This window comes from Methylobacterium nonmethylotrophicum (assembly GCF_004745635.1).
Classification (GTDB): domain Bacteria; phylum Pseudomonadota; class Alphaproteobacteria; order Rhizobiales; family Beijerinckiaceae; genus Methylobacterium; species Methylobacterium nonmethylotrophicum.
Window position 1 is genome coordinate 1 of record NZ_SRLB01000036.1, and the last position, 54,686, is coordinate 54,686.

Below are 54,686 nucleotides of genomic sequence, written 5' to 3' on the forward strand. Positions count from 1 at the left end.
CTTGCCGCCCGGATCCTCGCGGTCCGGGCGGCGCAGGACCGGCGACCGAGACACCGGACGTGAGGCAGATCCCATGAAGACCGTCTCCATGCTGCTTGCCGCGGCTGGTGCCGCGCTCGTCGGCACCGTCGCCATCGCCGGCACCGTCGCCGGCCCCTGGTCCGCGGGGGAACTCTCCGGCCCCACGGTGACGCCGGCAGGATCCGGCGACGGCGCCGGCCTCCCGGGCGCGCCCGGCGGCCGGGCCGGTGCGCCCGGCCGGATCGGCGGCTGGGGCGGCAGCCGCGGCGCCCCGGCGGAGCCCGAAGGGCTGCGCGGCTACTGTATCGCGCTGCTCGATGGGGGACGCCCCGACGCGGACTTCCGTCCAGCCCAATGCGTCGACCTGTTCGCGGCCTCGATCCGGCCGAACCCGTCCAGTGACGATGACGAGGAGGAGGAGGCGGCGCCGACCCGCGCGATCGCCCGCGCCTGCGCGAGGCTGCTGCGAAGCCCGGCCGTGATGCCTCGGCCGGCCGATCCGGAGGCGTGCATGTCCTACGTCGCGACCCTCGACTCGGGCAGCACGCGCCGCGAATCGGCAGGGCCGGCCGGACCGGGCGGTCGGGCGCCCGACGGGCCGAGCATCGCCGGCGGCGTCGGCGGCAAGGGCGGCCGCGCCGGGACCGGCGGGCCGGGGGCCGGCGCCGGGGGCGCGGGCGGGGCCGGGGTGGGCGGCGTCGGCGGGGCCGGCGGCCCCGGCGGCTCGGTGCGCTGAGCCCCCACCCCTCTCGCGATCAGGCGGGCGCCCGGACCGAACGGCCGGGCGCCCGCCATCGCGTCAGAACAGGCCCTCGATCCGTCCCTCGGCGTCGAGGTGGATGCCTTCCGCCGCCGGCACCTTCGGCAGGCCCGGCATGGTCATGATCTCCCCGCAGATCGCCACCACGAAGCCGGCCCCGGCCGAGAGGCGCACGTCGCGCACCGCCACCACGTGGCCGCTCGGCGCGCCCATCAGGGTCGGGTCCGTGGAGAACGAATATTGGGTCTTGGCCATGCAGACCGGCAGGCTCCCGTGGCCGGCCTGCTCGAACGCCGCGAGCTTGGCCGCCGCCTTCGATTCGACCTGGATGCCGGCCGCGCCGTAGAGCGTCTGCGCGATGGTGCGGATCTTGTCCGCGAGCGGCATCGCGTCCGGGTAGGCGAAGCGCGGCGGGCCGGGCGGGCCGGCCTCGGCCAGGGACACGACGGCGCGGGCGAGGGCCTCGGCCCCGGCGCCGCCCTCGGCCCAGTGCCGGCAGGTGATCGCCTCGACGTCGAGGCGGTCGCGGCACAGCGCCTTGAGCGCCGCGTGCTCGGCCTCCGTATCGGCGTGGAAGTGGTTGACCGCGACGACGACCGGGGCGCCGAAGCGGCGCACGTTCTCGACGTGGCGGGCGAGGTTGGAGAATCCCCGCTCGAGCGCCGCGACGTCCTCGCGGCCGAGATCCGCCTTGGCGACGCCGCCATGCATCTTGAGGGCGCGCACCGTCGCGACGATCACCACGGCGGAGGGGCTCAAGCCCGCCTGCCGGCACTTGATGTCGAAGAATTTCTCCGCCCCGAGATCGGCCCCGAACCCGGCCTCCGTCACCGCGTAGTCGCCGAGCCGGAGGCCCGCCCGGGTGGCGATCACCGAGTTGCAGCCATGCGCGATGTTGGCGAAGGGCCCGCCATGGATCAGCGCCGGGCTGCCCTCGAGGGTCTGGACGAGGTTGGGCTGCAGCGCGTCCTTGAGCAGCACCGTCATGGCGCCGGTGGCCTTGAGGTCGGCGAGCGTCACCGGCTTGCGGTCGCGATTCTCGGCCACCACGATCCGCCCGAGGCGCGCCTCGAGGTCGGCCAGGTCGCGGGCGAGGCAGAACACCGCCATCACCTCGGAGGCGACCGTGATGTCGAAGCCGTCCTCCCGCGGATAGCCGTTGGCGACGCCGCCGAGGCTCTGGGTGATGCTGCGCAGGGCCCGGTCGTTCATGTCGAGGACGCGCCGGAACGCCACCCGCCGCAGGTCGATGCCGAGCGGGTTGCCCCAGTAGACGTGGTTGTCGATCAGCGCCGCGGCGAGGCTGTGGGCCGAGGTGATGGCGTGGAAATCGCCGGTGAAGTGGAGGTTGATCGCCTCCATCGGCACCACCTGCGATCGGCCGCCGCCCGCCGCGCCGCCCTTCATGCCGAAGCACGGGCCGAGCGAGGGCTCGCGCAGGCAGATCACCGTCTTGCGGCCGATGCGGTTGAGGGCGTCGCCGAGGCCCACCGTGGTGGTGGTCTTCCCCTCCCCCGCCGGGGTCGGGCTGATCGCCGTCACCAGGATCAGCTTGCCCTCGGCCTGCGCCTCGAGGCCGCGGATATGGGCATGGTCGATCTTGGCGATGTGGCGGCCGTAGGGGTGCAGGGCCTCGTCGGGGATGCCGATCCGCTCCGCAATCGCGGTGATCGGCTGCAGGGTGGCCGCGCGGGCGATCTCGATGTCGGTCGGCATGGGTCCCGATCGTTGTTCTGGAGCCGGAGGGGATGCCCTGGAAGGGTGGCTTGGCGTCGGCGGAAGTGTGGCCGAGGCCGCCATTGTCGAACAGATCAAATCGCTTGAGCCGGATGCTCAGAAAAATTGAAAGCCCCTTGCGCGCGTTGCGAACAGGGATCGGCCGCGGCGGCGAGCGCGGAATCCGGCCGTTAGGCATGTCGGCAGATCGACGCCGCCCGGACGGGATCGCTTCACGATTGCAGCCCCAGAGTGCCGCCGCAACGGGCATGGCAGGGATCGGGAGAACGGGATGGCCTTCTGGCTGCGGGCCGGGCTGGTGATCGGCGCGATCTACTATCTGTCGCCGCTGCGGCTCGGCGATGCCCCGGGCCCTGACCCGGCCCTGACGGCACCGGTGCCGATGGCGGCGGACCGGTCGGTGGGGCAGGCCCTCGACGCCCGGGCCGACGACCTGCGCGCCCGGGTGATCGAAGCGGGCGCCGCCGAGGCCGGGCGCGCCGTCAGTGCGGGGTGGCGCGCGGCCATGGCCGAGGCGGGCCGTCCGCCCTCCCGCGACACCCTGACGGCGCATGACCGGCAGCCAGCCTGGCGCGGCGCACCGGAGCGGGAGAGCCGCTGACACGTGGATGACCGAGCGGCATGACGAGCCAAGGATAACGCGATCCGCCGAGGATCCTAGATCGCACGGCCTATGCCCGATCCGGGAATACGAAACGGAACCTTGGCGTTCCCACTCCATTTCCAGATCGTGAACCAGACGGGCGATCACCGGAATTGCTGCGCGGCCTCGGATCGGTGACGGGCGAGACGGTGGCGCTCCTTTTTCCCCCTCCTCCGAGAACTTCGAGTCCGATCCGCAGTGCCGCGCTACTTCTTCGACATCATGGGCTCGACCCAGAGCGTGCCGGACGAGGCCGGACTCGATTGCCGCGACCTCGGCGAGGCGCATCGCCAGGCCCGGACCCTGATCGCGGATGCGATGAGCGGACCGGAAGCGACCCGGATCGACTGGCACGCCTGGCGCGTGGAGGTGCGCGACGAGCACCGCACCCTGCTCTTCACCGTGCCGTTCCCGCCCCGGCTCGGGTGACGGCGAGCCATTCGGACCAGCACCGGAGCGCGAGGGGACGGAGTCTATCCCCAGACCGGTTCGCTCCCGTCGCGAAAAGGGCTAACATCCTGCGATTCCACTCCTATACTCACCGGGAGTTCCACCGGGTCCGGTTCGGTCCGCGGCGGGGATCTGGCGACGGACCGGGACGTTGCTCCGGCCGCGCGGGGAAGGCAGGTTGATGTCCGTGACCGAGGAGGAGGTTCCGGCCGACCGCGTGGTCGAGACCTTGGAGAGCCTGCTGCGCGCGCCGCCCTTCGTACGCTCGCCCAAGCTGACGCGCTTCCTCCGCTTCGTGGTGGAGGAGGAACTGGCCGGCCGCGGCGCGACGATCAAGGCCTACACCATCGCCACCCAGGCCCTCGGCCGGGGCCCCGATTTCGACCCGAGCCTCGACCCGAGCGTGCGCGTCGAGGCCGGGCGCCTGCGGCGCGCCCTCGACGAGGTCTACGCGCAGCATGCCGACGGTCTGGATATCCGCGTGAGCGTGCCGGTCGGGGGTTACCGGCCGCGCTTCATCGCCACCGAGGCGGCACCGGCCGTCGCGGACGACGCGCCGCTGCCGGATCCCGCGGAGGTGCCGCCTCCCGCGCCGGACCGTCCATCGCCGACGGTCATCGGACTCACCCCCCGCGGTCAGGCCGCCATCATCGCGCTGCTCGCCGGCATCCTGCTGGTCCTGTGCATCGACCTCGGACTGACCGTGAGCGCCCGGATGGCCCCCGGCCCCGCCGGTCCCCCGCGCGACATGGCCGTGCGGGGGCAGTGACCTCCGGCCGGCTCAGGTCCAGCGGGTGGCGAAGCGGGCGAGGTCCTGGGCGCTGGCGAAGGTCACGACGCCGAGGGTGCGGGTCTCCTCCGGCCAGCCCGGGAACGGCGCGTAGGTCACCGCGCGCCGGCTGAAGGCGGCGCTCGGCGCTTCCGCCGCGGCCCAGTCCCGCACCTCCGCAGCGAGGACGTCCGGATCCTCCGGCGCCACGAGGCCGGAGCGCTCGCGGAGCGCCAGCACGTAGGGCCCGAGCGCCGGATGCTGCTCGCGCAGGATCTTGACGATGTCGATCATCGCGCCGGGAACCGTGTCGGCGTCAGAAGCTCTGCGGCGCGTTGATCTGCACCACCGGCTGCCCGCTGAAGAAGTTCGGGATGTCCCCGAAGATCTCCTGGCCGTGCGCCGCCCCCGCCTTCTTGAAGTCGTCGAGGGAGCGGAAGGTCAGGAGGGCGATGACCTGGAACGGGGCCGGGCTGCCGTCGGGCGTGCCGCTCGCCGTGACCACCTCGGCCTTCTCCAGGCCCATCGAGGACCAGCGCTCGCGGACCAGCGGCATGTGGTGCTTGAGGTAGTAGTCGAGGTTGAAGGCTTGCGCATCGGCGCCGCCCGGATACATCACGCTGATCAGGATCATGGCGTCTGGTGTCTCCCGGATGCGGGACCCGTCGCCGGTCCCTTGCGCGTCAGTGAGCCCCGTTTCGGCCCGCGGCGCAAGCGCGCCGGACCTGCCCAAAGGTCGTCACCCCCCAGGATCTCAAACCAAGGTCTCACCCCCACAGGGCCGGCTGCGGCGGGTGCACGAGGCTTCCCTCGAACGCCAAGCCCGGCGCGCGGTCGCGGGCGAGCAGCAGCGGCCCGTCGAGGTCGACGAAGTCGGCGAAGCCCGACAGGAGCATCGCCGGCGCCATGGCGAGCGAGGTGCCGAGCATGCAGCCGACCATGATCGACAATCCCCGCGCCTTGGCGGCCTGGGCGAGAAGCAGCGCCTCGGTCAGCCCCCCGGCCTTGTCGAGCTTGATGTTGATCGCGTCGTAGCGGTCCTTGAGCGCGTCGAGCCCGGCGCGGTCGTGCAGGCTCTCGTCGGCGCAGATCGGGATCGGGCGCCGGATCCCGGCGAGGGCCGCGTCGTCGCCGGCCGGCAGCGGCTGCTCGATCAGCCGCACCCCGGCCTCGACGCAGGCGGCGAGATTGGCAGCGATCGTCTCGGGCGACCACGCCTCGTTGGCGTCGACCACGAGCGCCGAAGCCGGGGCGCCCCGGCGCACCGCCGCGATCCGCTCCGGGTCGCCGGCGCCGCCGAGCTTCACCTTCAGGAGCGGGCGCGAAGCCGCCGCGCGGGCCGCCGCCTCCATCGCCTCCGGGCTGCCGAGGCTCAGCGTGTAGCAGGTCGTCACCGGGGCCGGCGCCGGGATCCCGGCGAGGACGTGGGCCGGCGTGCCGGCGCGCTTGGCCTCGAGATCCCACAGGGCGCAGTCGAGGGCGTTGCGGGCCGCACCCGCCGGCAGGCGCGCGGCGAGGTCCTGGCGGGTGAGGCCGGATGCGAGCGCGTCGCCTTGCGCGGCGATCAGGTCGCGCACGCCCTCCACGGTCTCGCCGTAGCGGGCATACGGCACGCACTCGCCCCGGCCCGTGACGGTGCCGTCGCTGACCTCGGCCGTCACCACCACAGCCTCGGTGCGGCTGCCGCGCGAGATGGTGAAGGTGCCGGCGATCGGCCAGCGCTCGACGGCGGTCGCGAGCCGGATCACGCTGGGAACTCCGCCACGAGGCGGTCGACGAGCCCGTCGACCCCGAACCGCACCGGATCGGTCGCCGGCAGGCCGTGCTCGTCGGCGAGGCGCGCGAGCAGCGCCCGCGCCTCCGCCTCCGCGAGCGCCTGGGTGTTGACCGCGATGCCGGTCGGGCGGATGTCCGGATTGGTCAGGCGGCCGAGCTGCACCGTCAGGTCGATCACCTCCCGGATGCTCGGCAGCGGGTGCTTGACCCCGCGCATCGTCGTGCGGGTCGGCTCGTGGCAGACCACGAAGGCGTCGGGTTGCGCCCCGTGCAGCAGGCCGAGGCTGACGCCGGCGAAGCTCGGATGGAACAGCGAGCCCTGGCCCTCGATCAGGTCCCAGTGCCGCGGGTCGGCGGCCGGGGCGATCCACTCGACGGCGCCGGAGATGAAGTCTGCCACCACCGCGTCGATGGCGACGCCGCGGCCGGAGATGAACACCCCGGTCTGGCCGGTGGCGCGGAAATCGGCGTCGAGGCCGCGATCCCGCATGCCCTTCTCGAGGGCCAGCACCGTGTACTTCTTGCCCACCGAGCAGTCGGTGCCGACGGTCAGCAGCCGCCTGCCCGGCCGCCGCGTGCCCTTGCCGGTGTCGAAAAGCTGGTCGGAATGGCGCACGTCATGGAGCTGCCGCCCGTGGCGCGAGGCGGCCTCGGCGATCTCCGGCACCGAGCCGAGGCGGGTGTGGAGGCCGCTCGCCACGTCGAGCCCGGCCTCGATCGCCTCGACGATGGTGGCGATCCAGTGCGGCGGCAGCACGCCGCCGGCGTTGACCACGCCGACGATCAGCGTCCGCGCGCCCTTGGCGACGCCCTCCTGGATCGTGAGGTCCGGGATGCCGAGATCGGCCGCGCAGGCAGGCAGGCGCAGCTGGCCGACGCACCATTCGGGCCGCCAGTCGACGATGCCGTAGGCGGTCTTGGCGGCGAGCCGGTCCGGCACGTCGCCGAGGAACATCAGGTAGGGCGTGGCGATCTGCATCGGTCTCGTCGGTCCGTCGTCGCGGGGTCGTCACGGGCGCCGGGCAAGAGTCGAGCCGCGGAGGGCCGGCCGGCGCGGCACCTTCGCGCGGGCGGGTCCGGTGCGCAACTGGCCGGCCGCGGGGGCACCCCGGCCGCGGCGCGGGCCCGGCTGGCCCGCGCCTTGCTCGTCCGCGCCGTCCTCAAATTGGCCCGCGCCTTGCTCTCAAATTGGCCCGCGCCTTGCTGAAGACTCCCCGAGGCACGACCGTCGGTCCCGCGCCGCCGCCCTCGGCACAACGGCCCGCCCGGCCGCTGCCGCGATCCCCAGCCCGACCCTTGACGTGATGATCGCGGTGGCGGACACGGTCTTGCCCAAAAGGAGAGCACGAATGCGTTTGAGAAGCCTGCTTCCCGTCCTGCTCGCCGGCCTGGCGGCCTCCGCCGGCGCTGCCTCGGCTCAGGACCTGACCGGGACGCTGAAGAAGATCAAGGAGACCGGGCAGATCACGCTGGGCACCCGCGACGCGTCGGTGCCGTTCTCCTACCTCGACAACAACCAGAAGCCGGTCGGCTTCGCCATGGACATCTGCTACAAGATCGTCGATGCGGTGAAGACCGAGCTGAAGCTCGACAAGCTCGAGGTGAAGCTGAATCCGGTGACCTCGGCGACGCGCATCCCGCTGATCGCCAACGGCACCGTCGACCTCGAATGCGGCTCGACCACCAACAACGTCGAGCGCCAGAAGCAGGTCGCCTTCACCAACACCCACTTCCTCACCGCCAACCGCTTCGTCGCCAAGAAGTCGAGCGGCCTGACCAAGTTCGAGGACCTGAAGGGCAAGACCGTGGTGTCGACCTCCGGCACCACCAACATCAAGCAGATCAACGAGTACAACACCGAGAAGAAGCTCGGCATCACGATCCTGCCGGCCAAGGACCACGCCGAGGCGTTCCTGATGGTCGAGACCGGCCGGGCCGCCGCCTTCGTGATGGACGACGTGCTGCTGGCCTCGCTCGCCGCCGGTTCCAAGGAGCCGACCGCCTACGCGATCTCGACCGACGCCCTGTCGAAGCCCGAGCCCTACGGCATCATGCTGCGCAAGGACGATGCCCCGTTCAAGAAGGTCGTCGATGCCGCCACCGCCGCCTTCTACAAGAGCCCGGAGGCCAAGACGGCCTACGACAAGTGGTTCATGAAGGCGATCCCGCCGCGGGACATCAACCTGAACCTGCCGATGAGCGAGGCGCTGCAGCAGGCCTTCGCCAAGCCGAGCGACAGCCCGGATCCGGCCGCCTACTGAGCTGACACCCGGCGCCGCCCTCCCGCAGGGCGGCGCCGCCTTCTCGGCACTTTCCCTTCGGCACTTTTCCCTGTGCCTCGGCCGCGCCCCACCTCGCCCGGGCCGGAAAACCGTATACCATCGCGGCAGGGCGGACCCGGAAGTCAGGGCATGAACTACAACTGGAACTGGGGCATCTTCTTCGACGCCTCGCCCGAGGGGACCGGCACCTACGCCGACATGCTGCTGTCGGGCCTGATCTGGACCATCGTCACGGCGCTCTGCGCCTGGGTCATCGCCTTCGCGGTCGGCTCGGTCATCGGCGTGCTGCGCACCCTGCCGAGCCGGCCGGCGCAGGCGGTCGGCAACGCCTATGTCGAGCTCTTCCGCAACATCCCGCTCCTCGTGCAGATGTTCCTGTGGTTCTTCGTGCTGCCCGAGCTGCTGCCGGAATCCTGGGGCACCTGGCTGAAGCAGCTGCCGAACGCGCCGTTCTACACCGCCGTGGTGTGCCTGGGCTTCTTCACCGCCTCGCGCGTCGCCGAGCAGGTGCGGGCCGGCATCCAGGCCCTGCCGCGGGGCCAGCGCATGGCCGGCACGGCGCTCGGGCTCACCACCGCGCAGACCTACCGCTACGTGCTCCTGCCCAACGCCTACCGCATCATCCTGCCGCCGCTGACCTCCGAGTTCCTCAACAACCTGAAGAACACGTCGGTGGCGCTGACCATCGGGCTCCTCGAGCTGACCGCCCGGGCCCGCGCGATGCAGGAATTCTCGTTCCAGGTCTTCGAGGCCTTCACCGCGGCGACGATCATCTACATCATCATCAACCTGCTCGTGGTGACCGCCGCCGGGCTGATCGAGCGCCGCGTCGCGGTGCCGGGCCGCTGATCCTCTGATTTCTCGGGCAAGGTCCCTGCGATGTTCTCGAACTTCGACTTCAGCGTCATCCTGAACTCCTGGCGCTACCTGTTCTTCGACGGGATGACCTTCACGCTGACGCTGACCGCGCTGGCGGCCCTCGGCGGCGTGGTGCTCGGCACGCTGATCGCCATGATGCGGCTCTCAGGGCTCCCGGTGCTGCCGCAGGTCGCCAAGGCCTACGTCAACTTCATGCGCTCGCTGCCGCTGGTGCTGGTGATCTTCTGGTTCTACTTCCTGGTGCCGTATATCGGGCAGTGGCTCATCGGGTCCGAGCGGCCGATCCAGGTCGGCGCCTTCTCGTCCTCGCTCATCACCTTCACGCTGTTCGAGGCGGCCTACTTCTCCGAGATCATGCGGGCCGGCATCCAGTCGATCCCGAAGGGGCAGGCGGCGGCCGCCTCGGCGCTCGGCCTCACCTACTGGCAGGCGATGGGCAACGTCATCCTGCCCCAGGCCTTCCGCAACATGCTGCCGGTGCTGCTGACCCAGACCATCGTGCTGTTCCAGGACACCTCGCTCGTCTACGTGCTGTCGATCACCGACTTCCTCGGCGCCGCCTCGAAGGTGGCGCAGCGCGACGGCCGCCTCGTCGAGATGTACCTGTTCGCGGCGGTCGTCTACTTCGCCGTCTGCTTCATCGCCTCGCTCCTGGTGCGCCGCCTGCAGCGCCGGGTCGCGATCATCCGATAGGACCGAACGCCATGACCTCCTCCGCGATGCCGCCCGTCAGCCCCGCGCCGGAGCCGCAGGCCGCGGCTGCGGCGGCCCCGGCCTCCGGGCCCGTCGGCACCCTGCTCTCCGAGCCGCCGCCCGCGGCGGCGACCGGCGGGCCGATGATCACCATCGACGGCGTCTCGAAGTGGTACGGCGACTTCCAGGTGCTGACGAACTGCACCACCGCCATCCGCAAGGGCGAGGTGGTGGTGGTCTGCGGTCCCTCGGGCTCCGGCAAGTCGACGCTCATCAAGTGCGTCAACGCCCTCGAGCCGTTCCAGAAGGGCCAGATCACCGTCGACGGGACGCAGATCGCCAACAAGAAAACCAACCTGCCGAAGCTCCGCTCGCGGGTCGGCATGGTGTTCCAGCACTTCGAGCTGTTCCCGCACCTGTCGATCACCGACAACCTGAGCCTCGCCCAGCGCAAGGTGCTGGGCCGGGGTAGGGACGAGGCGGAGGCCAAGGGCCTGGCGCTGCTCGAGCGGGTCGGCCTCAAGGCCCACGCCCACAAGTATCCGGGCCAGCTCTCGGGCGGCCAGCAGCAGCGCGTCGCCATCGCCCGGGCGCTCGCCATGAACCCGATCGTGATGCTGTTCGACGAGCCGACCTCGGCCCTCGACCCCGAGATGGTCGGCGAGGTGCTCGACGTCATGGTCGAGCTCGCCCGCGAGGGCATGACCATGATGGTGGTGACCCACGAGATGGGCTTCGCCCGCAAGGTCGCCCACCGGGTCATCTTCATGGACAAGGGCGAGATCGTCGAGGACGCGCAGAAGGAGGACTTCTTCGGCTCGCCCCGCAGCGAGCGCGCCCAGACCTTCCTGTCGCGGATCCTGTCGCACTGATCCGTCGAGGGGCCCGACCGGGCCCCCCGCCGTTCGCGCCCCCGCCATCGTCCCCGGCGGGACCGGGAGGAGAGACGTCATGCGGATGATCGGCAACTGGCGCTCGGCCGCGGCCTTCCGGGTGCGGATCGCCCTCAACCTGAAGGGACTTCCCTACGAGGAGACCTTCATCGACCTCGACGCGGGCGACCAGCACAGGCCGGAGTTCCGCGCCATCAACCCGCAGGGCGCGGTCCCGGCCTTCTTCGACGGCGACGGCCCGCCCCTGACGCAGTCTCTGGCGATCCTCGACTATCTCGAGGAGACCCATCCCGAGCCGGCGCTGCTGCCGCGCGACCCCAAGGCCCGTGCCCGGGCCCGCTCCCTCGCCCAAGTCGTGGCCAGCGATTCCCACCCGCTCTACGTGCCGCGGGTGCGCCGCTACCTCACCGACGATCTCGGATTGCCCCAGGAGGCGATGCTCGGCTGGCTGCGGCACTGGTTCGCGGTCGGGGTGACCACCCTCGAGACCCGGCTGACGCAGGAGCCCGGCACCGGCCGCTACTGCCAGGGCGACGCGATCAGCCACGCCGACCTCTGCCTCGTCAGCCTCTGGGTCGGCACCGCGATCTTCGGGGTCGACACGGCCCCCTACCCGACCGTGCGGCGCATCGCCGAGGATTGCCTGGCCCAGGAGGCCTTCGCGAAGGCGCATCCGAAGCGGCAGCCGGGGGCGCCGGCGTGAGCGCGCCTCCGGCCCGGCGGGCTACCGGTTCGGAAAGCCCGGCGCCGCTCACGCGGATGTGACCTCTCCCTGCGTGAGCGCGGGCCGGCGCGGGATTAGACCGAGGGCGCCGGACGTTCACCCATCATGATGCTTCGCAAGCGCCCCGACGTCCTCGACCTCCTGGTGCCGCTCCGGCGCTACGCCCGGTCCCTGACGCGCGACACCGCGCAGGCCGACGACCTCGTGCACGACACCCTCGTGCGCGCCCTCGAGCGCCAGGGCACCCTGCGGCCCGGCACCAACCTGCGCACCTGGCTGATGACGGTGCTGCACAACGCCTTCATCGACGACCAGCGCCGCCGCAAGGTCGAGGCGCGCTATGCCGACGCCCTCGGGCAGCTCGCCGACGAGGCGACGCCGCCGGCCCAGGAGGGGCATGTACGCCTGGCCCAGGTGCGCGAGGCCTTCCAGCGCCTGCCGGCGGAGCAGCGCGAGGCCCTGCACCTCGTGACCATCGAGGGGCTGGCCTACCAGGAGGCCGCCGACGTGCTCGGCATCCCGATCGGCACGCTGATGTCGCGCCTCGGGCGCGCCCGGGCGGCGCTCCGCACCATCGAGAGCGGCGGCGCCCCGCGCCTCCCCGCCCCCGACGAGCCGCCGGCCCGGCCAGGGCCGCGCCTGCGGGTCGTCGAGGGCGGAACCGGGGAGCGCGGGACCAAGCCCGCGAGGGCGTCGTGATGCGCGGCGAGACTTTTGCGGAGGCGGCGATGGACCCGATCACCGAGGCGGACCTGAACGCCTATATCGACGGCCAGCTCGACCTCGGCCGGCGGATCGAGGTGGAGGAGCACCTGGCGGCGCGCCCGGAGGTGGCGGCCCGGGTGATGGCCGACCTGCGCACCCGCGACGCCCTCAGCGCCGCCTTCGGGCCGGTGCCGGGCACGCGGCCCGGCCCCGCGCCCGAGCGCCTCGCCGCGGCGGCCCGCCGGCTCGACCGGGCCCTGACCTGGCGCAGGATCGGGGCGCGCCTGCAGCGCGCCGCCGTGATCGCGATGCTGGTCGGGACCGGCTGGCTCCTGCACAACGAGACCGGGGATTTCGGGGTGCAGAACACGATCGCCTCGACGCATTCGCCCGCTTTCGTCGAGGACGCGCTCCAGGCCCGCCAGGCCGCCCTGATGCGGGCCCGGGTCGCCTCGCAGCGCCCGAGCCCGGCCTATGACCGCCGCGAGGTCGAGGCCGCGACCGGCATCGCCCTGCCCGACCTGCCGGCCGACTGGCGCGTCGACGACATGCAGATCTTCCCCTCGCGCAGCGGCGCGGGCGTCGAGGTCGCGATCGATGCCGGCAGCCTCGGCAAGGTGGCGCTCTTCGCCACCCGCACCCAGGATGCGGAGGCGCACGCCCCCGCCATCGTCCGCTCGCCGGAGGCCGTGACGGTCTACTGGACGGCCGGACGCGGCGCCTACGCGCTCAGCGGCTCAGGGAATGAGCCCGACCTCGGCCGCGCCGCCGCCACCCTGGCGGCGCTGCAGCACTGACCCTCCCCACCGCCATCCCGGAGCGATCTCCCCGATGAACACTCCCTTCGCCTGGCAGACCCACGCGGCGCCCGCCGGTGCGGTCTTCGACGAGGGCCTGCGGCGGCACATGCTGCGGGTCTACAACACGATGGGCCTCGGCCTGGCGCTGACCGGCCTCGTGGCGCTCGGCGTCGCCTCGACCCCGGCCCTCTACAAGCCGCTCTTCGGCACGCCGCTCAAATACGTCGTGATGCTGGCCCCCCTCGCCTTCATCCTGGTGCTGTCGTTCCGCGCCGACCGGATCTCGGCCGCCACAGCCCACACCCTGTTCTGGACCTTCTGCGGGGTGATGGGCCTGTCCCTGGCCTCGATCTTCCTGGTCTTCACCGGCACCAGCATCGCCCGCACTTTCTTCATCACCGCGGCGATGTTCGGGGCGACGAGCCTCTACGGCTACACCACCAAGCGCGACCTCTCGCGCATGGGCTCGTTCCTGGTGATGGGCCTGATCGGCCTCGTCATCGCCAGCCTTGTCAACATCTTCCTCGCCTCGAGCGCGCTGCAATTCGCGATCTCGCTCATCGGCGTGGTAATCTTCACCGGGCTCACCGCCTACGATACCCAGTCGATCAAGGAGCAATACGCCGACAACTGGGGCGAGGAAGCCAATTCCAAGCTCGCGGTGTTCGGGGCCCTGTCGCTCTACCTGAACTTCATCAACCTGTTCCAGCTGCTGCTGAACCTCACCGGCGAGCGGGAATAGCCGACACCCTCCAACCAAGGACGGACCCTTGACCTCCGCCCGCCGGTCCCGCGAGGGACCAGCGGGTCTTTTGTTCGGACTGGATCGGGACGACGTGCCTTGTATCCTCTCGCAAGCGAGGATCATGACCTTGCGGGTTACGGCGTGCCTCCGGGCTTCGTATCGTTCTGCTGATCTTTCCGGGCACCGTCCGCGGCGTCGGCACGATTCTCGGTTTCGGGGGCCGCGTCCTGCGTGCCCGCACCAGAGCTGGGGTTCGGTGCATCTGCCGTTCTCGCGCCTGGTGACGGCCTCGCTGCGTCGTCGCTGCCCGCCGCCACGGCGGCACCCGCAACGGTGGCGCGTGTTCCGAAGTAAAAGCTGACCGCCGATGTCATGAGCGTCCCGATCAGGACGATCAGCTGCTTTCCGACATCGTCCCTTCCGGCGGAGGCGGGATCTTGCACAAAGATGGTGTAAGTTCCGTTCGCATCCGCCTGCCACCCGGCAAAATTTGCACCGAGGCGCGCGATCTGACTATCCCTGTCTGGTACGCTCAATCCCGACAAGCTTCGCGTCTTCGTCTCTCCCATCGCCGTGAGTACGAAAACGGAAAGTATCGCAAAAAGCACGACGAGCGACAATGCGATAACTGACTGTATTGACCCGGGCGGCAAGCCAAGCGCTTGGTCCTTGTTGTCGAGTTTGACTTTCACGAAAACGTAAGATATTCCTGATAGACACAAAAGAAGCGATACAATTCCAAGAATCGAAATCATCGGCAGCAGGACGGAATGCGGCGCGTCTTTGAGCGCGAGAATGAGTCCACCGAATATGACGGTGACGATCATCACGCCGCATATCAGTATAATGATGTCCTTATGTTCGATAAGAATCCCTTTGGATCGAGGATCGGGCACGGACTCATCTGCCATCTTTCCCTCCCAATTTTTTGAATACATGGCCTCGAACGCGAAGTCATGAACCTTGCGTCCAGACAATCGCCGTCGACGATGATGCAGGTATCACTTCTCAAAAGCAAGGTGTGTGCAAGCTCTGGTCTTGGATTACATTTTTGCACCCGTGACCAAAGATATGATTGCGTCGGATTTGCAGAGGGGAAGTGTCTATTTGTATCTGAATTTTTAAATCCCTGAATTTAAAAAAATTACTTCCGAACTGAAAATTTTTAAATCTATCTCAAGTAGATAATCTTGGTGCATTGAATTGATCGGATACGCTTTCGATCCAGGGAATAGCTGCACTCACTTGCAACCATACGCTTACTTCAGCACAATATTTGCTGAAATGCTGGCAGCCTCGATTGCCAGGACACTCTGCCCCGGCAATCGAGGTGTCCTGCTACTCCGCCGCCACCGGCCGCTGTGCCCCCTCATGCCCCGGCGGCTCGTCCACCGCCCCGACGAAGCGGCCGAACAGCCGGCCCGTCAGGCGCGAGAGATCGTCCATCAGGATGAAGATCGCGGGCACGAACAGGAGCGAGAGCAGGGTCGAGACGATCAGGCCGGAGATCACCGCGATCGCCATCGGGGCGCGGAACTCGCCGCCGATGCCGAAGGCCATGGCGCTCGGCACCATGCCGGCCGCCATGGCGATCGTCGTCATCACGATCGGCCGGGCGCGCTTGGCGCCGGCCTGGGTGATGGCGGTGACACGGTCGACGCCGCGGCCCATCTCCTCGACGGCGAAATCGACCAGCATGATGGCGTTCTTGGTCACGACGCCCATCAGCATCAGGATGCCGATCACCACCGGCATCGAGATCGGCCGGTTGCAGATCAGGAGGCCGAGGATCGCGCCGCCGATCGACAAGGGGAGCGAGAACAGGATGGTGAGGGGCTGGAAGAACGAGGCGAAGAGCAGGATCAGGACGCCCAGCACCATCATCAGGCCGGCGCCCATCGCCATCGCGAAGCCCTCGAACACCTCGCCCATCACCTCGGCGTCGCCGGTCTGGCGCAAGCTGACCCCGGGCGGCAGGGTCTTCGCCGACGGCACCTCCATGGCGAGCTTGATCTGCTCGGCCAGGGCGTCCGAGCCCTGCATGTTGGCTTCCAGCGCCACGCGCACGGCGCGGTCGTAGCGGTCGATCGCGGTCGGCCCGCGTCCGAGGCTGATGTCGGCCACCGCCGAGAGCGGCACCGAGGCGCCGTTCTTGGCCGGCACCTTCAGGCTCTCCAGCGCCGAGAGGTCGCCGCGCAAGGCCATCGGCAACTGCACCCGGATCGGGATCTGCCGGTCGGTGGCGTTGAACTTGGCGAGGTTCTGGCCGATGTCGCCGATCGTGCCGACCCGCACCGTCTCGGCGATGGTGTCGGTCGAGACGCCGAGATCGGCGGCGACGCCGGGTTTGGGGCGGATGCGCACCTCGGTCCGGTCGAGGGGCGCGGTCGACATCACGTTGACGAGGTGCGGCAGGGTCGCGACCTCGCGCTGCATCCGCTCGGCCACCTCGGTGACGACCGTGGTGTCGCCTCCGGCGACGATCAGCGTGAAGTCGCGCTGGCCGCCTTCGCGCAGGGACCAGTAGCGCACGTCGGCCTCGTCGCGCATCAGGTCCATGATCGCCGCTTCCACGTCGGCCTGCTTGCGCACCCGGGCGTTCTTCGGCGTCAGGTTGATGGTGAGGGTGGCGAGCCGCACCTCCTTCTTGCCCGGCAGCTGGCGGCCGCCATCGACGAAGACCGACCGGACCTCCGGCAGCGAGCGGATGCGCTGCGTGATCCGGTCGGTGACCGCGATCGTGTCGTCAAGGCGGGCGCCGGGGGGCAGCTCGACCACCATCAGGGTGCGGGCGGCGTCCTCCTTGGGCAGGAAGCCGGCCGGCAGCAGGCTTGTGGAGAGGATCGAGGCGGCGAACAGCACGAGCCCGACCACCAGGGTCACGAACTTGTGCCGCACCGACCACAGCACGACCCGGTTGTAGGTCCGCATCACCGGACCCTCGCGCTCCTCGTGGTGGCCGTGGTCGCGCAGGAAGTAGGCCGCCATCATCGGGGTGATGAGGCGGGCCACCAGCAGCGACATGAACACCGCGGCCGCGATGGTGAGGCCGAACTGCTTGAAGTACTGCCCGGCGATGCCGCCCATGAACGAGACGGGGGCGAAGATCGCCACGAGGGTCGCGGTGATCGCGATGACGGCGAGCCCGATCTCGTCGGCGCCCTCGATCGCGGCGCGGTAGGGCGACTTGCCGAGCCGCATGTGGCGGACGATGTTCTCGATCTCGACGATCGCGTCGTCGACCAGGATGCCGGTGACGAGGGTGATGGCGAGCAGGCTCACCGCGTTGAGCGAGAAGCCCATCGCGCTCATCGCCCAGAAGGTCGGGAAGACCGAGAGCGGCAGCGCCACCGCGGCGATCAGCGTCGCGCGCCAGTCGCGCAGGAACAGGAACACCACCAGCACCGCGAGCCCTGCGCCCTCCATCAGGCTGTGCATGGCGGATTCGTAGTTGCCGATGGTGTTGGTGACCGAACTGTCGATCCGGTCGAAGCGAACGCCCGGATAGGCCTTGGAGAACTCCTCGATCTTCCTGGCCACCACCTCGCCGACCGAGGCGTCGCTGGCGCCGCTCGCCCGCGAGATCGCGAAGGCGACGACCGGCTCGCCGTTGAGGCGCGCGAAGGTGCGCGGCTCCTCGGCCCCGTCGCTCAAGGTGGCGAGGTCGTCGAGGCGCACCTTGCGCCCGCCCGGCAGCACGATCGAGGTGGCGGCGAGCGTCTCGAGGGTCGAGGAGGCGGCAAGCGTCCGGATCGACTGCTCCTGGCCGCCGACCTCGGCCCGCCCGCCCGCCATGTCGGCGGAGGTCAGCCGCAGCTGCCGGTTCACGTCCGCGGCCGTGATGCCGAGCGCGAGCAGGCGGTCGGGCTTGAGGGTCACCCGCACCTCGCGGGCGACGCCGCCGAGGCGCTCGACGCCGCCGACGCCGCGCAGGCCCTGGATCTGGCGCGCCACCACGTCGTCGACGAACCAGGACAGGTCCTCGGGCGTCATGGCGGGCGCCGAGGCGCCGTAGACCATGATCGGCAGGCCGGCGATCTCGACCCGGGTGATGATCGGCTCGTCGATCGTCCGGGGCAGGTTCATCCGGATCTTGGCGATCGCGTCCTTGACGTCGTTGACGGCGCGATCGGTGTTGACCTCAAGGCGGAACTCGATCGTCGTGGCCGAGGTGCCCTCGGTGATCGCCGAGGTGATGTGCTTGACGCCCTTCACCCCCGCCACCGCGTCCTCGACCCACTTGGTGACCTGGGTCTGCAGCTCGCTCGGCGCGGCGCCGGCCTGCGTCACCGTCACCGAGACGATCGGCACGTCGATGTTGGGGAAGCGGGTGATCGGCAGGCTGCGGAAGCTCACGAGGCCGAGCAGCCCGAGCACCAGGAAGAGCACGATCGAGGGGATCGGCTTGCGGATCGCCCAGGCGGAGACGTTCAGGCGCATCGAGCGTACCCGGTCAGGAGACGGTCAGGGGAGCCGGGCGTCGGGGACGCCGGGCCTCGGAATCAAAGAGCCGGGCGTCAGGGACGTCCGGCCTCGGCAGTGGCGGGCAGGGCGGGGTAGATCGGGCGCACCCGGTCGCCGTCGCGCAGGAAGCTGCCGGCCCGGGCCACCACGGCGTCCCCGGCCTTGACCCCGTCGCGCGCCTCGATGAAGCCGCCGGCCGAGAGGCCGGTGCGGATGGTGCGGGCCTCGACCCGGTCGCCCGCCACCACCAGGACGGTCGGGCCGGACGGCCCGTAGACCACCGAGGCGAGCGGCACCGCGACGCCGGTGCGCCGCGCCGCCTCGACGGCGCCGCGGGCGAAGGCGCCGATGCGCAGGCGCGGATCGGCCTCGAGGGCGATCCGGACCCTGCCGAGGCGCGTCGCCCGGTCGATCTCCGGATAGACGACCCGGACCTTCCCCGACACCGCGACCGGCCCGTCCGGCGTGTCGAGGTCGAGGCTCGCGGGAGCGCCGGCGCGCAGCCGGGCGAGACCGGTCTCCGGCACCTCGCCCTCGAGCTCGATCTCGCCGCGGGCGATCAGGCGGAAGAGCGGCTCGGCGGAGGCGCTCGCCGTGGCGCCGACCCGGGCGGTGCGGCGGCTGACGATGCCGCCCTCCGGCGCGCGGATCTCGGTGCGGGCGAGCTTGAGGTCGAGCTCAGCGCGCTGGGCGCGGGCCTGGGCGAGGTCGGCCTGCGCGATGGCGAGCCCGTTGCGGGCGGCCGAGAGCTTGCCCTCGGCCCCCTTCGCCGCCGATTCGCGCTGCTCCAGCACCGCCGCCGTGGCGTTGCCGGTCTTCATCAGCGACTGGGCGCGCTCGAGCGAGAGCGCCGCCTCGACCTGCGCGGCCTCGGCCTGCACGATGGTGCTGCGCGCCTGCGCCACCGCGCCGTCCGCCCGGGCGATGGCGGCGGCGTTCTGGGCGAGCTGGGTGTCGATCATCTCGCGCGAGAGCCGCGCCAGCACCGCCCCCTTGGCGACCCGGTCGCCCTCCTCGACCAGGAGTTCGGTGATGCGGCAGCCCTCGATCTCCGGCGAGACCAGGATCTCGTCCCGCGGCACCAGGGTGCCGGTGACGACCGCCCGCTCGACGATCTCGCGCTCGGCCGCCACCACGACGGTGACGGCGGGCGCGGGTGCCGCCGCGACGACGGGTCCGGCTGAGGGCAGGGACTCGGCGGCATCGACGGGGATGGCCGGGAGGGCGACCGCGAGGGTGGTGGCGAGCGCGGCCGGAACGCCGGCGAGGCGACGGAGGCGGGTCATCGGGCGGGTTCCGGGTTGGACGGTGCGGTACCGGTCGGATCGAAGCGGCCTTCGAGTGCCGCGCCGATCAGGGCCAGCATGGCGTCGACGACGGGGCCGGGGGCGAAATCGGGCGAGAGGGCGCGACGGACCATGATGCCGTCGGCCATCACCATGACGAGGCGGGCCAGCGCCGCGGGGTCGGCGCCGGGCGTCGGCGCGTCGCGGCGCGCCTGCGCCTGCGCCTGCGCCTGCGCCTGCGCCTGGCGGTAGATGCCGGTGAGCCGCCCTGCGATCTCGTGCTCGAAGTCCCGGCAGATCGCCGCCATGGCGGGGTTGCGGGTCGCCTCGGCCCACATCTCGAGGCAGAGCACCGCCTTCTTGACCGGCGTCTCGGCGAGGTGGCGCCGGGCGAGGCCCGCGAAGGCCTCCATCAGGGCGGGGGCGGCCTCGATGCCGGAAAACCCCTGCGCCACGTCGGCCCGGTCGCGCTCGGCGAGGCCCGCCACGATCGCGTCCTTCGACGGGAAGTAGCGGTATAGGTTGCCCGGGCTCATGCCGGCCTCGGCCGCCACGTCGTGCATCGTGGCGCGGTGGAAGCCGTGGCGGACGAAGCAGCTCTCCGCCGCATCGAGGATGCGGGTGCGGCGCTCCTCGGTCGAATCGAGGCGGGCAGGGCTGCGAGCGGTCGGCAAGCGAGGGCACCTTGAGAATGAACGTTCATTCTCTACACCGAAGTGGGGACTTCCCGCAACGTTCGTTTCGGTGCAACCTCCGTCGACCGGCGAGCGTTATAAGTCCGGATATCAGTGTTCGAGCGGGAGGATACGTTTAATGGCCATCTTCCAAATCCGGCAGGCCGCGACCGGCGCGATCCTCTGGACCGGCGGCGCCGAGAACGAGCAGCAGGCCCTCGACGCCATGGCGCGCGAGGCGGGCTATTCCGACTTCTCGGCGATCCCCGAATCGCTGCGCGGGTCCGGCACCAAGGTCGACCGTCTCAACCTCGGCTGAGTCGATCGGCCGCACGATCGGCTGCCGCCTTGCAGGCCGATGACGTGGAAGCCGGGGATCGCCCCGGCTTTTTCATGCGCGGAGCATGGTCGCGCAAGATGGTTAAAAAATGGTGTCCGGGCGCGCCGCCGGCGATCTGATCCGCCTCGGGCGCCGACGCGCAGAGCCTGGCCCAGGGACCCGCCCGGCTCCGGCACGCCCCGATAGGGCGTCGCCGTTACCACCGCCGGGCTCGATGTGGTCCTCGAGCGGGGCTCGCTGACGGGAGCCGCCCGCAGCCCGCGACCGGGCTCGCCGGTGCCCCGCCGCCCCATCGCCCGGCCGCACCCAGACCTGACGATGCGTCAGGGCCTCATTGCGGGGACCGGGAGCGGTGGTGGTCCTCGAAGCCGAGGTCGACGCCGAGAACGTTGCGCACCCGGTCCGCCCCTGCCGCGTGACGACGCAGCGCGTCGGCAGCCCTCCCTCACGCCGTGGCCGGCGGGATGATGCGGTCGGCGATGCGCCGCCTTGCTGCGGTGGCGCCGGCGACGGGCCTGTCGTCGTGCGGCGCAAGGCCCCGTGCGGCGCAAGGCCCTCCGCGCTGTTGTCGACCCGGAGCGCCTTCGGCCAGGAGCGATCACGCCCTCGGCCCAGTTCCTGCTCCGTCTGCGGGAACCCGGCTCCGACCGCCGCAGCCCCAGGGCGAGGCAGCCGGCGATGGTGCCGACGACCAGGACCGCCGCGATCCCCTCGCGCGGCCTGATCAGGACCGCGGTCGCACGGGCGTCGTTCCGGAAACGAGGCGGGAGTGGCCGGTCTTCACCGGAAGGCCGCCGGATTCAGGACGACCTTGCGCCGCGTTCCCCGCTTGTGATCACGTGACACCGCTGCCCGACCGTGGCGCAGGCCGGGATGGGCCCGCGCCGGCAGGCTTCTCAGATTCGCCGCTTTTTCCGCCTATCGCCGAGCCTGTCGGCCCGGTGCGGCCGGCCTCGTTAACCGTGCGGATGTCGGCTCGGCGCATGATCGGACAGGCCTCCCGCCCGCCCGGTGCGCGCCCCGGGCCGCCGCCGCCCTTTCGAGCGCGCCTCACCGCCGATGATCCGCTTCGACAACGTCACCAAGATCTACAAGACGGACGGGTACCGCCGCACGATCCTCGACCGGTCGTCCCTGACCCTGAAGCCCGGGGTGAGCTACGGCATCCTCGGCATCAACGGCGCCGGCAAGTCGACCACGCTGCGGCTGATGGCCGGCTGCGAGGTGCCGACCCGGGGCCGCGTGATCCGCACCACCCGGATCTCCTGGCCGCTCGGCTTCAGCGGCGGCTTCCACCCGATGATGACCGGGCGCGAGAACGTGATCTTCGTCGCCCGCATCCACGGCGAGGACCCGCGCCGGGTGCTGGCCTTCGTCGAGGATTTCGCCGAACTCGGCGACTACATGAACGTGCCGATCCGCAACTACTCCTCGGGCATGGGCGCGCGGCTCGCCTTCGGCATGAGCATGGCGATCCCGTTCGACTGCTACATCGTCGACGAGATCACCGGCGTCGGCGACGCGCGCTTCGCCAAGCGCTGCGAGGAGGTGTGGAGCAAGCGGCGGCAGAATGCCGACATCATCATGTGCTCGCACTCGATGGACACGATCCGGGATTACGCCCAGCAGGGGATCGTGCTGGCGAATGGCCGCGCGGTGATCTATCCCGACGTCAACGACGCGATCGAGGTCTATCAGCGGCTCAACCAGTGAGCGCCGCGCTTCTCTCCCTTTCCGCCTCGCCTGCCCCCTCCCCTGCCGTCCGGCGCGCCCCGCGCCCCGGCCCCGTCCGCAGCCGGAATCCCCTGTCATGACCATCGACGCCCGCAACCCGGAAGGCCAGGCGCTCAGCCCCGCCGACCGCTCCCGGATGATCGGCGAGGCCCTGCGGCAGGCGGCCCGGGTGTCGCGCTTCTCGAACCCGAACAAGTCGGGCATCCGGACGATCCGGGCGCAGAAGCGCCGGGACATCGTCACACCCCTGCTGTTCCTGTTCCTGTTCGCGATTCCGTCGGTGGCGAGTGCCGTGTTCTTCGGCCTTTACCTCTCCGACCGCTACGTGACCGAAGCGAAGTTCGCCCTGCGGCCGGCGATCGGCGGCGCCGAGAAGGCGGCCCCGGACCAGATCGGCACCTCGTCGAGCGTCCCGGCACAGATGATCGCCCAGGATTCGATGATCATCGGTGAGTACATCAAGAGCCGGCCGATGATCGAAACCCTCGAGCGCACGCTGCCGCTGCGGCAGATGTTCTCCCGGGACACCATCGACCGCTATTCCCGCTTCGACCCCGAGAAGCCGATCGAGAAGCTGGTCCGCTACTGGGGCGACCGGGTCCATGTCTCGGTCGAGAGCTCCGGCCTGATCCAGGTCGCGGTCAACGCCTTCGATCCGGACGAGGCGCTGGCGCTGAACCGGGCCGTGCTGGCCGAGAGCGAGCGCCTGGTGAACCAGCTCACGGCCAAGGCTCGCAACGACGCCCTGGCGGAGAGCGAGCGCGAGATGAAGCGCGCCGAGGAGCGCCTGACGAAGCTGCACCTCGCGGTGCGCGACCTGCGCAACCGGGACGGCGTCCTCGATGCCCAGAAGGCCAACGACACCAACCTGAAGATGATCGCCGAGATCCGCTCCCAGCGGATCGGCCTGGCGGTCAAGCTCAGCCTGCTCCAGCGCGACCTGCGGGACGACAGCCGCAGCATCCAGGATCTCAAGGCGCAGATCGCCCAGCTCGACGAGACCATCGCCCGCATCGAGCGCGAGGCTGCCAACCAGGACCCGGACCAGCGCCGGGTGCTCTCGGCCACGCTCACCAGGTTCGAGGAGCTCGACGCCGAGCGCAAGACCGCCGAGAAGTACTATGCGGCGACGATCGCGGCGCGGGAGCGCTCCCGGATGATCGCCGACCGGCAGATCGAGTTCTTCAGCATGATCGTCGAGCCGGTGCGGGCGGAATCGGCCCAGCAGCCACGGCGCACCCTCTTCATCGCCATCTCGGTCGCCCTCTCGGCCCTGGCCTTCGGCGGCGCCGTCGTGGCCCGCAAGCTCCTCGCCTGACGTCCCGCGCCCGCCCTGCGGCGGGTGCGCACCGATCTCGAGCGCCCCGTGGCGACCGCGGGGCACGGAACCGCCATGCTCTCCCCCGCCCCGTCCGGCTGGACGCTCTTTCGCAACCGCGACTTCCGGCTCTTCGGCGGCGCCCGCTTCCTCACCGGCCTCGCCTACCAGATGCAGGCGGTGGCGGTGGGGTGGTTCGTCTACGACCTCACCCGCAGCGCGCTGGCGCTGGGCTTGGTCGGCCTCGCGAGCTTCGCGCCGGCGATGCTCGGTGCCCTCGTGACCGGCCACGTCGCCGACGCTTACGACCGGCGCCGGGTCGCGGCCCTCTCCTACGGGCTCCTGGCGCTGGCCGGGCTCGGCCTGATGGCGCTCGCCGCGCACGGAACCGCGCCGGTCTGGCCGGTCTACGCCCTGATGGTGCTGGTCGGCACCGCCCGCGCCTTCGCCAACCCGGCGAGCCAGGCGCTCCTGCCGACGCTGGTGCCGCGCGAGTTGTTCGGCAGTGCCATCGCGCTCAACTCCTCGCTCTGGCAGAGTGCGTCGGTCACCGGCCCGGCGCTGGGCGGCCTGCTCTATGCGCTCGGGCCCGCGGTGGTGTTCGGCCTCGCCGCCGCCTGCTTCGCGCTGGCCGCGGTGAGCGTCATCGGCATCCGGCCGCGGCCCGCCGCCGCCGACGCCCGGCCGGCCCTGACCTGGGGCACGCTGCTCGCCGGCCTCACCTACATCCGCTCGCAGCCGGTGGTGCTCGGGGCCATCACCCTCGACCTCGTGGCGGTGCTCCTCGGCGGCGCCACCGCGCTCCTGCCGATCTTCGCCCAGGAGGTGCTCCTCGTCGGCCCCCTCGGCCTCGGCCTCCTGCGCAGCATGCCGGCTTTGGGTTCGGTCGCGACCGCGATCCTGCTCGCCCACCGCCCTCTCACCCGTCGGGTCGGGCCGCGGCTGCTGACGGCGGTCGGGGTGTTCGGCCTCGCCACGGTGGGCTTCGGGCTCTCGACCTCGCTGCCGCTGTCGATGGCCTGCCTGTTCGTCACGGGGGCCGCCGACATGGTGAGCGTCTACGTGCGCCAGAGCCTGGTCCAGGGCGAGACGCCGGACGCGATGCGCGGGCGGGTCGCGGCGGTCAACACAGTGTTCATCGGCGCGTCGAACGAACTCGGCGAGTTCGAATCCGGTACGCTGGCGGCCTTCATCGGCGCGGTCCCGGCGGTGATCGTGGGCGGCGTCGCGACGTTGGCGGTGGCGGGCCTGTGGGGAAGGCTGTTTCCGGCCCTGCGGCGGCGGGACCACCTCATCACCTGAGGGTCGCTGGCCGGACGAGATCGGGCGGAGGTTGGGGCCCGCGCGATCGTGACCCGCTCGCGCTGATCTGAGCCGCTTGTGTGACCTGCATCACAGAAGAACGATGAGAGGGGAGCGAGAGTCACGCCTACGCTGGCCAGGCCGGCCAGGCGCTCAGGAGGACATCATGGCTATCCTCGTTCAACCCCAGCAGAAGCCGATCCCGAACCTGAAACCGAATCTCTCGGCCGACATGCTCCAGCTCGAGGACGGCGCGCGCGATGGATTCAACAATCTGGGTGATTATTCCAATACATATATAAACACATGGACGAACACTGCCCGCCTGATCAACGGGCAGGGAGGCGACGACAGCATTACTACAGGTGGTGGTAATGACGAAATCTATGGTGGGTCAGGCAATGACACAATCAAGTCAGGCTCCGGTTGGGATGAGCTCTATGGCGGATCCGGAAACGATGTCCTCCTCGGTGAGGACGGAAACGACACGCTCTATGGTGGATCCGGAAACGATGTGCTTAACGGCGGCCTGGGAAACGACACGATGACGGGCGGCACCGGAGAGGACACCTTCTCGATCAGCCCCTCGACCGGGATCGATACGATCACCGATTTCGTGCGCGGACAGGATCATTTGCGTCTCGGGTTCGACATGGCCATGGATCTGGAACTGCCCGGCAACCAGGGCTCTGGGAACACGCGATTGATCGAAGGCCAGAACCTGTTTATCGGCGACGACCCGGCGGCATTGATGAACCAGTCCGGCATGTACAATTCGTATGGGATCATACGGAACGTGGGGCAAGCGGCACTTCTGTTCAACACGGGAACAGGCCTGCTCTCCTACGACCCTGACGGACGAGGTGCGGAAGCTGCAATCGACCTTGTTCGCCTCGACGGCGTGACCACACTTTCAGGAGCTGATTTCTACGCCTCATACCCCGTCTGAGAGCCTGTTTGATTCAAGAGAGCAGCGTCTCGTGGGGCTAATCCACCCCCATCCACTGCCTCATCCCAAGGTGCGACTGAAAGGAGTCTCGAAGAAGGCCTCCAGGGACCGCGGAGACTTCTGGAGCGCTCCTTCGAGGCCCAGCGATCTTCGATCGCGTGCGATCTCTGATCGCCATCACCTCAGGATGAGGTTGAGGGTGGGATAAATTTGCCGTGTACGTCAAACAGGCTCTCAGCCGCCCGGCGTCCAATCGATCTTCGGCTTCTGCGACAGGATGCGCTCGAAATACTCGGCCACCGCCTGCGCGCCGCTGGCATGCATCATCGCCACCGGATGGGCGAGGTAGGCCCGGGCCAGGTCGAGCGGGATCTCGCCGGCCTGGAATGCGCCCAGCACCGCGTCGATGAAGGCGTCGTTGGCCTCGTTGAAGTCCGACGAGAGCTTCTTGCGGTCGTTGAGCGCCTTGATGGGCATGGCTGGGAAGATCCGTGCTTCGTGAGGGGAGTGGCCCGTAGCGGAACGCCGTCGCCCTGTCACGCCGGTGCCCGAGGCTGAAAGATGCTCGACGATGGATGCCTGCCCAACCAAGCAGGCGGCACCGTCTCGGAGCGTGTTCCGGTTCGCTTCTGGTGACACCGTCGTGACACCGGCTCGCCCCAAGGGGCGCCACTGAACCAGCTAAGTCATTGAGAAGAATGGCGCACCCGACACGATTCGAACGTGTGACCTTTGCCTTCGGAGGGCTTTACTTGGGTCCACCCGTGTCCACTGGCGTCTTTTAACATCAATAACTTAGTTTGCTCTCGTCCTCCTATGTCCACGTGGTTATGATCCGGCATATTGGACAACCATTGGACAGGAGAAATCCTATGGCGAAGCGTGTGCGGGACGCCGTCCTCGACTCACCGACGGCGCGCGCGAAGCTGAAGCCGCGACCCAAGCCCTACTTCCGGGCCATCGATCGCGGGCTGCACCTCGGTTATCGGAAAGGCAAGACGGGCGGCACGTGGATCGCGCGTCGCTACCTCGGCGAGGAGAAGTACGCCGTCGAGGCGCTAGGCAGCGCTGACGATCGGCAAGCCGCCGACGGGACTGTGATCCTGACCTTTTACCAGGCGCAGGATCGCGCGCGGCTGCGGGTGAAGGAGGTCGAGGAACAGCGGCGTGTCGCGTCGTTCGGTCCGACCGTCACCGTCCGGGATGCTGTCACCGCCTACATCGAGGTCCGAGAGGCGAGCGAGACGAAGCTGAAGGGAGGCGTCGGGCTGATCCGTGACAGCCGCTCACGCCTGACCAAGCACGTCCTGTCCAACGCCGACCTGGCGAACAAGCCTCTGCCTGCGCTCACCGCCCGCCATCTGCAGGACTGGCGCGCCGGCTTGAGCCGCAAGCTCGCCGAGGGAACCGTCCGGCGCGCCGTGAACGACTTCAAGGCAGCGCTGAACGCGGCGACTCGCAGCCATGCAGCGCAGCTGCCCGCCACCATCGCGGAGACGATCCGGAACGGCCTCGCCGCCTCGACGCGTCTGGCCCCAGTCGCGCGGGAGGCTCAGATCCTGAGTGACGCCGACATCAGGCGGATCGTTGCGGCTGCTCGCGAGGTGGATGCGGCTGGGGAGTGGGATGGCGACCTCGAGCGCCTGGTCCTGGTCTTGGCTGCCACCGGCGCCCGGTTCTCCCAAGTGCAGCGCATGAACGTCGCCGACGTCCAGGTGGAGCAGCAGCGCCTGATGGTGCCGGTCAGCCGGAAAGGGAGGGGGCAGAAGCAGACCTCCCACGTCGCCGTGCGCGTCGCCCCCGATGTCATCGCAGCCTTGCGGCCTATTATTGTTGGACGTCGCGGCACTGACCGCCTCTTGCTTCGTCCACGGTGGCAGATGGTCCGGATCGGAGAGTGGCGGAAGACTGAGCGGGTGACCTGGCATTCGGCGTCTGAGATGACCCAACCGTGGTCTGCCATCCTCGAGAAGGCCGAGCTTCCGGCCGACCTCGTCCCCTACGCTCTCCGCCACAGCTCGATCGTCCGCGGGCTCCGCGCGAACCTGCCGGTCCGGCTTGTGGCCGCTCTGCACGACACTTCGTCGGCGATGATCGAGGCGCACTACTCTGCCTTCATCATCGACGCGCTCGACGCCCTGGCCGCTCTCGCTGCGGTGTCCCTGACCACCCCAGCGCCTACACAGCTTCGGAGCGTCGGATGAGTCAGCCGCTCATTGCAGAAAGGAAAAGCGGACAGGATTGGGGGCTTCTTTATTTGGAGATACAGCGCTGGTTCCAGGAGTCGTTATGTCAAAAATCTGGATCAGAAAAAATATCGGAGCAGAATTGCATTTTTTTATCTGATAAATTGAGAGTTACTTTCAATCGAGCGGATAATGAGGAGCGAATCCGCCGATTTCGTATCGAGCAGTTTGAGCGAGATCGTGCCGCGGCGAGCGATGACGAGATGATTTTCCGCCAGCGGAACAATCCAGAGCGTGGTTTAATTGAGAGCTTGCGCGATATAGACGTCGAGAAATACAACAATGATAAGATCGACGCATTTCTTAATGCGGCGAGAAATTTGCTATACGAAGCTGAGAATATTAGGGATTATTTCGGGAATTACATGTTCACTGATAAAATAGACTTGGATGAAATTTGTGCACCTCTGGAGGAAATGGGTCTTGTAGCAAAAAAAACGCTACCACTTGGCAAAACTGCGCAAGGAAGACCTGAATCATTTTGGCGCGAGGTAGGAAAAACAATTGCGAATGATATCAGAGCGGTTGCAAAACAGGAAGGTTATGGTCGCACCGGCTTGACTGATGGATTAAGTGTGACTGCTTATGTCGGGGCACAAGCAGTCAACTGGGCGTTTGGTACGTTTATCACTCCTGTCGGATTTGCTGACGCTATGAAGCGCAAGCGTCGTATCCACAAGCGTCACGATCGAAAGGTGGCTCCTTGTTAGGGTGAAAACCTCACGGTTTTTGGCCCCGTCCCAGACCGAACCGCATGGGCTCTAATCACTCCACCACGGTCCCCGTGGAGATACGGAGTTGATCCAGTGCCCCGCAAAAACGTCCGACAGCAGCTCGATGTTGTTGTAGCGGCAGCAGTCGATCAGTCTTTGACGTCGCGGTCCGTCGACACCGAAATGCGAACTATTCCCGAGTTCTGCTCGCGCAATCGCATCGGCAAGAGCACGTTCTACTATCTCGTTGCGCTCGGCCGCGCGCCGGAGATCACCACTATTGGCGGGAGAAAGCTTATCTCGCCCGAGGATGAGGCGGCTTGGCGCCGCAGCATCAAGGAAAATCCGCTCCCGAGCGCTCTACGACCGGCCGCACAGGCGGCGTTGGCTGAGGAGGCCGCGTAACGAACATGGCCCACATAGTCAGAACCCCCGCCGCGGGCACGGCGAGGGTCCTGGGGAATGTCTGCTCGGCAGCTGACACCCCAGAGATACCGCAAGCCCCGATAGATTTCCAGATGCGGCGCCTGCTCCGCCGCTTCGATTTCTCGCCCGAGCGCGCCCGCGCCACGGCCGAACTGGCCTACGCCAGCATGGGGAGGCGCGCGTGAGCGCGCTCCCTTCGTCCGACCGCTTCGGCCCGTGGGCCGATGGCCTGAGCACCGCCGAGCGCCAGGCGAGGCTCAGGTGCATGCGGGGCCTGGTGCACCTCATCGCCGGCCCGCGCGGCCAGCGACTCGCCGACACGCTCGCGAGGGCGGAGGTCGACGAGGACGCCTTGCGGCAGTCGGTCGACGAGCTCGGCCGCCTGACGCCGGTCGATCGCCGGAGAGTGCTCGCGAGCTTCGCGGCGCTCCACCGGCCCCGGATTGCGGGAGGCGCCGATGTCTGACCTCTCCGCCCGCATTGGCAAGATGCTGTTCGAAGGCGAGGGCATCGCCGGCACCGCCGCCGAGCGCGACTTCCCGCGGATGGTCGAACTCGTCCTGGATCGCTGGCCCGAGGCCAGCGCCGAGGAGATCCACCGCGGGTTCTTGATCGCGATCGAGATTGCGGAGCTGCGCGACGCCGAGGAAGCGGCGGGAGCAGCGCCATGACTGACCTCCCCCCTCTCCCGGCACCGGGTACCCGATTCCGACCTCTCCCGCCCGCCCTGGCGCCCCTGCAGGCCGAGGTGCGGTGGGTGATGTGGCGGTGGGAGCCGCACTGGAAATCGGGCAAGCTGACCAAGGTCCCCTACGTGGCTGACGGCTCTGGCCACATGGCCCGCAGCAACGCCCCGAAGACGTGGCGCTCGTTCGAGGCAGCGCTCGCGGCTTACGAGACCGGCCGCTTTCACGGCCTCGGCTTCATGCTCGCCGGCTCGCTGTATGGGGCGTTCGACCTCGACGACTGCCGCAACCCGGCTACCGGCGAGGTGGCGGAATGGGCGCTCGCCAAGGTGCAGGACGCCGCGTCCTACGCCGAGGTGACGACATCCGGCACTGGCCTGCGCGTCCTCGGCTTGGCCAGCGGACCGAAGGTGCACCGGAATCAGGTGGTGCCAGGCACCGGCGGCCGTCTTGAGACCTATCGCGGGTGCGAGCGGTACATCGTGGTAACCGGAGAACACCTGCCGGGCTCGCCGGAGGTGCTGGCAGAGATCGATGCCGAGATCGACGCCACCGTCGCGTGGCTCGACGAGGCGAAGCAAGCGGCCAAGACCGCGAAGGCGGCTGCGGGGCGCGGACAGGACCGCGAGCAGCGGCGCACCGACTTGCCGCCCGACCTCGACAGGCTCATCCGGTCGGGCGCGCCGGAGGGGCAGCGGTCGGAGGCGTTCTTCCATGCCGTCGGCTGGCTGAAGGACCTCGGCTGGACCGTCACCGCGATCGTGGCGCTGCTCGAGCGGCATCCGGGTGGCATCGCCGAGAAGTACGCCGGCCGGCTCGAGCCGGAGGTGGCTCGCGCCTTCGATCGCGCCGCCGATCGACTGCAGGCGCCGCGATCCGGCGGATCGCAGCATTCCGGTGTCCCGTCGAGGAAACGCACAGTCCCGGCCGGGCCGGTGGTGACCGAGGATTCGGCTGCAGTGCACTTCGCCGCGCTGCATGCCGGGCGGCTGCGCTACTGCCACGACACCGGCGCGTGGTTCGAGTGGGACGGCGCAGCGTGGCGGCAGGCCCGCGTGCCGATCGCCTTCCAGTGGGCGCGGGAGCTCGCCCGGGACTTGGCCAAGCCGTACCTCGACGAGCCGAAGATCATGGCGACCCTCGGCCGGACCACCTTCGCGGGCGGCGTCGAACGGTTCGCCCGCGCGGATCCGGCCTTCGCGGTCACCCATGACACGTGGGACCGCGACCTGTTCCTGCTCGGCACGCCCGGCGGAACCGTGGACCTGCGCACCGGCGAACTGCGCGAGCCCGACCCGGCCGACGGCATCACCAAGCTCACCGCCGTCGCACCGGCCGAGACACCCGATTGCCCGCTGTGGCTCGCCTTCCTCGATCAGGCGACCAAGAGCGACCACCAGTTGATGCGGCTGATCCGGCAACTCGCCGGCTACGCGCTCACCGGCGACACCCGCGAGCACGTATTGCCCTTCGCCTGGGGCGGGGGCGGCAACGGCAAGGGCGTCCTGATCAACACGCTCGGCGGCATCCTCGGCAACTATGCCGTGGTGGCTTCGATGGAGACCTTCGTCGCCACAACCGGCGAGCGGCACCCGACCGACCTCGCCATGCTACGCGGCGCCCGCCTGGTGACGGCGTCGGAGACGGAGGAGGACCGGGCCTGGGCCGAGGCACGGATCAAGCAGATGACAGGCGGCGACCCGATCACTGCCCGGTTCATGCGTCGAGACTTCTTCACCTACCAGCCGCAGTTCAAGCTGCTGATCATGGGCAACAACCGGCCCAACCTGCGCAACGTCGACGACGCGATGCGCCGCCGGTTCATCATGCTGCCCTTCGAACACAAGCCGGCCCGACCCGACCCGCTGCTGCCTGAGAAGCTGAAGGCGGAGTGGCCGGCGATCCTGCGGTGGGCGGTCGAAGGCTGTCTCGACTGGCAGCAGAACGGGTTGATCCGCTCGACCCGCGACCGGGACGCCACGGAGGAGTACTTCGCGAGTCAGGATGCGTTTGGGCAGTGGCTCGCTGAGGCCTGCGATGTGGAGCCGGGCAACGAGTACAAGACGGCGACCAGCACCGAGCTGTTCACCTCGTGGCGCGCCTTCGCGCAGCGGATCGGTGATGATCCCGGGTCGCAGCGGGCGTTCGCCGGGCGGATGGAGAAGCGGGGAATCGGCAAGCGAAAGAGCCACGGCCAGATGGTCTATGAGGGCATTCGCCTGCTTGTGCGACGCCCGTTTCACGAGGCGGCTGAGTGATCGGGGGAGGATCGGGGAGGGTCTCCGGTATTGCGCGACGCACGCGCACGCGCGCACGCCCGTACCGAGATACCTGGGAAGCTCCCCAATCCTCCCCGCGATCGACAGAGCCTGCTGCTCCACGTTGCTCCGCTCCACTTCTGGAGGTGGAGCAGGACGGGATCGGCGGGTTGAGCGCCCCACCGCAACACTAGGCAACGCCTCACTCCCGAGAGGTGGGGCAGACAGTCAGGTTTTGTGGGGTTGAGATCTGCTCAACGCCGACCCGCACCCACCCCGGAAATTCCCAAAGCCGAACGCCGCGCGGTGTTTCTGCCCCCTCAGGGCAAAAATAAAACAGCAGTGGATTTAGGTGAACCGTTTCACATCAATGACTTAGCACTGCTACGGCGCTATATTGACCAACGCCTGTCCCATAAGCCCGGCGGAACGACGTTGGATAGCCCCTCTCTTGGCCTTCGGAAGCGCCCGCATAGATCCCGCGTGACCAACGGCACGTCCCTGCTCCCGGACGTGGATGGCCGCTCGCTCTGGGCACGTCGGATGCGGGACCTGATCGCCCTGCACCTGGCCGACCTCGGCGGCGAGGGCGCGGTCTCCGAGGCAGAGCGCTCGATCGTCCGCCGCGTCGCCACCCTGACCGTCGAACTCGAGCGGATGGAGGTAGCCTTCGCCACCGCGGGCGAGGCGAGCGCGGACGCCCTCGACCTCTACCAGCGCACCGCCGGCAACCTGCGCCGCCTCCTCGAGGCGGTCGGCCTGAAGCGCCGGCCCCGCAATGTCACCCCCGACCTGCGCGACTACATCGAGGGCACGGCGGCATGAACCTGCTCCAGGCCATGCGCGACCCCAACCTGTTCGCCCCCTGGTTCCGGGACGAAGGCACCTGGGCCGCGTGGAGGGCGTTCCTGGGCGCCCTGTTCGGCCTACCGCTGTCCGACACCGAGGCGGAGGTCTTCCGGGCCTGTACGGACCGCCAGACGGCTCCTGAGGCGCCCTACAGCGAGGCTTGGCTGATCTGCGGCCGCCGCGCCGGCAAGAGCTTCGTGCTCGCCCTGATCGCGGTGTTCCTGGCCTGCTTCCGCGACTACCGCCAGCACCTCGCCCCGGGCGAGCGCGCGACCATTCTGGTGATCGCCACCGACCGCAAGCAGGCCCGCACGATCTTCCGCTACATCCGCGCCCTGCTGCTCGACGTGCCAATGCTGGCTCGCATGGTGGAGCGTGAGGCGGCGGAGGAGTTCGACCTCAACAACCGCGTCACCATCGAGGTCGGGACCTCGTCCTATCGCTCGGTGCGCGGCCGGACCCTCGCCGCGGCCCTGTGCGACGAGCTTGCCTTCTGGCCGACCGACGACGCGGCCGAGCCGGACTACGCCATTCTGGACGCGCTGCGACCGGCGATGGCCACGGTGCCGGGCGCGATGCTGCTGTGCGCCTCGAGCCCCTACGCCCGCAAGGGTGCGCTCTACGAGGCCCACCGCCGGCACTACGGGCGCGACACCGCCCCTGCGCTGGTCTGGCAGGCCGCGACGCGGGTGATGAACCCCAGCGTCCGCCAGTCGGTCATCGACGAGGCGATGGAGCGCGATCCGGCCTGGGCCTCGGCCGAGTACTTGGCGCAGTTCCGGCGCGACGTGGAGGCCTTCATCACCCGCGAGGCGGTGCAGGCCTGCATGGATCTGGACATCCGCGAGCGGCCGGCCTCGACGGGCATCCGGTACTTCGCCTTCGTCGACCTGGGCGGCGGCGGGGCGGACTCCTCGGTGCTCGGCATCGCGCACCAAGAAGACACCGTGGCGGTGCTCGACGTGCTGCGCGAGGAGCTGGCCGGGGTCTCGCCCTCCCTCGTGGTCGAGCGCTTCTGCGAGACGCTGAAGGCCTACGGCGTTCATCAGGTCACCGGCGACAAGTATGCGGGAGAATGGCCGCGCGAACGTTTCCGTGAGAAGGGCGTAGAATACTACATCTCAGAGAAGTCGAAAACCGAGATCTATGCTGCATTCCTGCCTATACTGAACACGCAGACCTGCCGGCTGATCAACCTGCCGAAGCTCGAGGCGCAGCTGATCGCGCTGGAGCGCCGCACGACGCGCGGCACTGGCCGAGACATCATCGATCATCCGCAGATCAAGGGCGCGCACGACGACGTCGCCAACGCCGCGGCCGGCGCGATCGTGCTGATAAGCACGGCCCAGCGCCCGCTGATCATCACGCCCGAAGCTCTCGCGGCCGCCCGCGCCAGGCCCCAACGGTCACGCTCGATGCCGACCTTCGGCGTGCCGTGGAGGTTCTGACGTGCTGCGCGACGCCTTGATCCCTCCCACCAACCTTACCTCAGAGGTCACACCGTCATGCCTGACAAACCCATGAAGTTCTGCGCCCGTCTGACCGGGTGCAAGGATGCCTACACGGTCGGCGCGCCCGGCACGGTGAAGATCGCGAAGGATCGCGCCCCGATCGACGACGCGAAGGTGAACGACATCCTCGGCTTCCTGCGGGAGCGCCTGTCGCCGGACGACTTTGCCACCTTGCAGGACCTGGTTGACGATCTGGTCGACGAGGTCGAGGAGGCCAACCCGAGCGCGCAGATGGCGACGGACGGGCTGCCGCAGTCGAGTCGCCGCAGCATCCGGCGGGCGGTGCGCGAGGCCGTCGCCGAGCACCGGCGGCCCGCCCACCTTGCGCAGGATCGGGCGCTGCCGCGCCGTGCGGGTTCGGTGCAGGACTTCAACGACCGCTTCGGCACTGCCCGCATCCGCTCCGGCGACAACGGGCGCCAGCTGCCGAAGCCGAAGCCGGCAATGGACTCGGCGGCCAACGCCGCTTTCGACGAGCGCTACGGCACTGCCCGCATCCGCAGTGGCGACGGGTACTGAGCACCATGGCAGCGCCCCATTCCCCTCGCCGCGCCGACATGACCTCCCGCTCACCCGAGCGGGAGCACTTGGCGCAGATGATCGCCCACGCCGCTGACGTGCGGCGCAAGGCCGAGAAGACCCGCAAGGCGATCGACGCCGCCGCCGACATCGTCGCCGAAGCGGAAGACGCGCTTGAGGCGGCCAAGGCCGAGGTGGCGGAGGCACAGACCGCGCGCACCGCCGCCATCACCAAGGCCGCCACCGCCGGCCGGCGCTCGCCGGAGGACGGCCGGATCCGGCAGGCCCGGACGAAGGAGGCGGAGGCGGCCGACGAGCTCGCAGCCGCCGAAGCCGCCCTCGCGGCTCTGCGCGCCTCCTTGCCGGACATCGAGCAGGACGAGGCGTGGGCGCGGGACGAGCTTGTGCCGAAGGCCATATGCGAGGTCGCGCTTGCCGAGCTTCCGCGCGTCCTCGCGGCAATCATTCCCGCGCTCGACCACGCCGCGGCGCTCTTGCGCCTTGCACAGGTTCTCAACGACAGCGCGGTGCGGGAGAACCGCACCTTGTTCAGCTTGCTGTCGCCGGCCGCCGCTGCGGCCCGGAAGCAGCTGAACGACGTGCGTGGTCGCTATATCCCCCAGGCATGGGGGGTCGACGTTCACACGAGCGGCGACGGCCCGGCCTGGAAGGCGGTGCTGCAGCGCCTGTCCACCGATCCGGACGCCGCGTTCCCGGCGCTCCCCTCGCCCCCCTCAGTTACCGCGGGTCGGCAGCACACGGGCTAGTCCCGGTCGGCCTTGCGGAAGTGCGGGTGCGCTTCCCGCACGGCGCCAAGTCCAACAGTGGCGTTCAAAGTAACGGGGACAGAGGTGGGGCCAACAGTCGGGCCCGCGACCTCGCCGTCTTCCCTCCGGTGCTCTCCGCCGCCGGAGGGAAGACACAGCTCATTGGGACCCTATGGCCATGACACAGCTCAATCAGCTCGACCTATCGCTAGCACTCAAGGATTCGGCTTTCGCGCTCGCGGTCGACTTCGCGCGCGAGGGCAAGCGTTACCTTGAGATGGATCCGAGCATAGCAGCTGGCGACCCGGACACGTTCATGGCTCTGCTGACGATCTACGCCTTCGGAAGCGCCAACGGGAACGCTCAGGCATTCGTCAAGCGGGTGAAGAAACGGACGGCTCAATCTTACAATTCTGACAAGCAAATTTAGCAAAGAACTGAATAGATATGGATGCATCAAGATGGCACTTTTTCTCGACCGCTTCGTAATGGAAATTGGACTCGACGCGTCCAAATTCGCCAAGGGTCAGCGCGAGGCAACCGACTCGTTCCGCAAGACCCGAGAAGCCGCGGTCAAGGATGGCCAGAGCATCGAGAAGGCGGTCGACAAGGCGGCTGACAGCGTCATTCGGCTGGCCAGGGGGTTCGCTGCGCTGTTCGCCATCTTCACGGGCGGCAGGGCGTTCAAAGATTTCACGAGCGACATCAGCCAGGCCGACGCCGCGATGGGCCGGCTCGCCACGCGGATCGGGACCACACCCGGGGCCATCGCCGCGCTGGACAACGCGGTGCGCCGGGCCGGCGGCGCGGCCGGGGCCGGGGCCGGGTCGTTCGATCGGCTGGCGCAGTCCATCAACGAAATCCGCCTGACGGGCAACTCGTCAATCCTGCCGTGGCTCGCGCGCCTGCAGGCGGCAGGCGGGAAACAGATCAACCTCAACAAGGAGCTATCGGAAACCTTCGCCGACATGGCGGAGAACGCCAAGGCTCTCGCTGATAAAAACGGCGTATCTCAAGCAACGTACGTTCTCGAACAGGCTGGCGTCGACAAGGATACGGCGGCTCTACTGGTCAAGGGACGAGAAGCCTACAATCGGGCCCTCGCGCGCTCGCGGGAGCTTGGCGTCGTGAACAAGGCGGACGCCGACGCAGCGCAGCGGCTGTGGCAGACCTACGAGGAAGTCTCGGATCGGGTCACCCAGGTCGGCCGGTCGATCGCGACCGCTCTGACGCCGACGATCGTGGATCTTCTGCGCCGCATGGAAGAATGGATCGCCCGCAACAAGGAGTGGATCCAGACCAACATCGTCGAGACGATCAAGCAGTTCGCCGAGTTGCTGAAGTCGATCCCGTGGGGCGAGATCGCCGACGGTATCAAGACATTCGTGACATATGCCAATGCCGCGGCGCAGGCGGTCGGCGGTTGGGCGAACGCGGTGAAGATCCTGTTCGCGCTGTGGCTCGGGGACAAGTTCCTGAAGGTGCTGGCGAACATCGGGCTGCTGCGCGTAGCGCTCCTTGGCGGCGGCGGATTCGGTGGCGGCCTCTTGGGCGGCATCCTCGGCCTCGGCGCCGGCGTCGCGGCGGGCAGCACCATTGCGCAGCTGCCCGGCCAAGTCGCGAAAGGCAATGTCGACCCGGCGACCGGCGGGGCGCTCGACACGAACCCGATGGGGGACATCGCCAAGGGGAATTCCGGTGCGATCGGACGGTGGTGGCGCCGGACGATGCCCAGATGGCTCGGCGGCGGCTCGGAAGCGGGCGCGGGCGGCGGGGGCGAGCCCGGCGTGCGCGGTCGGCCGAGTCTGCTCAACTCCGGTGGCGCCTCGCCGGAGGTGGTCTCCTACATTCGCGAGCGCGCCGCGGCGCTCGGGATCGATCCGGACACCGCGGTTGCCGTGGCGAACACGGAAGGCCTGCGCGGCTATCGCCTTGATGGGCTGCGCGATCGCGGTGGGGATCAGGGCACGAGCTTCGGCCCCTACCAGCTGCACTACCGCTCGAACATCCCCGGCCTGACCAACGCGGGCATGGGCGACGACTTCACCGCAGCGACCGGCAAGCACGCCAGCGACAAGAGCACGTGGAAGGAGCAGGTCGATTTCGCGCTGAGGCATGCCGCCAAGCACGGCTGGGGCAACTGGCACGGGGCTCGCAACAATGGCATCTCGAACTGGGCTGGGATTGGCGGGCGGGCGGGCGTTGGCGCTGCCGCGCCGGCTGGCACCCTCGCGGGATCAAAGGAAGTCACAGGCGGCATCCACCCCCTCGGCGGCGGCGGGCGCTTCACGTCGGACTTCGGATTCAGGACGCACCCGATCCATGGCGACGTGCGGATGCACAAGGGCATCGACCTCGCGGCACCAGGCGGCACGAACGTGCAGGCCATGGCACCAGGCACTATCAGCCTCGAGCGCAGCGGCGACATAACCGTGAGGCACGCGGACGGCTCCTCGACCACGTACCGGCACGTCGTGCCGAGCGTGAAGGAGGGCGACCAGGTCGCGGCCGGGCAGATCATCGCGCAGATCCGGGCGCGCGATCCCCGCGCAACCGGGCCGCACCTGCATTTTGAGGCCCGCAACGCCAAGGGCGGGCTCATCGACCCGAAAACCCTACTGGCGCCGCGGTCGCCGATCGCACCGAGGCCGATCCCGGAGGCGGGCGCAATCCCAGGGCGCTCGGCGCAGTGGTGGCGCGGCTCGCCGAACGCCATGGCCTATGCGAGCCAAGCCCGGGATGCCCAGGCGGCGCAGATGGCCCGGATCTCGAACGACAACCGGTCGAGCAGGAGCACCACGAACACCACCCACGTCGGCAGTGTCACGGTGCAGACCGCTGCCACCGACGCGAACGGCATCACTCGGGACATGGAAGATGCGCTGAAGAGGCGCTCGCTTGCGGCAGCGGCGAACTACGGACAGGCATGACGGGCGGGCTGCGGCGGACGGTTGAGATCGGACAGAGGCTAGACCGCAACTGAAGGCCACTTCGGCGCTCGCATGCGGGCGGCCGCATGCTCGGCAGCCACACAGCTCTGCGACAGAAAAATGGCTGACATTCGCGCCGTACAAACCGTATCATCCATGCCAAAATCTGAGCTAAAATGTCATGTTCTGATCTCGACAGTTGCTGCTATTTGTGGAGGTAGAATTGTCGGGAGGAAAAATGAAACGCTCCGATATTACGAGTTTCGCGTCGCTGCTCGGGGATGGCTTCGCCACAAAAATCGATCTTTTAACCAAATTGATTCAAGATAGACACTATCCCAGTGTGGGTGCATATAAGGAAAGGCTGCTTTCCCAGATAATAAAGGAATATGTTCCTCAGAAATATTCAATCGGTACTGGATTTGTATTGTTTGCGCACAAAGAGGACGGCGCGCGAGCACATATGGATGAATTCGATTCCATGAATATGGGGGCTCACTCCCTCTCTAGACAATGCGATATCCTGATATATGACGCACACTCGTACCCTGTAATATTTAGGGATGGGGATTTTGTGATTGTTAGACCCGAAAGTGTGTGCGCAGTCATTGAAGTAAAAGGTACCGCAAACCCAAGGGAAATTCTTCACACATTACAGTCGTTTTTGGAATTTGGGCGCAGATGGCGAGAAACACAATTATTCTACATGGAGCATCATCAAACCTTATCTAGAAATCCCTCATTGCAATTACTATGTTGGAATGTAGGCGTGACTAGAAAAGGCAAAGCGCAAACCAATGGAACGAAAGTACGTACACAGCTTGCAGATTTTTATGCTCGTGAACTTTCTGTGGATGAATTGGTAGCTACGCCGCGTCTATCGAAGTTATACATGTACAATGAATGCACAATCACTGAGGCGATCAGTCTCGACGAACACGGACACGCGCCATCACTTGGCTACGTCTGTGAAAGCGGGAAATTCTCCAGAATTAAAGAAGATGGTTCAACATACATAGGCGGAGATAAAACCATAGCTGATCTTCTTGCCAGCTTGCATTATCTAACATCGGATAATTTTAATCGGTTTTATTCTTATGCGGAAGAAATCATTGGAGTTAAAAACACTTATTCCCATAAAGGCTACACGCAATGGTTAAATGGAAGTGAGTTTGTGAAGGCGGCAAATGCCGATTATGTCGACGGAACATTTCACCATTTGAGAGGCAAAGGCCAACAGTAATACCGCTTTCTATTCTCTGAGCAGCGCTATCTACTAGCCGCCGAATGGCGTCCGGGCACGCCACATACCGCCCGGCGACGAAGCCCAATGGATCGCGAATCAGTTGTTCAACCGCCCGGCGTCCAATCGATCTTGGGCTTCTGCGACAGGATCCGCTCGAAATAGTCGGCCACGGCCTGCGCGCCGCTGGCATGCATCATCGCCACCGGATGGGCGAGATAGGCCCGGGCCAGGTCGAGCGGGATCTCGCCGGCCTGGAGCGCGCTGAGCACCGCGTCGATGAAGGCATCGTTGGCCTCGTTGAAGTCCGACGAGAGCTTCTTGCGGTCGTTGAGCGCCTTGATCGGCATTGTGCGGAGCGTCCTCTTGAGAGCAGGCATCTCAGCTGGGGTGCCCGTCAGCCCTCAGAGGTAGGCGACATGCGCGATGAGACCACACCAAGGCTGGCTGTGGCGCACACCCTCCGGCCTTCGTTCGCCTCAACGGCCTGGGATCTCGGCTACAGCGACAACACCATCGGGGCGATGCTCGGACACGCCGGCGGCACGAACACCAGCCGGTACGTGCATCACCTCGATGCGGTGTTGATCGGGGCCGCGGATCTGGTGGCGGAGCAGATTGCCGAGATGACGGCGAGCGAATCACCGGCCACCGGCACCCCGGAGGGTGAAGGGCTCAAGGTATTCGCCTACTTGGTCAGGGCGATGGCGAACCTTCCATTCGGCGTCGGGCATGCCTAATGCCCTCGCGTGCCACTATCCACGAGGCCGGGCCCTCAGTCGCGGGGGTGCAGACCAGGTCGCAATTTCGGTCGCGACCTGTTTCGATACAATCAGCTTGTTAGGCCTGCTATGAACCCATCAACTTTTGACAGGCGCCCGCGCCAGAATATACCTTTCTGAGTAGTAAAACTTCCGTTTACACTAAATTTAGCGTTCTGCAGGAAGATGTACGACGGCTCTGGCATTATCCAACCTTCGGGAGGATTGGCTGGAACGTCGTAATCCTTAGCAGCATCCATATATCGATCAATGACCTCATCTAAATAAGCAGGTCTACCAGATCCGCCGATTGTGGCGTTGCTCAGTTTATTTGCTAAATCCTCATAGTATATCCTCCCCGATACAATCATTCCTGAAATGATCGCACCGCCAACAAAAATAGTAACGCCTTGTTGTAAACCCAAGTTAGCAAGTTGGCACATCAACGAGAGAACATAATCTGTTTCTGGTAATTCGATGTTGGTCGGTGGGCTGTGGTCCTCTTTGACTTCGCTCTCTGGTACCTCAGGGGTCATTTCGTCTGACATGCTGGGCTCCCTCGCCGCTCAGGCGGCGGCGTACCCTGAACCTAGCACCTCTCCACCTCTGGGTGTCTACCGGCGAGCCCGGTTGCGCGTTGTTTCAAGACGACCCGTGTGTCGCAACCGCGCGCAGCACGACACTCACCTTGCCGGGCGCGATGTTGGAGCCAAAGTGGACCTGATTAGGGCGATGGCGACGGTGCCGGAGGGGGCGGAGCCGGTTTAGAATATCCACCTTCACATGACTTCATTAGAGATTTTCCAAGAGATGTGAGCATATGATTCATCTCTGGTATTTCCAAGTTGGGCCCTGAGCTGAAAGGTCCATATCTCATTTGTAAAGCAAGGGGCCTAGTTTCATTGAATTCCTTAATGCCCGCAGCGTACTCTATTAGCTCGAATGTCTTTTTGACAAAAGATTCGAACTTCTCAGGATCGACGCCATACCCGGAATATCCTCTTACGGATCTATCTTCGATAGGCACAATCATGCGACTAATGTCAATGGGCCGAGGTCTAAAAACTATGCACCTATGCCGGATAAGATTTTGAAGCGCAATTCTCTGGTCATTCTTATTTATTTTACGCCATTTAGTTTCCGCTAATGCATTCATTTCCGCGTTAAAATTTTTGACAGTATCATGCCTAAGTCTGCTTACTCCGCTCTCGCTGCGATAAATCAAACTCAAAAATGCCACCTCTGCCGGAGAAAGTTGCCTGAGTATATCAATGTAAACTTTCTTCATTGTAACATTTGTTTCGGGATTCATTGCGTTGGCTATAAGAGAGGCCCACAAATCTTGCACGTCATCTTCTTCTTCGAATGACGCATGCTCAAGGACTTGAATGGCAATACCAAATGGCAGTTGCTTAGTAGCTTCCGGATGAATTCCAGCCTTGTCATGTAGCTGCTGGATTTTATGTAATATCCTATTGAAATTCATGAACCTATAATAACGCATTTGATCGCCAAGCATTAGGGCGAACTCTTGAGCTGCTACTCCAAAAAATTTACCTGCATCTCTGACAAGGTCCATTCCTTTTGACGCCGCTTTAGCAGTTTCTTGTTGCGCTTTGGCTGGTTCAACAATTACATCACGCCCGGCTTTTATTATCTCATTTATTGGATTGGACTCGTCACTCATTGAAACATCTCCCAATGGATTTTTTTACAATTGAAGTATCATTTTTTCAGGCGTCAGCAGCTTGCACGCGCGCGAACCCCTACTCCGCATCGTCTGTGTCCAAGCTCCTGCCACGGCGGATCGGCGGAGCCTCCGGATAGACGAAGCGCCTTGACACCCAACCCTCGACCTTCCGGTAGCGGACGAACACCCAGTTGCCATTACGCTCGCCGCTCGCGATGATCCCGCGCCCATCGGGTGGAATGACCCCGACAATCCGGGCGTCAGTGGTGGGATACTCGCGCACGTTCAGGACGTCGTTCGGCGCCGTGTCGATCACGCGCAACGTCTGCTGCGCGTGCACCGTGCCCCCGGCAGCGCAGACGAACGCTGCAGCCATCAGAATGCGCTTCATTTCAGGTAGCCCTTCGCCTTGAGGTGGTCGGTGAGGAGCTTCTCGACGAAGGAGGCCAAGGAACGGCTATCCTCCGCCGCCGCCTTCTCAGCAGCTGCTTTTACCGCGTCCGCGACGCGGACGGAGATTGCGGAGGTTTTTGCCATGAGTGCGAATGTGTGCAGTTGACATCCAATCGACTGTCATCATACTGCACTCAGTTGCACACAAATGCAACGGCCCAGCAGGAGGGGTAGGAGCCTCCGGCCGGGCCTGACCACAACCGTCTCCAGGGGACGATCATGGCTACCCGACATTCTACAGCACCGGCCCGCGCCGGTGAACGCTCCCGCTCGCCTTCGTCCGGCCCGCTCTACGCCTACGACGCGCCTACACTCTCTACCGACGAGCTCGACACCACCGATGCCTGGGAGGCCGTCCAGCCGGTCCGGCCAGACACGCCCCACGTCCGCGCCCTGCGCCTCCTGAACGCCACCGGCGAGCTCCTGGCGGCCGTCGCGATCATCGCCGGAGGGATCACCCTCTACGGCGTCCTGCGCCCGTTCTGAGCCGGAGGAAGCCATGAATGAGGACACCACCACGCTCGCCCCGGTCGCTGAGGACCTGGCCCAGGAAACCGATGCGCTCGAGGCCCTGCGCGCCGGCCTGCGCCGCTACTTCGCGGCCCTGGGGCCAGACGAGGCCAAGGCGTTCGATGCGCTCCTGGCCGAGGGAGGCCTGTGATGGCGACGCCTCGCAAGCGCACCACCAGCAAGCCCGGCACCGGGTCCGTCGAGGATCTGCGCAGCCGGGCCGCCGCGCTCCGGGAGGAGGCCAACCGCCTCGTCGCGGCGGCCGAGCGCAGGGCAAGAACGTCGCCTGTGGACGGCGACTCAGAGCCCTTGTGGGGCAACGGCAAAGTACATCACGATGTCAACGGCAAATTAACCAGCCCGGAGAGCGGCATTAACGCTGCTCGTGCCGAGCATTTGCGATTGGATCGTGACATGGGACGGCATGAGACTTTCGGCGATGCTTCGCCGATCATGGGTGATTTTGTTGCTCCGCTGTCGCGGCCTACCTGTAATGCGACGGGGCTTTTGGATCCGGTCTTCGGGCTCATCGAGGCTCACCGGGCCGCCTACAGCGCCTGGGAGCCAGTCGCCGCCCTCTGGAACGAAGCTGACATAGGGTCCCGGGAGTTCGCCTCCGCCAGAGCCGCAGCCGAACAGTTCGGCCGGCTCGAACAGGAGGCCTTCCTCGCCCTCCTGACCACCCGCCCGACGACGGCAGCCGGCTTGTGGGCGCTCACCGCCTACCTGCCCGAGGTCATGCGCAAGGTCAGCCCGGATCCCGAGACGCAGGCCCAGGCCGCACTAGATGCCCTGCGCGAGGGCGCGGTTCAACTTGGGCTCGCCCGAGCTGTGACCGCCGCCGATCCCAGTCCAGACGCCGTGTTGATCCAGGCATGCGATGGAGCGGTACGCATCTTCGACATGCTGAACGGCCCGCTGTCCTCGCTGCCCGAGGATGCCTTCAACGCCTGCATGGCTCAGACCGAGAAGCTGATCGAGATCGCCATCGTCACACCGGCCACGACACGCGAGGGCTTGGTCGGCAAGGCTCGCGTCCTGAAGAACGAGTGGCCGTGTAACGACCGCCACGGCAAGCTCGACAACGGCGACCTCCTGATCTGCTCGCTGGTCTGGGACCTCGCCGGCAAGGAAGCTCGCCCATGAGCAACATCATCCGCTTCCCCGCCGGCCGGCCCGTCCCGGCCGAGCGCATCCCGCGCGAGCAGTTCGAGCGTCTGGCCGGGCTCGCCCTCGATGTGGTGGATCAGATCCTGGTGCTGCTCGATGATGTGGACCTGGACCACCGCCACACCGCTCCGGACACGGACGGCAAGGCTCCCGGAGGCTGCTGAGATCCACTCAGGCTCACCGCTGCTTATTGGACAACCCTTGGACACAGGGAAGCCGGAGCGGAGCTAAGTCATTGAAGAGAATGGCGCACCCGACACGATTCGAACGTGTGACCTTTGCCTTCGGAGGGCAACGCTCTATCCAGCTGAGCTACGGGTGCTGACCGCGGAGCCTCTGTAGCGCGGCTCAGGGCGGAGCGCAACGGGGTATGGGATCGCCAGTCCGCGCAAGGGGATTTGGGCGGAGGCTCCTGCGGCCAAGGTCACACGGTCGAATCATATCGGGTGCGCAAGGGGAGCGGGGGCGAAGCTGAGAGGGACCGGCGGTGCGGACGGCGCGCGGCGCGGCCGACGCCGCGTGCCGCTGGTGTGCTGACTGGCCCCTGCCTTCCTCGCCCTCGCGCAATCGGCGCAGGCGCATCGGCGATGGATGTCCGTGGACGGGCAACCGGCCCATCAGGACGGCCGTCGTCTGGGGCGCAGGCGCCTGCTCGAATCGCCCCGCCCGGCCGGTGATGGCGCAGATCGTGCAAGACGAAGCGGCAGGCCGAGCGATGTCGGGAGCGATCAGATGAAGCCGCCGCCCCATACGGTGGACGAGGTTCTGCCCCCGCGCGACCTCGCGGTGTTCGGCCTTCAGCACGTGCTCGTCATGGCGGCCTCGCCGATCACGGCCGCCTTCCTGGTCAGCCGCGCGCTCGACCTGCCGAGCGACGTCACGGTGAACCTGATCGCCGCGACCTTCCTGGTCTGCGGCATCGGCACGCTGCTGCAATCCTTCGGCCCCGCGGGAATCGGCGCCCGCCTGCCCTTCATCATGGTGCCGGGCGGCGCGCCGATCGTGCTGTTCGTCACGATCGCCAAGCAGGCCGGCCTGCCGGCCGCAACCGGCGCGGTGCTGCTCACCGGCGCCTTCTACCTCGTCGCGGTGCCGCTCTTCGCCCGCTGCCTGCGCTTCTTCCCACGCCTCGTCATCGGCACCATGCTGGTGCTCGTAGCCGTCAACCTCATCAGCATCTACGGCGGCATCATCACCGGACGGCCGGGCACCCCGGGTTTCGGCGACCCGCTGAACCTCGGGCTCGCCGGCGCCACGGTGGTGTTCACCGCGCTCTTCGTGCGCGTCCTGCCCGGCACCCTGAGCCAGCTCGCGGTCCTGTTCGGGCTGCTGGCCGGTGCGGCGCTCGCCTGGGTGACCGGCGTGATGCGCTTCGACGCCGTGTTCTCGGGCCCGGCCCTCAGCCTGCCCTCGGTCTTCCCGTTCGGCTGGCCGGTCTTCGACCCGCTCGCCGCTTTGCCGCTCCTCCTCTTCAGCGTCGTGTCGATGGCCGAGGCGACGAGCCAGACCGTCGCCATCGCGGAGATCGTCGGGCGCGAGGGCGACGCGATGCGCCTCGTGCCGCGCACCATCCTCGGGGACGCGGCCGCCTCGCTCCTCGGCGGCTGCTTCGGCACCTCCCTCATCATCACGTCGGGCGAGAACATCGGCATCGTGCAGGCAACCCGGGTGCGCTCGCGCTTCGTCACCGCCGCGGCCGGGGTGATCCTGGTGGCGCTGGCCTTCCTGGCACCGCTCGCGCGCCTGGCGAACGCGGTCCCGGCCCCGGTCGTCGGCGGCACCGCGATCATCGTCTTCGCGATCATCGGCGGCATGGGCATCGACATGCTCCGTCGGGTCGAGCTGCGCGACAACCGCAACATGTTCACCCTCGCGGTCGCGCTCTCCTTCGGGCTGCTGCCGATCCTGGTGCCGGGTATCTACGGCCAGTTCCCTCCCACGCTGCAGATCATCCTCGGCAACGGGCTCGCCATGGGGACGCTCATGGCGGTGCTGTTCAACATCGTGTTCCACCATTTCGGGCGGCCGGCGCCGGCGGCGTCCGGGGAGGTCCCGCACCGTGCCGCCTGAGGACCTGACCGTCGCCCTGAGGGGAGACACGCTGCTCCTGCTGCCCGAGCAGGTCCTGCTGCCGGACGGCCCTCAAGCAAACCACGCCGTCGTCGTGGCGGAGGGGCGCTTCGCGGCGGTCGGGCCGGCGGCGGAGGTGCGGGCCGCTTATCCCCATCTCACGCCTCTCGCGCTCCCCGACACGCTGCTGATGCCGGGCTTCATCGACGCCCATCACCACCTCACCCAGGCCTTCGGCAAGGCGCTGGCCTTCGGCGAGCCCTCCGAGATCTTCCGGCGCATCTGGGTGCCGCTCGAATCGAGCCTCGACGGGGAACTCGTCGCCCTGGCCTCCCGCCTCGCCGCCCTCGAATCCCTGCGCGGCGGGTTCACCACCGTGGTCGATGCCGGAACCCGCGCCGAGGCCCACACCGACGCCGTCGCCGAGGCCGCCCGGATTGCGGGCCTGCGCTGCGTGCTCGCCCAGATCTGCAACGACGGGCCCGACGGCGCCCTGCCGGCCGAGCCGATCCTGCGCCGGGCCGAGGCCCATCTCGCCCGCTGGCAGGGCGACCCGCTCATCCATCCGTCGCTGGCGATCTCGATCCCCGAGGTCGCGAGCGACGCCATGCTGCACCGGGTCTCGTCGCTGGCGGGCGAGGCAGGCGCGGTGTTCCAGACCCACGTCAACGAGCACCTCGTCGCCGTGGAGCGCTCCCTGGTGGCGCGGGGCCAGCGGCCGATCGAGCACCTGCGGGAGGCAGGCGCCCTCGGGCCCCAGGCGCTCCTGGCCCACGCGACCCTGGTGACGCCCCGCGAGCTCGCCATCCTGCGGGATACGGGCGCGGCGGTCGCCTACAACCCGGTGGCGACCCAGTGGAAGGGCAACGCGGCCGCCCCCGCCGAGCTGTTCTCCGCGATGGGGATCCGGTTCGGCATCGGCACGGACGCGACCCGCGCCGACGCCTTCCGGCTCCTCGACGCGGCCGAGGCCGTCCAGCGCGTCGCCTTCGGGCTGCCGGCCGGCGACTTCTCGGTCGGGGCGGGCTGGCTGTGGGTCGACCACGCCACCGGCGCCGGGGCGGAGGCGGTCGGCCTCGGCGCCGTCACCGGCCGGATCGCCCCCGGCCTCGCGGCGGACTTTCTCCTGCTCGACCTCGCCGTCCCGGAGATGCTGCCATCCTGGGACCTGACCTGGGAGCTGGTGCGCTTCGCCGGGCGGGACCAGATCGCCGCCGTGTTCGTCGACGGGCGGCTGCGGGTCTGGCGCGGCTGGCCGGTGGACTGGGATGCGCGTGCCCTGATGCGCGAGGTTGCCGCGCGCGTGCGGGCTGCCGTCGCGGCGGCGCCGATCGTGCGCGTGCATCCCCGCGCGCAGGAGCACCGCCGGCGCAGCCTCGGAGCGGATCGACCGGGTGAAGGCACACCGGAATGACGCCCGCAGCCGCGATCCTGGTCGGCACGGCCGTCGCCGCGGCAGCCTTCGTCCAGGGCACGCTCGGCGTCGGGTTCGCGCTCGTGATCGCGCCCCTCCTCGGCATCGTCGCCCCGGCGCTCCTGCCCGGCGCCCTCCTGCTGCTCATGCTGCCCCTGAACGCCTGGGTCGCCTACCGGGAGCGCAGCGCACTCGACTGGCCGGGCGTGCGCCAGATCACCTTCGGCCGCGTCGCGGGCGGCATCCTCGGCCTCGTCGTGCTCGTGACCCTGCCCGACCGGGGCCTGCAGCTCTTCGTGGGTGTCGCCACCATCGCGGCGGCCCTCGCGAGCCTGCTCGCGCCCGACTTCTCGCCCGGGCGCCGTGCCTACCTCGCCGCCGGGGCGGCGACGGGCGTGACCGAGACGGCGACCGGCATCGGCGGCCCGCCTCTCGCCCTGGTCTACCAGCACCGGCCGGCCGCGGTGCTGCGTGCGACGGTGGCCCTGTGCTTCCTGGTCGGGGAGGTGCTGTCCCTCTTGCTGCTGCTCGCGGCCGGGCGGCTGGACGGGCCGCAAGTCCGCGCGGCTGTCCTGCTGGCGCCTCCCCTCGCCCTCGGGGTGATCGCCAGCGGCTTCGCCGGATCCCTCGTGGACGGGCCGGTCCTGCGCCGGCTCATCCTCGCCTTCGCGATCGTCTCCGGCATCGTCTGCCTGATGCCCCCAGGATTCCTGCGGTCGACCCCATGAGCCGACGGCGGCAGGGTCATGAGTTCCCTGGCGGCCGGGAGCCTGCGGGGCTGGTGCCGACCCTGCCTTACCTGGCCAGCCGGCGGCTCTCGCGCAACCGGACGACGGGCGTGCCCTCTGGCAGGTTGGCTTGCCGCATCAGGGCTTCGACGACGGCCTCGGGCACGTCCACGCCCTCGATGACGGTCATGCTCCGCGCCTCGATATCGTCGGCGTAGAGCGCGGCTGCCAGCGAGTAGCGGATGGGCAAGCGGTAGTCGCGGGCGGGGGCCTGCGTGCAGAACGCGACCAGATCCTCTTGCCGCTCTACGATCATGCCGAACCCGGCATGGAACGGTCCGGCCTCGAACAGCCGCATGCAGTTCATACGGTGGCTCATTCAGCCTGGCTCACATCCTGTGAGCCATCTGTGCCCCAGGCGATCACTCGACAAGCGACTCGTCATCGCCTGCCTTAATGTTATCCTCTGTAGAGGTGAATTGGCCAGATTTAATTTTGTCGTTGATTCGCTTCAATATCTTCTCTAAAGCCCTCTCAAGACGAGACATATAATCACTCAATGATTCGATTAGTTGAGGCCATTGCTCGCGATCGAAGACGTCTCCTGCAATCTCGTATTTGATGCAGCAAGCGCGCTTCGCTTCTAATCGCTGCCACTCGAGCGCTTGGCCAAAATTATCTTCTATTAGATCCCGTTGTAAGAGGATGTCATCGTAGATCGCTTCATTTATAGTCTTGCTTTGGCGGTCGATATAGAACTCGACGCGGCCGAAGGATTGTGTAGCCACGAAATTCAAGCTAAGTCCGCGCACGCCTGACGATGTGCCAAGTCAGCTTTGTTTCGTGGCGCTGACCGAGGTAAAGAGTGTAGAGACCGAGTTCATCTTTTTGATCAATCTCGCCCAGAATTCACGGCGAAGAGCATATCTATCTTTTTCCGCTGCCGCGCCTTCGACCTCATCAAGAGCCTTGTTCGTTAGGGTCAAAACCCGTTCAAGGTATTGCAACGGTAAGTGAAATGTGATTCCAGGCACCTCCCAGATGGAGGAGGCTATGGCAGAGCTGTTCTGGCTGTCTGACGAGCAGTGGCAGGCGATCGCACCGTTCATGCCCACCAATCAGCCCGGCGCTCATCGCAAGGACGACAGCACCATCCTGTCGGGCATCCTGCACGTCATCAAGTCCGGCTGCCGCTGGAAGGACTGCCCAAGCGAGTACGGTCCTCCGACCACCGTCTACAACCGCTTCAACAGATGGTCGCGCCGCCGCTTCTGGACTGACATGCTGGCGGCTCTCGCCAAAGCCGGGTGGTCCGGGGAAGCCGCCGCCCTCGACGCCACCTACGTCAAAGCCCAGCGCGCCGCCCACGGCGGAAAGGGGGGGCGCGCGACCAGGTGATCGGCCCCTCGCGGGCGGGACCGACCACCAAGATCCATGTTCTCACCGACGTGATCGGCCGCCCAGGCGTCATCCATCTCACCCCCGGCAACGCCAGCGACGTGAAGACCGCGCCCGCCGTGCTGGCCCAGGCGCCCGGCCCGGTGCGCCGGCTGATCGCCGACAAGGGCTACGATGCCGACTGGCTGCGCCAGGACCTGCGCCAGCAGGGCATCAGCGTGGTCATCCCTGGCACCCGTGCCCGCAAGCGCAAGGTTCGCCTCGACAAGCGGCGCTATCGCGATCGCTGGCGGGTCGAAGCGGTGTTCTGCCGCCTCAAGGACTTCCGCCGCATCGCCACCCGCTACGACCAGCTCGCTCGCAACTTCGCCTCCGCTCTCGCTCTGGCCGCCATCATCGCATTCTGGTGCTGATTGAGTCCTGACCCTAGCGTTCCCGAAGATTTCGGACATGCCAAGGACGACACCCGCCAAGGGCTGGGCCAGGGGCATCATGAACACAGAAGACATCTCTCACGACGAGGGCCAGATCTTCTAGGACTTTTCTCCTTACTGACCCGGGTCCGTGCTTAGGATCGGCTGCACAACGTCACACCATCGCCCCAAATCAATATCGAGCCCGGCGACGAAGCGGTTCCAGGTCTCCGGCGTCACCTGCCCGCCCGTGGCGCGCCGGTGGCCTTCCGCGAACTGGTCATCGGGGCGGAGCGGCGGGCGCGCTCCAGCAGGAAGGCGATCAGATCCGGCACGCTGGCGCTGCGCGCGCCGAAGTGGATGAAGCCCGCGCGACAGCCCGCATTGGCGCCGATCACGACTTGCCGGCGCAGGCGATGGGTCCAGAACTGGGCGACGAGGGCGCGGGTCTGGCAGGACGAGTCGCAGCGGATCAGTGCGACCGGCCCAACAAAGGGGCGTCGGCACATGGCGCGTGACCGACAGAGCCGGGACCATGTGGAAGGAGATGTCGCAGTTTGCGCTCAAGGGCTGGCCGCATTTCGTTAAGGCACGACCGCACGCAATAGGGCATCACGCTGCCCGAAAGCATCGCGCCGCTAAGCTGCGCAATGCCACTGCGAGGTTTGCCGTGCGCGCGATCGGGTCCACCGCCTGGGTGAACAGGCGCAGGATCAGGGCGTGCCGCTGCCGCGGGTCCGGCGCGAGCGCGAGCGCCTGCACGTCCAGCGAGACGTCGGTGAGACGGGCGGGGACCCAGCCCACCCCCTCGATCCGCACGTCGACCGGATCCCCGGTCGAGCCAGGCCGCCCCGCGTCGATCCGCAGGAGGGCGGTCTCCAGGCCGAGGCGCGCCAGCACGGCGTCGTAGGTAAGGCCGGCGGCGCGCACGCGGACGGGCTCCTCGATGCGGAACTCCTCGGCGCCGCGGGGCCGCTCGAAGCAGACCAGGAAGGCCACGAAGGTGAGCAGCATCGCGATCCCGGCCCATACGAGGTTGAAGTAGTCGAGGGGCGAGATCTCGGTCGCGGCACTCGGCGAGATGAACGACCAGAGGATCGCGGAGGCTGACATCAGTGCGATGCCGCCAAAGCCAGCCGCCATCCGCCAGCGCACGGTCGAGATCGACCGGTCGCCTCCCTTATCGGTGACCTTGAACGGGCGGCCGAAGGGCCGGACGGCTGCCGAGGCCAGCGTGAAGGTGATTGGCAGGGCCGTCATGATGTGGGTCACCTCCATGAACAGCGGCAAGGTTCGCTGACCCGAGACCCAGCCGCTGTAGATCCAGAGCGCCAGCAGGGCCGGCACGCCGTAGCGCAGGAACGACAGGTAATCGGCGTAGAAGGCCGGCATGCCGAAGAACCAGTAGATCGACGGCGCGACCAGCATCAGCACGATGAACGGCTTGCACAACCAGTTCATGACCCCATGCAGGTAGTGCAGGCGCTGCATCAGCGTGTAGTGCGGCGAGCGGAACGGCCCGTCCTTCAGCAGCGCCACCTGCATCGTGCCGAGACACCAGCGGGTGCGTTGCGTGATGTATTCCGGCAGGCCCTCGGCCGAGAGGCCGGCGCTGAGGCGCTCGTTGAGCCAGTGGGTCTGGTAGCCGTGGCGCATGAGCGAGTAGGTGAGGTTGATGTCCTCGCAGATGGCATCGTGCGGGAAGCCGCCCATCTCGGTGACCCGGTCGCGGCGGACGAGGAACGACGTGCCGACGCAGAACGCGCAGCCCCAGGCATCCTTGGCCGGCTGGAACACGTCGAAGAAGATGCGCTGGTCGTCGACCCAGGCCTCTGCCGCCATGAGATTGTGCTGGATCGGGTCGGCGTTGAAGAAGAACTGGGGTGTCTGCACCACGGCCGCCCGCTCGTCGTGGAACAGGCCGACAGTGCGCCGCAGGATGTTGGGCGCCACGGCGAAATCCGCGTCGAGGACGAGGATGATCGGCGCGTTCGTGTGCCGTGCCGTCAGGGCCAGCGCGTTGTTGAGGTTGCCGGCCTTGGCGCCCTTGTTGTCGGGTCGCGTGATGTAGCGGGCGCCGACTTCGTCGCAGTAGGCCCGCAGCCAGTCGCGGCGAGTATCGTCGCAGACCCAGACGGTCGCATTGGGGTAATCCACCGCCAGAGCTGGGACGATCGACTTCTCGACCACGTCCTGGGGCTCGTTGTAGGTGCAGATGAAGATGTCGACGGCCGGCCACTCGCCGCTTGCCCCGAGGCGCGCCTCCTCCCGGTCGGCCTCGTGCGACCGGTTCTTGAACCGAAGCAGGATGATCGTGGACATCAGCGTGTAGGCGATGGCGATCGTCTCGAAGAGGAAGAAGATGTAGGGCCAGATCCGCTCGGGGCTGAGCTCGAAGCGCGGCAGCGTGTCGTGCCAGCGCCAGGCCGCATAGCAGAGGATAAAGACCGAGAGGGTAGCGCCAAACAGGGCGCGCGCGGCCGCGCTCGCGCGGTCGAGCAGCCCCGCCATGACGAGGAGGCCAATAAGGATGCCGAGATCGGTGGTGAGGACCGCCGAGACGTCCTGGGGTGCTTCGAACATCGGTGCGGTTACTCCACCCTGTTCCCGGTGAAGGGGTTCCAGCCGGTGGCGGCGAGAACGCCCCAGGCCGTGGCGCCGAGATGCGGCCGCCGGAAGTAGAAGAAGTCGGCCTGCTGACTCGCCGGGCCTATCGGGATGCCGGTCGAGAGGCTCGGCACGTCGGTGGCGAAGAGCAAACCGGAGGGGGAGACCTGCCGGGCGATCGTGCTGAGGAGGCGATCCGCCTCCTCGGGCCGGCCGAGGACCCGGTAGGCCAGCGCGGCTTGGGCCGTGCCCTCGACCCAGAGGCCATCGCGGTCCTCGTTGAAGTCGAACCCTCCCGCTGTGGCGAGATGGGCCTCGGCATAGGCGAGCGACCGCCGCCATGTCGCAGGCGCGGCCGCGACCCCGATTAGTGGCCAGAGTTGCGTGTCGAGGGCGACGTGGTCGGTCGGCTGAAGCCGGCCTTCCGGCGTCGTGCCGAGGCGGAACGCGCCGGGACCGGAGGCGAAGACGGCATCGAGGAATCGACGTGCGGTCGCAGCGGTGCGGGCATCCTCCGGCCGACCCTCGAGACGATGGAGCCAAGCCGCTACCGCATGCACATCGAGGTTATGCTCGGTGGATTTCCAGGCGAGGACCGTCTGCGCAGGGTCGAACCCGTCGCGCCCGCCCGAGAAGCCCTCTGGCGCGCGCGCATCCGTCGCGTTGGCGGTGATCCAGCCCAGCATGCGCCGAGCCCCCGCGCGGTAGCCCGCGCTCGGGGCGCTCCCGTCGAGGTTCAGGAGCGCCAGGGCGGCCCAGGCGACGTTGCCGGTCGCGGTCCCGTCCTGGTAGCCGTCCTCGGCCCACAGGTTCTGCCGAGCGTCCCACCAGCCAGGGAGGAGAGCCGTCCCCTCCCCGACCGGCCCGGCCCGATAGGCGTTGCGGATCCGGCCGTCGCCGAAGGTCCGATCGTGTCCAAGGGCGTGCAGCAGAGCGTCCCCGATGCGGCGGGCACGCGGGAGGTCGCCGCAGGCCTGCAGGGCGATCGCCGCCAGGGCATTGTCGTAGGTGAAGGCCGAGCGGCGCAGCGGATCGGGCAAGTCCGCCTCGGTCGGACCCGGCCCGTAGCTCGCCACGAAGACCGGTCCCGCCCCGGCCGCATCCACGGCCCGTCCAAGGGCGTCGCAGAGGGAGCGGGTGAACGCGCCCTGCGCGTCTGGCCCCCTGGGCCGACCCTCCATCGCCATAGCACCCGCGCTCAGGGTGAGGGACAGGGCGATGGTCAGGCGCGACAGCGCACCGATCAATGAGTGTTCTCGGTGCTGTGCTGTCGGACAGGCGCGGCCTGCGCCGAACCTGCACCTTTAGGCTGCGGGTTGGAGACCTTGGCGGTTAGCCGCCTGACCCCATGCGAGACGGCGTCGGCCGCCTGAGCGACAC

60 protein-coding genes and 1 tRNA gene (1 of these 61 running past the window's edge) are annotated in these 54,686 nt (G+C 67.7%); 39 read left to right on the forward strand and 22 right to left on the reverse strand.

Annotation, left to right across the window (positions count from 1 at the left end):
- Window positions 1–73 precede the first annotated feature (73 nt).
- Window positions 74–757: a translational initiation factor gene (locus tag EU555_RS36710; RefSeq protein ID WP_205821028.1), complete on the forward strand. Its 684-nt coding sequence runs from the start codon at window positions 74–76 to the stop codon at window positions 755–757.
- Between the two features lie 63 nt (window positions 758–820).
- Here EU555_RS36710 and EU555_RS30350 read toward each other — a convergent pair whose 3' ends face one another.
- A complete protein-coding gene (locus EU555_RS30350; protein WP_135419067.1) occupies window positions 821–2,497 on the reverse strand; it encodes a formate--tetrahydrofolate ligase in 1,677 nt (558 codons plus the stop codon).
- A 292-nt stretch (window positions 2,498–2,789) separates the two neighbouring features.
- On the opposite strand from EU555_RS30350, the gene EU555_RS30355 reads away from it, so the two are divergent.
- The 3 genes from EU555_RS30355 to EU555_RS30365 all read left to right on the forward strand — a co-directional run bounded on the left by EU555_RS30355 (window position 2,790) and on the right by EU555_RS30365 (window position 4,380).
- Complete coding sequence (locus tag EU555_RS30355) at window positions 2,790–3,119, forward strand: hypothetical protein (protein ID WP_135419068.1); 330 nt, start codon at window positions 2,790–2,792, stop codon at window positions 3,117–3,119.
- A gap of 240 nt (window positions 3,120–3,359) precedes the next feature.
- Window positions 3,360–3,590: a DUF6894 family protein gene (locus EU555_RS30360; RefSeq protein ID WP_135419069.1), complete on the forward strand. Its 231-nt coding sequence runs from the start codon at window positions 3,360–3,362 to the stop codon at window positions 3,588–3,590.
- A 202-nt stretch (window positions 3,591–3,792) separates the two neighbouring features.
- The gene (locus EU555_RS30365; protein ID WP_135419070.1) at window positions 3,793–4,380 is read left to right on the forward strand and encodes a hypothetical protein; all 588 of its coding nucleotides are present in this window, start codon (window positions 3,793–3,795) and stop codon (window positions 4,378–4,380) included.
- A gap of 12 nt (window positions 4,381–4,392) precedes the next feature.
- Here the strand turns inward: EU555_RS30365 and EU555_RS30370 are convergent, their stop codons facing one another.
- The 4 genes from EU555_RS30370 to dgcN form a co-directional block, all read right to left on the reverse strand.
- On the reverse strand, window positions 4,393–4,674 hold the full coding sequence (locus EU555_RS30370) for a hypothetical protein (protein ID WP_135419071.1): 282 nt from the start codon (window positions 4,672–4,674) through the stop codon (window positions 4,393–4,395).
- Window positions 4,675–4,696: 22 nt separating this feature from the next.
- Window positions 4,697–5,014 carry an EthD family reductase gene (locus tag EU555_RS30375; RefSeq protein WP_135419072.1) on the reverse strand — a complete coding sequence of 106 codons (318 nt, stop codon included), beginning with the start codon at window positions 5,012–5,014 and terminating at the stop codon, window positions 4,697–4,699.
- Window positions 5,015–5,147: 133 nt separating this feature from the next.
- Window positions 5,148–6,128 carry an N-acetyl-D-Glu racemase DgcA gene (dgcA, locus tag EU555_RS30380; RefSeq protein WP_135419073.1) on the reverse strand — a complete coding sequence of 327 codons (981 nt, stop codon included), beginning with the start codon at window positions 6,126–6,128 and terminating at the stop codon, window positions 5,148–5,150.
- On the reverse strand, window positions 6,125–7,135 hold the full coding sequence (gene dgcN / locus EU555_RS30385; protein ID WP_135419074.1) for an N-acetyltransferase DgcN: 1,011 nt from the start codon (window positions 7,133–7,135) through the stop codon (window positions 6,125–6,127). The genes dgcA and dgcN overlap by 4 nt, the downstream gene beginning before the upstream one ends.
- Window positions 7,136–7,505: 370 nt before the next feature.
- On the opposite strand from dgcN, the gene EU555_RS30390 reads away from it, so the two are divergent.
- From EU555_RS30390 to EU555_RS30425, 8 genes are all read left to right on the forward strand, one after another.
- Complete coding sequence (locus EU555_RS30390; protein ID WP_135419075.1) at window positions 7,506–8,417, forward strand: amino acid ABC transporter substrate-binding protein; 912 nt, start codon at window positions 7,506–7,508, stop codon at window positions 8,415–8,417.
- Window positions 8,418–8,567: 150 nt separating this feature from the next.
- Window positions 8,568–9,287 carry an amino acid ABC transporter permease gene (locus EU555_RS30395; protein WP_135419076.1) on the forward strand — a complete coding sequence of 240 codons (720 nt, stop codon included), beginning with the start codon at window positions 8,568–8,570 and terminating at the stop codon, window positions 9,285–9,287.
- 30 nt (window positions 9,288–9,317) lie between these two features.
- Window positions 9,318–10,010 carry an amino acid ABC transporter permease gene (locus EU555_RS30400; protein WP_135419077.1) on the forward strand — a complete coding sequence of 231 codons (693 nt, stop codon included), beginning with the start codon at window positions 9,318–9,320 and terminating at the stop codon, window positions 10,008–10,010.
- 143 nt (window positions 10,011–10,153) lie between these two features.
- Complete coding sequence (locus EU555_RS30405; protein WP_135419126.1) at window positions 10,154–10,882, forward strand: amino acid ABC transporter ATP-binding protein; 729 nt, start codon at window positions 10,154–10,156, stop codon at window positions 10,880–10,882.
- Between the two features lie 79 nt (window positions 10,883–10,961).
- Complete coding sequence (gene maiA / locus EU555_RS30410) at window positions 10,962–11,606, forward strand: maleylacetoacetate isomerase (RefSeq protein WP_135419078.1); 645 nt, start codon at window positions 10,962–10,964, stop codon at window positions 11,604–11,606.
- A 129-nt stretch (window positions 11,607–11,735) separates the two neighbouring features.
- Entirely contained in the window at window positions 11,736–12,326 is a 591-nt protein-coding gene (locus EU555_RS30415) for a sigma-70 family RNA polymerase sigma factor (RefSeq protein WP_205821030.1), read from the forward strand.
- A gap of 29 nt (window positions 12,327–12,355) precedes the next feature.
- Window positions 12,356–13,129: an anti-sigma factor family protein gene (locus EU555_RS30420; protein WP_135419080.1), complete on the forward strand. Its 774-nt coding sequence runs from the start codon at window positions 12,356–12,358 to the stop codon at window positions 13,127–13,129.
- Between the two features lie 34 nt (window positions 13,130–13,163).
- Complete coding sequence (locus EU555_RS30425; protein WP_135419081.1) at window positions 13,164–13,874, forward strand: Bax inhibitor-1/YccA family protein; 711 nt, start codon at window positions 13,164–13,166, stop codon at window positions 13,872–13,874.
- Between the two features lie 137 nt (window positions 13,875–14,011).
- On the opposite strand, the gene EU555_RS30430 is transcribed toward EU555_RS30425, so the two are convergent.
- The 4 genes from EU555_RS30430 to EU555_RS30445 all read right to left on the reverse strand — a co-directional run bounded on the left by EU555_RS30430 (window position 14,012) and on the right by EU555_RS30445 (window position 20,301).
- The gene (locus EU555_RS30430; protein ID WP_135419082.1) at window positions 14,012–14,788 is read right to left on the reverse strand and encodes a hypothetical protein; all 777 of its coding nucleotides are present in this window, start codon (window positions 14,786–14,788) and stop codon (window positions 14,012–14,014) included.
- Window positions 14,789–15,215: 427 nt separating this feature from the next.
- Window positions 15,216–18,317, reverse strand: a complete 3,102-nt coding sequence (locus tag EU555_RS30435; RefSeq protein WP_135419083.1) for an efflux RND transporter permease subunit — start codon at window positions 18,315–18,317, stop codon at window positions 15,216–15,218.
- A gap of 77 nt (window positions 18,318–18,394) precedes the next feature.
- A complete protein-coding gene (locus tag EU555_RS30440) occupies window positions 18,395–19,627 on the reverse strand; it encodes an efflux RND transporter periplasmic adaptor subunit (protein WP_135419084.1) in 1,233 nt (410 codons plus the stop codon).
- Window positions 19,624–20,301, reverse strand: a complete 678-nt coding sequence (locus EU555_RS30445) for a TetR/AcrR family transcriptional regulator (protein ID WP_135419085.1) — start codon at window positions 20,299–20,301, stop codon at window positions 19,624–19,626. The genes EU555_RS30440 and EU555_RS30445 overlap by 4 nt, the downstream gene beginning before the upstream one ends.
- Before the next feature lie 139 nt (window positions 20,302–20,440).
- Between EU555_RS30445 and EU555_RS30450 the strand changes: the two genes are divergently transcribed.
- The 5 genes from EU555_RS30450 (at window position 20,441) to EU555_RS37545 (ending at window position 25,944) form a co-directional block, all read left to right on the forward strand.
- Window positions 20,441–20,620 carry a hypothetical protein gene (locus tag EU555_RS30450; protein WP_135419086.1) on the forward strand — a complete coding sequence of 60 codons (180 nt, stop codon included), beginning with the start codon at window positions 20,441–20,443 and terminating at the stop codon, window positions 20,618–20,620.
- Between the two features lie 1,080 nt (window positions 20,621–21,700).
- Window positions 21,701–22,354 carry an ABC transporter ATP-binding protein gene (locus tag EU555_RS30455; RefSeq protein WP_135419087.1) on the forward strand — a complete coding sequence of 218 codons (654 nt, stop codon included), beginning with the start codon at window positions 21,701–21,703 and terminating at the stop codon, window positions 22,352–22,354.
- Between the two features lie 97 nt (window positions 22,355–22,451).
- Entirely contained in the window at window positions 22,452–23,693 is a 1,242-nt protein-coding gene (locus EU555_RS30460) for a KpsE/RkpR family capsule polysaccharide export protein (protein ID WP_135419088.1), read from the forward strand.
- A gap of 75 nt (window positions 23,694–23,768) precedes the next feature.
- Window positions 23,769–24,995, forward strand: coding sequence for an MFS transporter (locus EU555_RS30465; protein ID WP_135419089.1), 1,227 nt, complete (start codon window positions 23,769–23,771; stop codon window positions 24,993–24,995).
- Window positions 24,996–25,161: 166 nt separating this feature from the next.
- Window positions 25,162–25,944, forward strand: a complete 783-nt coding sequence (locus EU555_RS37545) for a calcium-binding protein (protein ID WP_281041324.1) — start codon at window positions 25,162–25,164, stop codon at window positions 25,942–25,944.
- A gap of 234 nt (window positions 25,945–26,178) precedes the next feature.
- On the opposite strand, the gene EU555_RS30475 is transcribed toward EU555_RS37545, so the two are convergent.
- Window positions 26,179–26,421, reverse strand: a complete 243-nt coding sequence (locus EU555_RS30475) for a hypothetical protein (protein ID WP_135419091.1) — start codon at window positions 26,419–26,421, stop codon at window positions 26,179–26,181.
- Between the two features lie 395 nt (window positions 26,422–26,816).
- Here EU555_RS30475 and EU555_RS30480 point away from each other — a divergent pair, with 395 nt between their 5' ends.
- From EU555_RS30480 to EU555_RS30540, 13 genes are all read left to right on the forward strand, one after another.
- Window positions 26,817–28,148, forward strand: coding sequence for a tyrosine-type recombinase/integrase (locus EU555_RS30480; protein ID WP_135419092.1), 1,332 nt, complete (start codon window positions 26,817–26,819; stop codon window positions 28,146–28,148).
- On the forward strand, window positions 28,145–28,900 hold the full coding sequence (locus tag EU555_RS30485; RefSeq protein WP_135419093.1) for a hypothetical protein: 756 nt from the start codon (window positions 28,145–28,147) through the stop codon (window positions 28,898–28,900). Before EU555_RS30480 ends, EU555_RS30485 begins: the two co-directional genes overlap by 4 nt.
- A gap of 96 nt (window positions 28,901–28,996) precedes the next feature.
- Complete coding sequence (locus EU555_RS30490) at window positions 28,997–29,308, forward strand: hypothetical protein (protein ID WP_135419094.1); 312 nt, start codon at window positions 28,997–28,999, stop codon at window positions 29,306–29,308.
- Window positions 29,309–29,510: 202 nt separating this feature from the next.
- Window positions 29,511–29,795, forward strand: coding sequence for a hypothetical protein (locus EU555_RS30495; RefSeq protein WP_135419095.1), 285 nt, complete (start codon window positions 29,511–29,513; stop codon window positions 29,793–29,795).
- The gene (locus EU555_RS30500) at window positions 29,788–30,000 is read left to right on the forward strand and encodes a hypothetical protein (protein ID WP_135419096.1); all 213 of its coding nucleotides are present in this window, start codon (window positions 29,788–29,790) and stop codon (window positions 29,998–30,000) included. Before EU555_RS30495 ends, EU555_RS30500 begins: the two co-directional genes overlap by 8 nt.
- Window positions 30,001–30,089: 89 nt before the next feature.
- Window positions 30,090–32,273, forward strand: coding sequence for a phage/plasmid primase, P4 family (locus EU555_RS30505; protein WP_245524574.1), 2,184 nt, complete (start codon window positions 30,090–30,092; stop codon window positions 32,271–32,273).
- Between the two features lie 483 nt (window positions 32,274–32,756).
- The gene (locus EU555_RS30510) at window positions 32,757–33,098 is read left to right on the forward strand and encodes a hypothetical protein (RefSeq protein WP_245524575.1); all 342 of its coding nucleotides are present in this window, start codon (window positions 32,757–32,759) and stop codon (window positions 33,096–33,098) included.
- Window positions 33,095–34,570, forward strand: a complete 1,476-nt coding sequence (locus EU555_RS30515; RefSeq protein WP_135419097.1) for a terminase large subunit domain-containing protein — start codon at window positions 33,095–33,097, stop codon at window positions 34,568–34,570. Before EU555_RS30510 ends, EU555_RS30515 begins: the two co-directional genes overlap by 4 nt.
- Window positions 34,571–34,642: 72 nt before the next feature.
- Window positions 34,643–35,152, forward strand: a complete 510-nt coding sequence (locus tag EU555_RS30520; protein WP_135419098.1) for a hypothetical protein — start codon at window positions 34,643–34,645, stop codon at window positions 35,150–35,152.
- A 77-nt stretch (window positions 35,153–35,229) separates the two neighbouring features.
- Window positions 35,230–35,919 (forward strand): hypothetical protein, encoded by a 690-nt coding sequence (locus EU555_RS30525; protein ID WP_135419099.1) that lies wholly within the window; start codon window positions 35,230–35,232, stop codon window positions 35,917–35,919.
- Between the two features lie 178 nt (window positions 35,920–36,097).
- The gene (locus tag EU555_RS30530; RefSeq protein ID WP_135419100.1) at window positions 36,098–36,349 is read left to right on the forward strand and encodes a hypothetical protein; all 252 of its coding nucleotides are present in this window, start codon (window positions 36,098–36,100) and stop codon (window positions 36,347–36,349) included.
- Window positions 36,350–36,380: 31 nt separating this feature from the next.
- Window positions 36,381–38,849, forward strand: coding sequence for a M23 family metallopeptidase (locus EU555_RS30535; protein WP_135419101.1), 2,469 nt, complete (start codon window positions 36,381–36,383; stop codon window positions 38,847–38,849).
- A gap of 238 nt (window positions 38,850–39,087) precedes the next feature.
- The gene (locus EU555_RS30540) at window positions 39,088–40,092 is read left to right on the forward strand and encodes a DUF6602 domain-containing protein (protein WP_135419102.1); all 1,005 of its coding nucleotides are present in this window, start codon (window positions 39,088–39,090) and stop codon (window positions 40,090–40,092) included.
- 107 nt (window positions 40,093–40,199) lie between these two features.
- Here the strand turns inward: EU555_RS30540 and EU555_RS30545 are convergent, their stop codons facing one another.
- Window positions 40,200–40,442, reverse strand: coding sequence for a hypothetical protein (locus tag EU555_RS30545; protein ID WP_135419103.1), 243 nt, complete (start codon window positions 40,440–40,442; stop codon window positions 40,200–40,202).
- Window positions 40,443–40,511: 69 nt separating this feature from the next.
- Here EU555_RS30545 and EU555_RS36715 point away from each other — a divergent pair, with 69 nt between their 5' ends.
- Window positions 40,512–40,832, forward strand: coding sequence for a hypothetical protein (locus EU555_RS36715; RefSeq protein ID WP_205821029.1), 321 nt, complete (start codon window positions 40,512–40,514; stop codon window positions 40,830–40,832).
- A gap of 92 nt (window positions 40,833–40,924) precedes the next feature.
- Here EU555_RS36715 and EU555_RS30555 read toward each other — a convergent pair whose 3' ends face one another.
- The 4 genes from EU555_RS30555 to EU555_RS36445 form a co-directional block, all read right to left on the reverse strand.
- Complete coding sequence (locus EU555_RS30555; RefSeq protein WP_135419104.1) at window positions 40,925–41,401, reverse strand: hypothetical protein; 477 nt, start codon at window positions 41,399–41,401, stop codon at window positions 40,925–40,927.
- Between the two features lie 176 nt (window positions 41,402–41,577).
- Window positions 41,578–42,540 carry an Abi-alpha family protein gene (locus EU555_RS30560; protein ID WP_135419105.1) on the reverse strand — a complete coding sequence of 321 codons (963 nt, stop codon included), beginning with the start codon at window positions 42,538–42,540 and terminating at the stop codon, window positions 41,578–41,580.
- 79 nt (window positions 42,541–42,619) lie between these two features.
- Window positions 42,620–42,934 (reverse strand): SH3 domain-containing protein, encoded by a 315-nt coding sequence (locus EU555_RS30565; RefSeq protein ID WP_135419106.1) that lies wholly within the window; start codon window positions 42,932–42,934, stop codon window positions 42,620–42,622.
- On the reverse strand, window positions 42,931–43,080 hold the full coding sequence (locus EU555_RS36445; RefSeq protein WP_167858717.1) for a hypothetical protein: 150 nt from the start codon (window positions 43,078–43,080) through the stop codon (window positions 42,931–42,933). The genes EU555_RS30565 and EU555_RS36445 overlap by 4 nt, the downstream gene beginning before the upstream one ends.
- 135 nt (window positions 43,081–43,215) lie before the next feature.
- Here EU555_RS36445 and EU555_RS30570 point away from each other — a divergent pair, with 135 nt between their 5' ends.
- Genes EU555_RS30570 through EU555_RS30580 form a run of 4 tightly spaced genes read left to right on the forward strand, consistent with a single transcriptional unit; the run spans window position 43,216 to window position 44,840 of the window.
- Window positions 43,216–43,482: a hypothetical protein gene (locus EU555_RS30570; RefSeq protein ID WP_135419107.1), complete on the forward strand. Its 267-nt coding sequence runs from the start codon at window positions 43,216–43,218 to the stop codon at window positions 43,480–43,482.
- Window positions 43,483–43,495: 13 nt separating this feature from the next.
- Window positions 43,496–43,657, forward strand: a complete 162-nt coding sequence (locus EU555_RS36450; protein ID WP_167858718.1) for a hypothetical protein — start codon at window positions 43,496–43,498, stop codon at window positions 43,655–43,657.
- Entirely contained in the window at window positions 43,657–44,652 is a 996-nt protein-coding gene (locus EU555_RS30575) for a hypothetical protein (protein ID WP_135419108.1), read from the forward strand. The genes EU555_RS36450 and EU555_RS30575 overlap by 1 nt, the downstream gene beginning before the upstream one ends.
- The gene (locus tag EU555_RS30580) at window positions 44,649–44,840 is read left to right on the forward strand and encodes a hypothetical protein (RefSeq protein WP_135419109.1); all 192 of its coding nucleotides are present in this window, start codon (window positions 44,649–44,651) and stop codon (window positions 44,838–44,840) included. Before EU555_RS30575 ends, EU555_RS30580 begins: the two co-directional genes overlap by 4 nt.
- 81 nt (window positions 44,841–44,921) lie before the next feature.
- On the opposite strand, the gene EU555_RS30585 is transcribed toward EU555_RS30580, so the two are convergent.
- Window positions 44,922–44,998: transfer RNA gene (locus tag EU555_RS30585), tRNA-Arg, on the reverse strand.
- A 410-nt stretch (window positions 44,999–45,408) separates the two neighbouring features.
- Here EU555_RS30585 and EU555_RS30590 point away from each other — a divergent pair.
- From EU555_RS30590 to EU555_RS30600, 3 genes are read left to right on the forward strand one after another with little or no spacing between them, the layout of a single operon-like run.
- Window positions 45,409–46,746 (forward strand): uracil-xanthine permease family protein, encoded by a 1,338-nt coding sequence (locus EU555_RS30590; RefSeq protein ID WP_135419110.1) that lies wholly within the window; start codon window positions 45,409–45,411, stop codon window positions 46,744–46,746.
- Window positions 46,736–48,160, forward strand: a complete 1,425-nt coding sequence (locus tag EU555_RS30595) for an amidohydrolase family protein (RefSeq protein ID WP_135419111.1) — start codon at window positions 46,736–46,738, stop codon at window positions 48,158–48,160. Before EU555_RS30590 ends, EU555_RS30595 begins: the two co-directional genes overlap by 11 nt.
- Window positions 48,157–48,888: a sulfite exporter TauE/SafE family protein gene (locus EU555_RS30600; protein ID WP_135419112.1), complete on the forward strand. Its 732-nt coding sequence runs from the start codon at window positions 48,157–48,159 to the stop codon at window positions 48,886–48,888. Before EU555_RS30595 ends, EU555_RS30600 begins: the two co-directional genes overlap by 4 nt.
- Window positions 48,889–48,955: 67 nt before the next feature.
- Here the strand turns inward: EU555_RS30600 and EU555_RS30605 are convergent, their stop codons facing one another.
- Window positions 48,956–49,246: a hypothetical protein gene (locus EU555_RS30605; RefSeq protein WP_135419113.1), complete on the reverse strand. Its 291-nt coding sequence runs from the start codon at window positions 49,244–49,246 to the stop codon at window positions 48,956–48,958.
- A gap of 64 nt (window positions 49,247–49,310) precedes the next feature.
- Entirely contained in the window at window positions 49,311–49,700 is a 390-nt protein-coding gene (locus tag EU555_RS30610; RefSeq protein WP_135419114.1) for a DUF4268 domain-containing protein, read from the reverse strand.
- A 241-nt stretch (window positions 49,701–49,941) separates the two neighbouring features.
- On the opposite strand from EU555_RS30610, the gene EU555_RS30615 reads away from it, so the two are divergent.
- Window positions 49,942–50,699 (forward strand): IS5 family transposase gene (locus EU555_RS30615; protein ID WP_135419115.1). Its coding sequence is split into 2 segments (ribosomal slippage): window positions 49,942–50,272 and window positions 50,272–50,699, totalling 759 coding nucleotides; the frame shifts between segments, so codons are not numbered across the junction.
- 236 nt (window positions 50,700–50,935) lie between these two features.
- Here the strand turns inward: EU555_RS30615 and EU555_RS30620 are convergent.
- The 4 genes from EU555_RS30620 to EU555_RS30635 all read right to left on the reverse strand — a co-directional run.
- Window positions 50,936–51,208 (reverse strand): hypothetical protein, encoded by a 273-nt coding sequence (locus EU555_RS30620; RefSeq protein WP_135419116.1) that lies wholly within the window; start codon window positions 51,206–51,208, stop codon window positions 50,936–50,938.
- A 103-nt stretch (window positions 51,209–51,311) separates the two neighbouring features.
- The gene (locus EU555_RS30625; RefSeq protein WP_135419117.1) at window positions 51,312–53,282 is read right to left on the reverse strand and encodes a glycosyltransferase family 2 protein; all 1,971 of its coding nucleotides are present in this window, start codon (window positions 53,280–53,282) and stop codon (window positions 51,312–51,314) included.
- An 8-nt stretch (window positions 53,283–53,290) separates the two neighbouring features.
- Complete coding sequence (locus tag EU555_RS30630; RefSeq protein WP_425375169.1) at window positions 53,291–54,487, reverse strand: hypothetical protein; 1,197 nt, start codon at window positions 54,485–54,487, stop codon at window positions 53,291–53,293.
- 62 nt (window positions 54,488–54,549) lie between these two features.
- Window positions 54,550–54,686, reverse strand: partial view of an HlyD family secretion protein gene (locus EU555_RS30635; RefSeq protein WP_135419118.1) — the end only. Its footprint extends 1,579 nt past the window's final position; 137 of the gene's 1,716 nt are visible here — the last part of the coding sequence; its start codon lies beyond the right edge, outside the window — the gene reads right to left on this strand; its stop codon occupies window positions 54,550–54,552.

Bases quoted from the DNA above. Each gene is read 5' to 3' on its own strand.
- EU555_RS30600 (WP_135419112.1), top strand. From the start codon at position 48,157: ATGACGCCCGCAGCCGCGATCCTGGTCGGCACGGCCGTCGCCGCGGCA.
- EU555_RS30520 (WP_135419098.1), top strand. From the start codon at position 34,643: ATGAAGTTCTGCGCCCGTCTGACCGGGTGCAAGGATGCCTACACGGTC.
- EU555_RS30405 (WP_135419126.1), top strand. From the start codon at position 10,154: ATGATCACCATCGACGGCGTCTCGAAGTGGTACGGCGACTTCCAGGTG.
- EU555_RS30625 (WP_135419117.1), bottom strand. From the start codon at position 53,282: ATGTTCGAAGCACCCCAGGACGTCTCGGCGGTCCTCACCACCGATCTC.
- EU555_RS30630 (WP_425375169.1), bottom strand. From the start codon at position 54,487: ATGGAGGGTCGGCCCAGGGGGCCAGACGCGCAGGGCGCGTTCACCCGC.
- EU555_RS30515 (WP_135419097.1), top strand. From the start codon at position 33,095: ATGAACCTGCTCCAGGCCATGCGCGACCCCAACCTGTTCGCCCCCTGG.
- EU555_RS30590 (WP_135419110.1), top strand. From the start codon at position 45,409: ATGAAGCCGCCGCCCCATACGGTGGACGAGGTTCTGCCCCCGCGCGAC.
- EU555_RS30415 (WP_205821030.1), top strand. From the start codon at position 11,736: ATGCTTCGCAAGCGCCCCGACGTCCTCGACCTCCTGGTGCCGCTCCGG.
- EU555_RS30450 (WP_135419086.1), top strand. From the start codon at position 20,441: ATGGCCATCTTCCAAATCCGGCAGGCCGCGACCGGCGCGATCCTCTGG.
- EU555_RS30355 (WP_135419068.1), top strand. From the start codon at position 2,790: ATGGCCTTCTGGCTGCGGGCCGGGCTGGTGATCGGCGCGATCTACTAT.
- EU555_RS30530 (WP_135419100.1), top strand. From the start codon at position 36,098: ATGACACAGCTCAATCAGCTCGACCTATCGCTAGCACTCAAGGATTCG.
- EU555_RS30570 (WP_135419107.1), top strand. From the start codon at position 43,216: ATGGCTACCCGACATTCTACAGCACCGGCCCGCGCCGGTGAACGCTCC.
- EU555_RS30620 (WP_135419116.1), bottom strand. From the start codon at position 51,208: ATGTGCCGACGCCCCTTTGTTGGGCCGGTCGCACTGATCCGCTGCGAC.
- EU555_RS30375 (WP_135419072.1), bottom strand. From the start codon at position 5,014: ATGATCCTGATCAGCGTGATGTATCCGGGCGGCGCCGATGCGCAAGCC.
- EU555_RS36715 (WP_205821029.1), top strand. From the start codon at position 40,512: ATGCGCGATGAGACCACACCAAGGCTGGCTGTGGCGCACACCCTCCGG.
- EU555_RS30475 (WP_135419091.1), bottom strand. From the start codon at position 26,421: ATGCCCATCAAGGCGCTCAACGACCGCAAGAAGCTCTCGTCGGACTTC.
- maiA (WP_135419078.1), top strand. From the start codon at position 10,962: ATGCGGATGATCGGCAACTGGCGCTCGGCCGCGGCCTTCCGGGTGCGG.
- EU555_RS30435 (WP_135419083.1), bottom strand. From the start codon at position 18,317: ATGCGCCTGAACGTCTCCGCCTGGGCGATCCGCAAGCCGATCCCCTCG.
- EU555_RS30500 (WP_135419096.1), top strand. From the start codon at position 29,788: ATGTCTGACCTCTCCGCCCGCATTGGCAAGATGCTGTTCGAAGGCGAG.
- EU555_RS30565 (WP_135419106.1), bottom strand. From the start codon at position 42,934: ATGAAGCGCATTCTGATGGCTGCAGCGTTCGTCTGCGCTGCCGGGGGC.
- EU555_RS30575 (WP_135419108.1), top strand. From the start codon at position 43,657: ATGGCGACGCCTCGCAAGCGCACCACCAGCAAGCCCGGCACCGGGTCC.
- EU555_RS30605 (WP_135419113.1), bottom strand. From the start codon at position 49,246: ATGCGGCTGTTCGAGGCCGGACCGTTCCATGCCGGGTTCGGCATGATC.
- EU555_RS36710 (WP_205821028.1), top strand. From the start codon at position 74: ATGAAGACCGTCTCCATGCTGCTTGCCGCGGCTGGTGCCGCGCTCGTC.
- EU555_RS37545 (WP_281041324.1), top strand. From the start codon at position 25,162: ATGGCTATCCTCGTTCAACCCCAGCAGAAGCCGATCCCGAACCTGAAA.
- EU555_RS30555 (WP_135419104.1), bottom strand. From the start codon at position 41,401: ATGTCAGACGAAATGACCCCTGAGGTACCAGAGAGCGAAGTCAAAGAG.
- EU555_RS30535 (WP_135419101.1), top strand. From the start codon at position 36,381: ATGGCACTTTTTCTCGACCGCTTCGTAATGGAAATTGGACTCGACGCG.
- EU555_RS30540 (WP_135419102.1), top strand. From the start codon at position 39,088: ATGAAACGCTCCGATATTACGAGTTTCGCGTCGCTGCTCGGGGATGGC.
- EU555_RS30455 (WP_135419087.1), top strand. From the start codon at position 21,701: ATGATCCGCTTCGACAACGTCACCAAGATCTACAAGACGGACGGGTAC.
- EU555_RS30420 (WP_135419080.1), top strand. From the start codon at position 12,356: ATGGACCCGATCACCGAGGCGGACCTGAACGCCTATATCGACGGCCAG.
- EU555_RS30480 (WP_135419092.1), top strand. From the start codon at position 26,817: ATGGCGAAGCGTGTGCGGGACGCCGTCCTCGACTCACCGACGGCGCGC.
- EU555_RS30440 (WP_135419084.1), bottom strand. From the start codon at position 19,627: ATGACCCGCCTCCGTCGCCTCGCCGGCGTTCCGGCCGCGCTCGCCACC.
- EU555_RS36445 (WP_167858717.1), bottom strand. From the start codon at position 43,080: ATGGCAAAAACCTCCGCAATCTCCGTCCGCGTCGCGGACGCGGTAAAA.
- EU555_RS30560 (WP_135419105.1), bottom strand. From the start codon at position 42,540: ATGAGTGACGAGTCCAATCCAATAAATGAGATAATAAAAGCCGGGCGT.
- EU555_RS30430 (WP_135419082.1), bottom strand. From the start codon at position 14,788: ATGGCAGATGAGTCCGTGCCCGATCCTCGATCCAAAGGGATTCTTATC.
- EU555_RS30465 (WP_135419089.1), top strand. From the start codon at position 23,769: ATGCTCTCCCCCGCCCCGTCCGGCTGGACGCTCTTTCGCAACCGCGAC.
- EU555_RS30370 (WP_135419071.1), bottom strand. From the start codon at position 4,674: ATGATCGACATCGTCAAGATCCTGCGCGAGCAGCATCCGGCGCTCGGG.
- EU555_RS30485 (WP_135419093.1), top strand. From the start codon at position 28,145: ATGAGTCAGCCGCTCATTGCAGAAAGGAAAAGCGGACAGGATTGGGGG.
- EU555_RS30525 (WP_135419099.1), top strand. From the start codon at position 35,230: ATGATCGCCCACGCCGCTGACGTGCGGCGCAAGGCCGAGAAGACCCGC.
- dgcN (WP_135419074.1), bottom strand. From the start codon at position 7,135: ATGCAGATCGCCACGCCCTACCTGATGTTCCTCGGCGACGTGCCGGAC.
- EU555_RS30425 (WP_135419081.1), top strand. From the start codon at position 13,164: ATGAACACTCCCTTCGCCTGGCAGACCCACGCGGCGCCCGCCGGTGCG.
- EU555_RS30350 (WP_135419067.1), bottom strand. From the start codon at position 2,497: ATGCCGACCGACATCGAGATCGCCCGCGCGGCCACCCTGCAGCCGATC.
- EU555_RS30365 (WP_135419070.1), top strand. From the start codon at position 3,793: ATGTCCGTGACCGAGGAGGAGGTTCCGGCCGACCGCGTGGTCGAGACC.
- EU555_RS30460 (WP_135419088.1), top strand. From the start codon at position 22,452: ATGACCATCGACGCCCGCAACCCGGAAGGCCAGGCGCTCAGCCCCGCC.
- EU555_RS36450 (WP_167858718.1), top strand. From the start codon at position 43,496: ATGAATGAGGACACCACCACGCTCGCCCCGGTCGCTGAGGACCTGGCC.
- EU555_RS30390 (WP_135419075.1), top strand. From the start codon at position 7,506: ATGCGTTTGAGAAGCCTGCTTCCCGTCCTGCTCGCCGGCCTGGCGGCC.
- EU555_RS30545 (WP_135419103.1), bottom strand. From the start codon at position 40,442: ATGCCGATCAAGGCGCTCAACGACCGCAAGAAGCTCTCGTCGGACTTC.
- EU555_RS30395 (WP_135419076.1), top strand. From the start codon at position 8,568: ATGAACTACAACTGGAACTGGGGCATCTTCTTCGACGCCTCGCCCGAG.
- EU555_RS30400 (WP_135419077.1), top strand. From the start codon at position 9,318: ATGTTCTCGAACTTCGACTTCAGCGTCATCCTGAACTCCTGGCGCTAC.
- EU555_RS30580 (WP_135419109.1), top strand. From the start codon at position 44,649: ATGAGCAACATCATCCGCTTCCCCGCCGGCCGGCCCGTCCCGGCCGAG.
- EU555_RS30505 (WP_245524574.1), top strand. From the start codon at position 30,090: ATGTGGCGGTGGGAGCCGCACTGGAAATCGGGCAAGCTGACCAAGGTC.